Origin of the sequence: Synechococcus sp. A15-44, from assembly GCF_014280115.1 — a bacterium.
Taxonomy (GTDB): domain Bacteria; phylum Cyanobacteriota; class Cyanobacteriia; order PCC-6307; family Cyanobiaceae; genus Parasynechococcus.
Map to the genome: position 1 here is coordinate 876099 of NZ_CP047938.1, position 53609 is coordinate 929707.

The following is a 53609-nucleotide window of genomic DNA, read 5'->3' on the forward strand; positions in this document are numbered from 1 at the left end:
TGAGATGGAAGCGTCTTGGTTGGTTGAACGACTATCGGTCCAATACAGCGGCAAGGACAGCACACGCAAGGCCCGCGAAAACCTGGAGCAGCTGCATCGCAAAGAGCTATTCATTAAGCGGACGATTGGTGCCAATGGCGCGAGGCGGAATCTGTATCGACCTTGGAAGACGGCCCTTGGTGAGGCAAAGCTCCGTCCTCCGGTGTCTCCGAAAGACCCTCCGCAGTCTCCGGACTATCCCAACCCTGTTAACCACGGGCTGTCTGAGACAAAGCTCTCTCTTTTCTCTCCTGAATTGAGCAGTGCGGATAGTTCGGGTAGTTAGGAGGGTGCAGGAGACACTGAAGGGCTCTCTTTGAAGACCCTTTGCTGAATAGTTGTGATTGATCAATCTGCGTGGTGATCCGACGGATGGTCATGGTTATGTCCTCTTCTTGTTGAGTTAACAGAAGGCTGGTCTGCATGACATCCCAACACTCCACTTATTGGCTTGATCCCTATGGCCGAACCTGCTGGAGTGATGGCAGTCCCGCCACTGCCTTGCCGGTGTCTATCTCAGTCACCGAGGACTAGTGGCGCCTCAGTTATGACCCGACTGTTCACTTTGATACATGAGCTGACTGGCGCAATGACTCAGAGGGGGCAGGGCGTTATCGGAATCCCTCAACCGGGGGATCTGCCAAACCAATCACAGCTGGCAAGCTGATAGGAGCGAAGTGTGGAGCATGTACAGATTCATTTCCTTGGCTGGTGTTGTCGGCGGTGTTGCAGTGACCGTTGCTGCGCTGGGTTCCTCAGAGAAAGAAAGGCTCGAAAAGCTGGCGATCGGATCTGGACTATTCGCTGGATCAGCAGTGGCAGCCCTGCTGGCTGATGCGGGAGTTCGCAGAAAATTTAGACCAATACTTGATGTCTAAGCCGAGATCAGAGGGAGAAGGAGAGTTGCTGAACTAGGCCTGAATGATGTTCAGAGAAAGATCGAAAGACAACGCAAAGATGTCGAAACCGAAATCAGGGAGAAACGAAAACTCGCCCAAGAAGAGCTTGACGAGATAGAAAAGGCGAGAGCTACCGCCGAAAGCCACTCTCGGCTTGCACGTAACCAACTGGATCTACCACGCCATCACGTAGCAGATCTGGAAAAGGAGAAGCAAGGTCTAAAGGATGATAAAGCTGAGCTTCGGTAGCAAATAAAAGAGCTGAATCAAGATGTCGAAGACCTCTTAGACCTTGACGACGCGGGTTTTGCTGCTCGTCGCTACCCAGGTCTCGATTCGAGACGACTTGCCGATCTTCTGAAGCAGAACCGAGAAAAACAAAAGGCTCTAGGTAAAAACCTGCTAGCTGAATGCAAGGAAAGTGGAGTTACCGTCGGCGGATCTAGTGCCCAAGGTAAGGCCTATGTGCGACAGACCCTCACAGCGTTGCTCCGCGGCTTCAACGGTGAATGTGATGCCGCAATCTCAACGCTTAAGCACTCCAATGATTCGACAGTCCTCGGAAAAATCGACCGTGCTTTCAAGTTTTACGAACAGCAGGCAAGGACTCGTGTAGAGATTCCTTGGGATGCTCGCCTTGTCGAATTGAAGGTTGACGAGGCCTATTTGGTTCACGAGAACGCTCTGGCAAAACAAGCCGAGCGAGAAGAGCAGATTGAACTAAGGCGACAAGAGCGCGAAGAGGAGAAGGCACGCCGTGAAGCCGAAGAAGCCAAAGAAGCTGCAGAGCGCGATGCCGAGAAATACGAAGAGCTATTGGCCAAGGCTCGTAAGGAGGCTGCGGCCAATGACCAGAGTGACGAATATCTCGAGAAAATCAGAGAACTAGAGCGTCGCGTCAGAGAAGCCGAGGCAAATAGAGAGCGGGCTATAAGTCGCGCTCAGATGACCCGCAGCGGTCACGTGTATGTCATCAGCAATATCGGCTCATTCGGTCACAACGTCTTCAAGGTCGGTATGACACGACGTCTCGAGCCCACTGATCGCGTTCGTGAGCTTGGTGATGCATCAGTGCCCTTCCCATTCGATATCCACGCGATGATTTTCACCGAGGATGCGCCTGGATTGGAAACGGCTATTCACCGTCGGATCAATGCTCGTCGCCTCAATCTGGTGAACCTCAGAAGAGAGTTTTTCACCATCACTTGGGAGGAATTGGTTTGCGAAGCCGAGGCTGCAGCGGAGGACATTGGGGTGACAGCAGAAATTCGATGGACGCGCCTTGCTGAGGCTGAGCAATACAGGCAGAGTGTCTCCGAGAGAGCCAACACCGAGCAGCCGCTCAGGTTCCTGGAGCAGAAGCGTCTTCAGAAGTTTGATTCCGATGCTTTAGCGAATTCTTCGGCAGGGGTTGATCGGCCTAATAGCTGAAACGTTTGAGCAGTGGCAAGCCCGCATCAACGCCCAGGATGCACCGCGCGGTATTTTCGCCCGGTGGATCGCATGGCTGAATAGCTGAGATCCACTGCGGCGCAGGGGGCGGGTCCTTGGTATAGGCACATGTGGGTGATTCGTTCGCGCACGCTTTGGCCACCGTCAGAAATGTTTGAGTCGTGAGGATTTTTGAGAATGGCCGTAGTGAATCTGAGGCAAGCCGGGCGGCTGCTGGGCTTCAAAACCGCTGAGCCTTTGAGGCGGATGTTGAAGCGCGGCGTGCTGGACGACTATCTCCGCCCAGGGGGTGATGGGCGTTGCGTTTTTCTGGAGACCGATCCGCCGGGGCTGCCAAGTCTCCGGCAGCAAGTGCAGGCGAACACAGGGTTTAACAGCGCAAGCCCGTTGTGGAGACGTGAACTGTTGAGCGATGAGGCGCTGGATACAGCGATGGCACCGATCAACGATTGGATTGAGGGCCGTGAGGATTGGTCCGTGAGGGCTAATGAATTTCTGGATCCAGCCGCATGGACTGGCCCGCCATGGACTCCGGATCAGTGGGTGACGCTGCGGAACGTGATTGAGCTGGCGGTTGAAAGTTAGGGCCAGATGGCCCTAATTGTTCTGTCTCAGCAGGTTGTTCAGTAGCCAATGAGGTGTGAGGTCGCTACCGGTTGAGGTGTCACCGCCCAACCGAAACCTCACACCCCATGCATACACACGCCAATGCCCGCCTGACGCAGCGAGGCCGGCTGCGATTGGTTTCGCAACACCTGAACCACCACCGCTCCCTGGCTGAACTGGCTGCAGAAGCTGGTATCAGCCTCCGCTGTGCCTACAAGTGGCTGGCCCGTTACCGCTCAGGTGGGGCAGCCGCTCTGGTGGATCGACGCAGTGGTCGCCGCAGCCAGCGGCGGACGCTCGATCCACAGCAACTGCAACAGGCCGTGGAGTTCCGTCACCAACGCCTCCACCTCCGGCACATCGCCAGGCTGCTAGCCGCTCCCTTCTCCACCGTGGCCAGGGTGCTCAACCTCCTTGGTCTCGGGCGGTTGCGAAATCTCGAACCCAAACCTCCAGTGCAGCGCTACGAGCGGGAGCATCCCGGAGACCTGATCCATATCGACGTCAAAAAGCTCGCCCGTTTTCGCAAGGTCGGCCACCGAATCACCGGCAACCGGCGGCAGGGCCGCTCTGCCGGCGTCGGCTACGACCGTGTGCACGTTGCGATCGACGATGCCACCCGATTGGCCTACGTCGAGGTGCTCGCCGACGAGCAGCAGGCCACAGCGATCGGCTTCCTGAGCCGTGCTGTGGCCTGGTTCAACGGCCATGGCATGGAGTGCCGCCAAGTGATGTCGGACAACGGTCCCGCATACCTCTCACGCAGCGTTGCCAAGGCCTGCAAAGCCCTTGGCCTCAAGCACATCCGCACCAGGCCTTACACGCCCCGCACCAACGGCAAAGCCGAACGGTATGGCCTCCGGCCGACTGCGTCTACATCCAGACCCTCTGCAAGGAATGGGCCTATGCGATGGCCTTCCAGAACTCCCGGGAACGCGACAACTGGCTGCCGCGTTACATCTCGATCTATAACGGGCTCAGGAAGCACTCAGCCCTCGGCGGTCGATCTCCTCAGCAGCGGCTCAACGAGCTGCTCTGCTGATCAACGTGGTGAGACACAACACCTAATCACCTTTGCTGAAACGCCGGCCTAAGCCTTCAGTTCCCGAATTTCGCTAGTTCAGCCTTCATGGCAGTGAGGCCCTCTTCCAATTTCGAATAGTTGTCTGGATCTTCGTCCCACGTTTCGATCAGCTTCTGAGCGGTCTCGATGAAGGACTTCATCTCGTCACAAGCCTGTAGTAGGTCCATGCGCCACGAACAGATCAGGGCGGGAACTTACGTCTGAATGTCGGGGGCTGTTGTTCGTTGCTGACGGCGGAAGAGCAGGACAGGCTGACTGGTTGGCACCTGGGGGTGATTCTCTAGCTCGATTTTGGGATGAGGACTGGTTGCGCTTAAATCGGCGGTGTTGTCGAACTAGCTGTTAAGTAGTGGAAGGGTTCATCCAGAAAGTTAAGAGCGCCACCCCGTCTTCCGTGAAGGGGTTAGCGAAGACCGCGATTGATACCGTCAAACCACTGTCCGATAAGGCAACTGCGGCAGTGACGGTCGGACTGGGGGCTATTGGAGCCTCCTTGAGTCAATTCGCAGATATCCCTTTAAGCGCAGATCAGGTAACTCGTATTACGAGTGCCATGAAGAACTACGGCATAGACACTGTCGACGCTGTAAAAGCGTTGCCGGATGAACTGACCAAGTACGGAACTGAGGTTGTGGACCAGTTCCTTAAGGGTGGGGATCCACAAGGAAAGCATTGGTCACATATCGAGAGTCAGGCGAACAACCCTGGAAGGGCTTCGGATCCCATCAACGCGATTTGGGAAGACGGCTCAACAAATATGTCTCGCGGCAGTAGAGATATGACGCTGCAGGAACGAGTAGGGGCAAGCTTTGACAACCATATGGATGCCTTCTTGACCACGGTCAGGACCCAAGAGTTCTGGCAGCGGACCCTTGGTAATGCCTTTGAGGCATCGGTCTATGCAGCAGCAATAACTGCCATTGACATGCTTCTGATACATCGAGACGAACTCTTAAATGCCACGACGGAGAGGAAGAAGGAGATCGTTGTCGACATCCTCAAGCAAAGCGGTCTGATGGCAGCAGGTGCCCTTCCGGTATCAGTATTTCTTGCAGTAGCTCTACTGCTGATACCAGGACTCTCCGTTGTCATGGCTCCACTGGGAGTTGTTGGGTCTGTAGGCCTTTCGGTCCGTCTAATCACTTCTCTAGTTAAAAATCCCTCTCAACAGGAGAAGGACCTTCTGACAGCAGTACAAGGTCGCCTGAGGGGTTTGATGTACGACATACAAAAGTCATCAAATGGCTCTGTGACCATCACGGTGCAAGCTTTGAAAGGTGCATAAACGCGAAACCCCTCTCAGTTGGAAGAGGTGTTACGAGAAAGGAGGAGACAAGCTTGCTTGTAGATCTACTGAGAGTTAGCAGATTTTTATCGACCTCACACGCCCCACCCCGTCAGCAATGGCGGGTTTCTTCTTTGCAACCAGTACGGTGCAGGCATGGCAGACGATGCAGAAGACAGGCTGGAGGCGCTGCCCGCCGCCTGAGCGGTGATTAAAGCGTGCGCACCTTAAACACTTTGGCCTCACCAGAAATAGTCACGTCAAAGAACCAATCCTTCCCGTCTGAGCTTCTTCGGCTGACCTTCCAGCTATCAACCTTTTCTGCTTCCAACGCTAAGCTGAGAGCATCGCCACTGCATCCAGAGCACTCCACTTGCTTCGTAGTGAACTCAGCCGCAGATACCTGAAAAAGCCGTTTCATCTGTAATCGCCACCCGCTTCGGTTAATCGGGATTGCCGTCAGTTTGCTGCATCTGCTGCTGACGGCTGGTCAGGGATGCGGTGAGCTTGGCGTTGGCTGCACCGAAAGCAGCATCGAGGCCAGCCTCATCAGTCCATTGGCCGTAGTGCTTCATGTGGGTGCGCACGTCGTGGCCCATTGATGCGGCGAGCTGTCTGAGAGGTATGCCGGCCAGTGCTCCTCGGTAGGCGTAGCCATGCCGAAGGCTGTACGGGGAGAGTCCTGGATTGGCCTTCACCAGCGCCGCCCAATAGGTATGGCGATCGAGGTATTGCCTGAAGGTGTGCCCACAGGTTTTGAAGTCTTGGGCGTTCAGGATCCCTACCGGCAGCTTGACCAGCCCACTGCTGAGCTGAGCCAGAGCCTGACCTGCTGTACCTGCGAGTTCTGGAATTTCAAGGGGGTAGGCAATGCGATCGGGCTTGGGAGTCCTTGCCGTGGCGCGGTTGCGCTTGACATTGCCGATCTTGAGCTTCCCGCCCTCCACACGCATTGCTTTCAGCTCCGCTGGACGTAGACCGAACAACCCCACGAGGGTGACGGCGAGGCGTAGCTCCGGCTTCTCGTAAAGGCTGTCGATCAGCCCGAATAGCTGTTCTGGTTTGACCGGGACTTTGTCCTCTTTCCTCGTCTCAGCTAGGCCGATCAGCTCTTGGAGATCGTCACCATCAGCAGGAAGCCAGCTTTGTTCTGCGCCGCATTTGGTGACTGCAAAGCGCAAGAAGCGGGAGACATCCAGCAGCGCACGCTTACGTCCGACGCCACCCAGCTTGAGGTCTGCAAGGTGCTGTTTGGTGTAGTTCCGCATGACCCCAGGGCCGTCATTCGCAGCATCGCGCCCTTTTGCTTTGATCAGCTCAACAGTTCGTTCGATCCGACGGCGTTCTTCGCGGTCGTAGGTGGCAGCCTTCACCTGTCCTGTGCCGACACGGCTGGCCTCATATCGCTTCACCACTTCGGGCCAGTTGGTGCACCCAGAGTTCTGGTCTTCTGCCGCACCGCTGATCAGTGAGTGGGCGGCATAAAGGCCCATCCCAAGATCAGCAATCTTTCGCTTCAGCTCACCGACGAGGACAAGAACCTCGGTGCTGCTGCTTGGAGCAAAGCGAATCTTGGTGGTGATTGTGGGGCGTTTCCCCTCCCTGGCGTTTCCTGTTTCACGACGCTGGATCTTGAAACAGCCTGAGCGTTCCTCCAGCACCCACCCAGGGCCATAGGTCCGCTTGACCGTGCCCCGCAGGTCCTTGAGCCAAGGAGCCGTTTTGACCATGAGCACCTGACTGGCAAGCAGGTGCTCAGGATGCCGTGATTTGGTGTGATTTCTGCTGTCATCTGCTCCTGCTTGCTGTTGCAGGTGAGGCGGGTATTTCTTGAAACCCCTGTGCTGCAATGGGTTTTGCTTGTCTCCGGTTTGGTTCTGGGTTAACGCTTGAGACGCATGGCATGCAGGGGGTCAGGAGTTCGAGTCTCCTTGGCTCCATTCAAGAGAAGCCCAGCCTTTGGTTGGGTTTTTTTGTTGCCAATGCGCGGCGACGATCACGCTCGATGCCCCGTGTTGGTGCAAAAAGATGAAGTGGTGCAATCTCTGGGCGCCCACCTGGCCAAAGGAGCTTGGCTGGGCATCTGAGGTTGGTTGAGGGCAGGATGGATGGATGGGCAAGACATCCAAGACGTCAAAGAAGGCGAAACAGACCTGCTCAGTCCTGCTGTGGCATAAGACGTTTATCAAGCGGATCAGACAAGCTTTGGTCTGAGCAAATACCAAATGCTGTGGATCACCTTCGGCAAAGGTCTGCTGATCGGCTACGTCCTGGCATTCCTGGTTCATCGCTGAATGGACTCCACCCAGAAGCTCGTTGAGAAACTGGTTGATAGACGGATGCGGGTCACTGGAGAGTCGCAGGCGGTAGCCACTGCCAACGTGATGGCAGCTTTCGAGAAGCTGAGGAAAGACAAGGAGTAGCCAGACCCGCTGCAAGCTTTGGGCTCCAAAAGCGAGCTAGATCGGGCTGCACCGTGGCGGCATAAGAAAGCCGGGTGCAGTCTCCAATCGCAACCCGGCTGACGCATTCACCTTTAGGTAGCTGGTCTTAGCCCGTCCCGTAGAACCTCGGTTATGGCTCAACTGTTCGGTGCGATACATGGGCTAACTGGCGCATTGACTTGGGGCACCGGCGGCACCGTGGGCTTGGCCTTTGAGGCGGGCTAAGGGGCCCGCTGAAGTCAATGACGGTTGTCGCTCAGATCACTGGCTAGTGGCATGGCATCCCTGTACAACCCGGGGGTTCATCAACGACAAGCATGCAGATCAACGTGGAGAAGGGCCTGATTGGGGCCGCTGTTCTTGGAGCGCTCGTCTTGCTCGCGCCGATCGCCAAGCAATCCAAGGAGTTCGTGAACTGCGTCAAAAACTCAGAAGACGCCATCGTCAAGCTGACTGGGGTTGAGTTTCTCGACAAGGACGGCAAGCCTGGATTCTTGGAGCGTCCTGTGGCTGTCCACTACTGCAATGGCGGTGACATCACCAACTTCCTGACGCTGTCGGCTCTCTCAGACTGAGGAGAACACAACTCTCAGCTGAGCCTCAGAACAAACCGGTCACAAGCTCTTTAACTGGCTGAGCAGCGAGGGATACGACCCAGGTGGATTGAGAGCCGCCTGGGTTTTTTCTTGTTGGCCACGCCCTGAGCCCCGCTATGGCAGCAGCAATTGGGCTGGCTGATCAAAAACCGCGGCCGTCACGCTCCCGCATTTCCAGGCGGAGTTGCTGGTAGCGAAGCAAGGCCCGCTCCTCATCCAATTGAGGAAACAACAAACGGGCCTCCTCCAGGCTCGGGGGCTCCAAGAGCCAGTCATCACAGCGATTCGGGGCCACTTGATCAGGGTTGCGTTCCCACAGCTGGCGACCTGGCAGAAACCAGCCAAACCTGCGACGAAAACGATCGAACAGCTCGAGTGGGTGCATCAGATCACCCTAAGAAGATCACAAATCCAAGCGCTTGGATTTGGTGATATCCAGCAGCCCCTCCCTCGAATGAGGGAGGACGCAGTTGGAGTTTCTCCCCCTAATCAGGGATGCGAGTTTCTCTTGTAATTCCTCTATGAGAAACATGAACAACAGACTCGTTCTGGGGCATCAGGCTTTGCGGTTGCCGCCGCCTTGGATCCTCCCCATTGCGCCAGGGGGTGAACATCAGGAAATTTCCGGCCACCAGTCCTGCCGTCACGATCACTGCGGCAATCTGCTCGAGATGTTCGATGTCCATCCCTGCATTGTCCCGCTTTCCCTAAGCAAGGGTGTCCCATGCATCGTCGACGGCTTGGGATTCAGCTCGCTCTGCAGTTCCAGACATAGGAAAGCTCCCAGCATCACTGTGATAACCCCAAGCCCCTGACTCAGCTTGAGTCGCCTTTTGGGCTTGCGAAAAATACAGCGGGTCATGCCAGGCCGTTGATTCTCAGCCTGGTTTAACGCCTGTTTTCAGTTCAAATTGAAGCGTTGGCCACGAGAACGCTGGGAAAACGCTGAGACAACCGCTCTCAATCCTCTTTTGGATTCTCCAGGTCGCGGCGGATCAGGGCCAGCAGGTAGGAGGGCGATTTGTAGCGGGTGGGCAGGCAGCGGTTCAGCGTTTCCAGATGCCCCCAGCAGACGGTGCGCTCAATGTCTTGAACGGTTTTTCCCTGCTGGAGGAGACGCCGTAGCGCCTTGCAATACATCGGATAGCCCGCCTCTAATTCACCGATGGTGAGTTTCGCCTGAGGCATAGGACCACTGAAGCCAGTTCCAACCTATGCCCCCGCGGGCCAGGCTCAGCTGCCGAGCCAGGCGACGCAGTCGATTTCCACCCGTGCTCCCTTGGGGAGGGCTGCCACCTGAACGCAGGCGCGGGCTGGGCTGACCCCCTCGCCGAACACCTCGGCATAGATGCCATTCACGGTTGCGAAATCGCCCAGGTCCGCCAGGAACACCGTGGTGCGCACCACCTGAACCGGGGTGGCGCCAGCTTCTTTCAGCACAGCACAGAGGTTTTTCAGCACCTGATGTGTTTCCGCCGCCACATCACCGTTCCCCACCATCGCGCCGGTGGCTGGATCCAGTGGAATCTGCCCGGAGCAATAGAGCCACTCGCCGGCCAGCACTGCCTGGTTGTAAGGCCCAACCGGTGCAGGTGCGTCTTGAGTGGTGATGGCCTTGGCGCTCATGGGCTGGTTCTCAACAGCAATCACCACGATCATCGCCGTTGGTGATCCCCTGCTTCGCCATCGCTCATGCCGGCCGCCACTGGTCCTTGTGCTGACGCAGCACGGCCAACTCCGCGGCTGAACCGGCCTGCATGAACAGGTTGGTGCGGCGTTCCATGGCGATGCTGCTGGGCAGGCTGAGCTCTCCTTGGGCACGCAGCGTCCTCACCTCCCGGTAGCGCTCAGCCAGAACTGCGTCGCTGGGGCGTTGCTCCACGGCCCATTGCAGGTTGGCCTCGGTGTACTCGTGGGCACAACAAACCCTTGTGGCTTCGGGCAGTTCCGCCAGCTTCTGCAGGGCCTGATGCATCTGTTCAGCGCTGCCTTCAAACAGCCGGCCACAGCCCCCGCTGAACAGGGTGTCCCCGCAGAACAACAGGGGCCCGATCTCGCCGCCCTCGGGCTTTGGGACGAAAAAGGCGATGTGGGCCCGGGTGTGGGCCGCCACATCCAGCACCTCCACCTCGTGCCCAAGAACAGTGATCTGGTCCCCATCCCGCACCGGCATGGTCTGGAACGGGATCCGCTCCCGGTCTTCCGCGGCGGCAATCACAGCAGCCTCGGGCCAGCGTTCCAGCAACTCCGGTGTGCCGCCGATGTGGTCGGCGTGGTGATGGGTCTGCAGCACGGCGGCCAGGCGCAACTGCCGTTCGTCCAGCCACTCGCGCACCGGAGGCGCCACGGCGGGGTCGATCACCACGGCCTCCGCGCCCCTCACCCAGATCCAGATCACGTTGTCGTGGAGCACCGGCAGGGCATGAAGTGAGGAATGCATCGTTAAAGTCCTGCCTGGTTAACCGGTCAGCGCTGGACCCATGATCACCGTCGCGTTGGCCAAAGGAGCGCTGCTCAAAGACTCGGTGGCACGCTTTGCGGCGGCTGGTCTTGATTTCTCCGCTGTTCTTGACAAGAACAACCGCCAGTTGATGGTGCCCACCCCCTGCGGGCGCGCCCGGGCCCTGCTGGTTCGCAACGGCGATGTGCCCACCTATGTGGCCTACGGCCAGGCTCAGCTGGGGGTGGTGGGTTACGACGTGCTCAAGGAGCATCAACTCCCCGTCGCTCAACTGGTGGACCTGGGCTTTGGTGGCTGCCGCATGGCTGTGGCGGTTCAGGAGAGCAGTGGTTACACCCGGGCTGCTGATCTGCCCGCCCACTGCCGCGTCGCCAGCAAATTCACCCACTGCGCCCGGGAATATTTCGATGCCCTCGACCTTCCCGTTGAGTTGGTTCACCTCAATGGCTCGGTGGAGCTGGGGCCAATCACCGGTATGTCAGAAGCGATTGTCGACCTGGTGGCCACCGGTCGCACCCTGCGGGAGAACGGCCTGATCGCCATCGAAGACCTGTTCCACTCCACAGCTCGACTGGTGGGGCACCCCCTGTCGGTTCGCCTCGACCACGGCCCCTTGGCCTCCATCGTTGATGCGATCCGCTCAGCAACACCCGTCGGGAGCTCCAGCTGATGGGGGCCGTCGCCGACTGGCGCCGGGTCCGTCGTCTGGGCCGTTATCTCGTGCGGGATCGCCGGCGGCTGCTGGTGGCCCTGCTGCTGCTGCTGCCCTTGGCCTTTGCCGGAGCACTGCAGCCCGTTCTGCTCGGTCAGGCCGTCAGCGTCCTGCGCGGAGAGCCCAGTCTTCCCTTCCTTTCGGGGATGAGCCTCTCTGCCTCGATCCGCGTGATCATTGGGCTCTACTTCGTTTCCGTGCTGCTGCGGCTCGGCCTGCAGGGGGTGCAGCAATTCAGCATCCTGGCCGTCGGACAACGGCTCACAGCTCGAATCCGCGACGACCTCTTTGAACATGCGTTGTCGCTGTCCCTGCGGTTTCACGACCGCATGCCGGTGGGCAAGTTGCTCACACGGCTCACCAGCGATGTGGATGCCCTGGCCGAGGTGTTTGGCAGTGGTGCCGTGGGCGTGCTCAATGATCTGGTGAGCCTGCTGGTGCTGGCCTCAACGATGTTGTTCATCGAGTGGAGGCTGGGGCTGCTGCTGTTGTTCACGCAGGTGCCCGTCACCCTGGCCGTGCTTTGGCTGCAGCGCCGTTACCGCAAGGCCAATTACCGCGTGCGTGAAGAGCTTTCCCAGCTCAATGCCGATTTCCAGGAGAACCTCCAGGGCCTCGAGGTGGTTCAGATGTATGGCCGTGAAACGGTCAACAGCGCCCGCTTCCTGCGCACCGGCATGCACTACCGCAGCGCTGTGAACGGAACGATCTTTTTCGACAGCAGCATTTCAGCCTTCCTGGAATGGGTGGCTCTGGCCGCCATTGCCCTGGTTCTGGCCCTTGGCGGCTTGATGGTGACCAATGGCGCCATGGGCCTTGGCACCCTCACCACCTTCATCCTGGCCTCCCAACGCCTGTTTGATCCGCTGCGTCAGCTGGCGGAGCGTTTCACCCAGATCCAGGGTGGGCTCACGGCGGTCGAACGCATCGGCGAGTTGATGGAGGAGCCCCTCGAGATCGCTGAGGCCAAAGGGGTTCTCCCCCACGTGAGTGGCGGTGGCGGCGAGGTGATCTTCGAGAACGTGAGCTTCGCCTATCGGCCGGACGATCCGATCCTCCGCAACCTCTCCTTCCGCATCGCCCCCGGAGAACATGTCGCCCTGGTGGGCCCCACGGGGTCGGGCAAAAGCACGATCATCCGCCTGCTCTGCCGCCTGTATGAACCTCAGCAGGGGCGCATCCTTCTGGATGGACGGGACATCCGCACGATCCCGATGGCCGATCTCCGGCGTGAGTTGGGCGTCGTGCTTCAAGACACGTTCCTGTTCAGCGGCAATGTGGCCGACAACCTTCGGCTCAATGCGTCGGTGAGTGATCGAGAGCTGGCTCAGGTCTGTGCTGAGCTTGGTCTCAACGAGCTGTTGGCCAAGCTTCCCAACGGGCTGGAGACGGAGCTGCGCGAGCGGGGCGGCAACCTCTCTTCAGGCGAGCGCCAACTGCTTGCGGTGGCCCGGGTGGCGATCCGCAAGCCAACGGTGTTGGTGATGGATGAAGCCACCGCCTTCATGGACCCTTCAACGGAAGCGACGCTGCAGGCTGATCTTGATCGCCTGCTGCAAAAGCGCACCGCCATCGTCATTGCCCATCGCCTGGCCACGGTGGAAGCCTCGGACCGCATTCTTGTGCTGCGCCGCGGTGAACTGATCGAGCAGGGAACCCATCGCGAGCTAAGGGCCCGTGGCGGGCTCTACGCCCAGCTGGCTGATCTGCAGGAGCGGGGGTTGGCGCGTCTGTGATCGCTCCTCTGCCCATGCCTGCTGATCCTCTGTTGGAGCAGTACGGCCAGGGGGCGCGTCTCTGCCCCTGCGCCAATGACCAGATCACCTTGGTGTTCAGCCAGGAGTACCCCTTCGATCTGGTGGAACTCGAGCAGTTGCTGGAAGCGGTGGGCTGGAGCCGCCGGCCGATTCGCCGGGTGCGCAAAGCCCTCAGCCACAGCCTGCTCAAAGTTGGCCTCTGGCGGCACGACCCACGGGTGCCCCGTCTGGTGGGATTTGCCCGCTGCACCGGGGATGGTGTTTTCGAAGCCACCGTCTGGGACGTGGCCGTGCATCCCCTGTACCAGGGCAATGGTCTGGGCAAGCAGATGATGGCTTACATCCTCGAGGCCCTGGATCAGATGGGAACCGAGCGGGTCAGCCTGTTCGCCGATCCGGGCGTCGTCAGCTTCTATCAGGGCCAGGGCTGGGATCTCGAGCCCCAGGGCCATCGCTGTGCCTTCTGGTACGCCAACTGATCGGATCCTTCAGCGCCGGTAGAGCCGCAACAGCTGCTCCGTTGATCGCCCCTGCCGCCACAGCCAGCGCAGTCGGGCATTGCGCCAGGCCTGCACCAGCACGCTTCGCTTCTGCCAGCGCTCTGCGCTGGTGAGCAGGGCACAGTTCAGTGAACGGAGGGGAGCGACCTGGCTCAGGCGTTCCACCAGGTCCAGGTCTTCCATCAGCGCCAGAGGCCGGTAGCCGCCCACGCGCTCATACAGCTGGCGCTGAATCAACAGGCCCTGATCGCCGTAAGGGCGTTGCAGCCAACGGCTGCGCAGGTTCACCATCCGCTCAAGCAGCCACAGCATCGGCCGCCCATGCGCCTCCACCTTGAAGTCGAAGCACCAGGCGCTGAGTTGGCCCTCCGGGCTGCTCAGAATCTGCTCCACCTTGTGGTGCCAGGTGTCCGGCAGGCGGCTGTCGGCGTGCAGCACCAGCACCCAGGCATGGGAGCTGTGGCCAACGCCCCAGCGCAGCTGTGGACCCCGCCCGGCGGTGGGGCTGTCGAGCACGGTGGCGCCGGCCAGCTGAGCCACCGCCCGGGTGTGATCCCTGCTGCCGCCATCCGAGACGATCACCTCCAACTCCCCCGGCCATCGCTGCAGATCCGCCAGCAGCAGCGGCAGCCTGCTGTCTTCCTCCAGGGTTGGAATCACAACGCTCAGCCCTGCCATGGCATCAGATCGCTCCAGTGATCCAGATCATTTCGTTGGGCCACGAGGGCCGATGAGAGCTGCCGCCTGCGCGCCGCCTCCAGCGTTGCCTCCAGCACCTTGGGGCCGCCCCAGGGAATGCCGATCAGCGGCCAGTGCTGCGGGCTGCGGATCAGGGATGTGCCGATCCCCAGCAGCCAGTAGCCCCCATCGGAGGCTGGCCCCAGCACCAGGTCATGCTGCTTCAACCGCTCAACGGCCTGCCTCAAATCATCGGGATTGAGTTCGGGCAGATCCGTGCCGATCACGAGGCAGGGCCTGTTGTGGCGATGGCCGTGCATCAATTGCCGTCGCAATCGGGTGCCGAGTTGCCCCCTCCCCTGCAGCCGCACCTGCCCCAGCCCCAGCTGTTGCCCCCAGCGAGTGGCCGCACGGGGGCCGAGTCCGCTCACCGCCAGCACCGGCTCGATCTCCATGGCGCCGGCGAGGTCCCGCAGCACCGCTGCGGTGTGCTGCGTGAGCCGCCGTTGGATCCTTGTGGCGCGTTCGCTGCTGTTGGCCAAGCCCAGCTCATGGTTGAGATCGCGGCTCAAGCGGCGTTTGCATCGGCCCGGTGATGGCCAGCGGGCCATCACAACGATCTGCACCATCTCAGTTGTTGCGGGGCAGTTCCCGCGGGCGCACCTGCACGATCAGTTCTTTCCCATTGCGTTGAAGGGTGAGCTGCATCGGTTCCCCCACCTGGCCGCGGTCCACGGCGAGTTGCACTTCCGTGGGGGTTTGCACGGGGTTGTTCTCCACCTTGAGGATCAGATCGCACTGGCGGATGCCGGCCGCAGCGGCAGGAGTGCCTTTCACCACCTCCTTCACCAACACGCCATTCAGCTCGGGCACCGTGCAGGCGCTGTTGGTGGCGTTGATTTCCCGCGCCAGCTGCGGCGTGAGGTTCATCAGCTGCACGCCGATGAAGGGATGGGAGGCCTGACCGGTGCTGACGATCTGTTGCGCGATCCGCTTGGCCAGGTTGATCGGAACCGCAAAACTCAAGCCGCCACCTGGGGCTGTGCGGATCGCGGTGTTGATGCCGATCACCTGACCGGCGGCATTGATCAACGGGCCGCCGCTGTTGCCGGGGTTCACCGCTGCATCGGTCTGGATGTAGGGAACCCGCTGGCCGTCACCGATCGCATTGAGGCGGCCGACGGCGCTGATGATGCCGGCCGTCACGGTGTTGTTCAGGCCGAAGGGATTGCCGATGGCAATGGCCCATTCCCCCGGCTTGAGCTGGTCGGAGTTGCCCAGGGCCGCCACCGGCAGGTTGTCGGCTACCACTTTCACCACCGCCACGTCGGTGAGGGGGTCCGTGCCGAGCACCTTGCCCTTGAAATTGCGACCATCCGGAAGGGTCACGGCCACCTGATCCGCACCGCGCACAACGTGCTCGTTGGTGAAGATCAGGCCGCTGGCCCGGGTGATGAAGCCGGATCCCTGGCCTTGCTGTCGCTGGCTGGAGGGACCCATCCCAAAAATCCCTCCGAAGGGGTTGGAGATCTCCTTCACCACATCGATGCGCACCACGGCCGGTCCAACACGATCCACCGCTTTCACGATCACGTTGTCCCCCGGTTGCAGAGGCGCGCTGCGGGGCTGATCATTCACCACCGGAGGGGCTGTCACCGGCGCTTTGGGGGTTAATCCCAGCTGGTCCCTCACCAGGCTGCAACCGGCAAGCGCGCTCCCGGCGAGGGCGATGGCGAGCCAATGCTGGGCGTTGGGCATCACGACGAGATGTGTGCTGATGCATTTAAGACGGCCTGAACGAATTGGCATGCGTAGATTCAGCTCTCGGGCGATGGGCGGTTTTGGTGCAGACGGGCGAAGAGCTCTGGGTCAAGGTGCGGGATGGGTTGCAGGCCAAGCTGAGCAAGCCCACCTTCGAGACCTTCATTCGCCCCACGGGTTGCAGCGGCTTTGCCGATGGAGAGCTGAAGCTTCTGGCACCGAATCCTTTTGCCAGTGTTCGTCTGCGGGAGCAGTTGCTGCCCACGATCGCTGAGATGGCCAGCAGCATCCACGGTCAGCCCGTTCAGGTGACCGTTCTTGCGGAAACGGCTCTGCCGCTGCCGGACACTGGCGATGAGGCCTCAGCCCCCAGTGATGCGGCTCGGCTGCCAGCGGCCCAGGAGTCGGCGGCGGCTCCGGCCCGCAGCGGCTCCCCACGGCGCTACCTGCCCGGACTCAACCCCCGCTATGTGTTCGGCCGTTTTGTGGTCGGCCCCAACAGCCGGATGGCCCATGCGGCTGCTCTGGCTGTGGCCGAAGCACCGGGCCGGGAGTTCAACCCCCTGTTCATCTGCGGCGGTGTGGGGCTGGGAAAAACCCATTTGATGCAAGCCATCGGCCACTACCGACTGGAAATCGATCCCGGGGCTCGGGTGGCCTATGTCTCCACCGAAACCTTCACCAATGACCTGATCCAGGCCATCCGCAAGGACGGCATGCAGGCCTTTCGCGATCGCTATCGCGCTGCCGATTTGATCCTGGTGGACGACATTCAATTCATCGAAGGCAAGGAGTACACCCAAGAGGAGTTCTTCCACACCTTCAATGCCCTGCACGAGGCCGGGCGTCAGGTGGTGATCGCCAGTGATCGTCCCCCCAGTCAGATTCCACGCTTGCAGCAGCGCTTGATCTCCCGCTTCCAGATGGGACTGATCGCAGACATTCAGTCGCCTGACCTGGAGACACGCATGGCGATTCTGCAGAAGAAAGCGGAGCAGGAGCGCATGTCGCTGCCCCGTGATCTGATCCAGTACATCGCCGGTCGCTTCACCTCGAACATCCGCGAGTTGGAAGGGGCCCTGACCCGGGCTGTGGCCTTCGCCTCCATCACGGGGCTGCCGATGACCGTGGAATCCGTGGCACCGATGCTCGACCCCACGGGGCAGGGGGTGGAGGTCACGCCGCAACAGGTGATCGACAAGGTGTCTGAGGTGTTTGATGTCACGGCCGAGGAGATGTGCAGCAGCACCCGTCGCCGCGCCGTGAGCCAGGCCCGTCAGGTGGGGATGTACCTGATGCGCCAGGGCACCGACCTCAGCCTGCCGAGGATCGGCGACAACTTCGGCGGAAAAGACCACACCACGGTGATGTACGCGATCGAGCAGGTGGAGAAGAAACTGGCCTCCGACCCCCAGCTCGCCGGTCAGGTGCAGAAGGTGAAGGATCTGCTGCAGATCGATTCCCGCAAGAAGCGCTGATCAGCGGCAGGCTTTCTTGTCACCTTTCCAGCCCGGCATGTCCTGTGCAGCGGCTGAGCACACCAGCTGGCGGGCTGCTGCGAGTGCCGGCTCCAGGCGCCTGGAGCTGAAGGGGGGCAGGGGCCGGCTGCGCAGCCAGGCACCCCAACGAAACTCGTGATACGGGATCAGGGGCTGAGGCTTGATCCACCCCTCCTGCTTCAGCTTCCACACGAGGCTCCTGTAGGGATCGTCGTCCAGTCCCAGCAGGCTCGTGGGCAGCTGCTCGGCCGGGCGAGGGCCGTTGCCTCGTCCGTCGTAGAGGTAGAGCCAGCCCTGGTTGTGCAGATGGGCCAGCACAGCGCTTCGGTCGGCGGTTGGCAGCTCCTCCACCACGTAACCCCAGGTGGTGGCCCCTGGATCAATGCCGATCAGGCCTCGCAGGCGGTGGTGCCGGTCCAGCATCCACATGGCGCCATCGGCAGATCGGATCAAAGGAACCGGTTTGCCGCGCAGGTAGTCAAGACGTTGCTGACGGGTGTCCTGGGCGAAATCCTTCTCGCGCGACCAAATCTCCGCCAGTCCCACACACCACTGGGTCGGCTGCAGCTGCGCCGCTGACACCTCAATCAGATCGGTCCCCCGATCGGGGGCGGGGATCGGTTGGTAAGCGGGCAGCCGCAGGGGCACGACTCAGCGTTGACGCCCCTGCACTATGACCCAATTAAGAATGGTCGGGGATCCTGATCAAAGCGATCCCTCACCGGCAAGGGCTTGGCCTGCTCAGGGCCATCCAGCTGGGCGGTGGCTTCAAGGGCCTGACGCAGCAGTCGAGCGGCCGGGAGTGGCATATCCCTTGGCACCGAAATGCGATCGCGCAGATAGCGCAGCCCGGCGGCACTCCCCGCTGGAGGCGGGCAGGGGGTGTTGCGAACCAACCGGGTGAGGGCACAGCGCAGGGGCTGGTCAAAGGCTGCAGCACCCATGGGGTTCACCTCGCGCAGCCGTTGCTGGTGACGCAGCACCCGGCTCAGGGCGATGACGGCCTGATCGGCTTGATGGTCCGCATCCCAGCAGGCTTCGTCCTCGCCGAGGCCATCACCTCGGTCGATCCGTTCGGCCAGGCGCTTTGCTTCCGCTCCATCGTCGGGCCAGCAGCCGCCCATCTGGGGCGGCAGGTCATGGGCATGGGTGTGAAAGTCGCTTTGGGTGCCGCGGTAGGTCTCCAGTTGCTCCAGGGCACGGAACCAGCGGTCAATGGCTGGATGCTCAGCCCTCAGCCGGTATCCCTTGTAGTAAGCCAGCGAGGCATTCATCCGTTCCACGTAGGGAACGAAGATCAGATCCACGGTCTGCGGCTCCGGGCCCCGAAGCCATGGGCCTTCGTCCCGGTTCAGCTCCCGTTCGAAGCGCCGGGCGATGTCTTGAAACTGCTCTCGGGCCAGAACCTGTTGCCTCGGACTCAGCCGTGGTGAACACAGCCAGATGCACCAGGCCTGAAACAGCAGCCGTTCAAGACGGCGCAGCTCCAGAGCTTCCGGCACTGTCATCGCCATGCCCAGGGGGCCGAACTGCTGTTCGAGGGCCAGCAGGATGTCGTCGCTTTCGGTGATCAGCCGCCCGTTGAGCTCCAGGGCCGGCAACATCCCTGAGGGCACTTTCTCCAGGAACCACGGCTCCTTCGGGCCGTAGCAACGCATGGTGACTTTGCGGATCCGGTAGGGGATGCGCTTGAACTCCAGCCAGAGCCAGATTTTTTGGCAGTAGGGGCACCAGGCGTGGTGGTCGCGGTACAGCGTGACCATCACGTTGGATTCAGGCTGTCCGAACAGGCGCAACGTGGCCTGGGCACTGGTCGGCCCTTCAATCCGATTCGGTTCCGGCATCGCCAGGCTGGCCAGGTCCGACCAGCTCAGGGGTTCAGCTGATTCCGATGAAAGGCGCATGCAGGATCGGCGCAAGCGTTGCCCGTCCATAGGACTGCCAGTCACCCAGTTCGTGCATCAGCGCCAGACAGTCCTGCTGGCGGCCCTGATCAGCCAACTGCTTCAGCCGCAGTTTCATGTCGTCGCTGGTGATCATCATCACGATCTCGCGGCGTTGCGAACGTTTGAGGCGCAGCTCAGGTTCAGGCGGCTGCCTGCGGCGCTTGGAAGAACGATTCATGGTTTTAGGACGCGGTTGAGATACGACCGACTCGTCTTGGGCCTTTATGGCCCCCTTCCCTGGACCATAACGCCATCTTTACGATGACGCCCGTCGTCTCGAGCACCCTTCTGTTATGGGCGCTGATCTGGATCTGGTTGTGCTCGGAGCAGGCTCCGGTGGTCTGGCTGCTGTGAAACGCGCGGCCCGTCATGGAGCCCGCGTCGCCATCGTCGAGGGCGATCGCGTCGGCGGTACCTGCGTGATCCGCGGCTGTGTTCCCAAAAAGCTTTTGGTGTACGGAGCCCAAGCCCGCCATCAATTGGCGGATGCCTCGGCCTACGGCCTTGAGATCGGTTCGGTGCGTTCGGATGTGCCTGATCTCCTGCGTCGGGTGCGCGCCGAGGTGGATCGGCTCAATGCCCTCCATCTCGGATTTCTGGACAAGGCCGGCGTTCAGTTGATCTCCGGTTGGGGACGCTTCACGGCAGCAGATCGCATTGGCATTTCCGATCAACGCGGTGGGCCTGTGCGAGAGGAACTCTCGGCCACGCGCTTTCTGGTGGCAGTTGGTGGCCGGCCGGCCCGGCCGGAGATTCCTGGGGTTGAACACACCTGGGTCAGCGACGACATGTTCCTGCTGGAGGATGTCCCCTCAGCCGTGGTGGTGGTGGGCGCAGGCTTCATTGCCTGCGAGTTCGCCTGCATCCTGCGGGGCCTTGGTGTTGCGGTCACCCAGGTGGTGCGTGGTCCGCGCTTGTTGCGCGGTTTTGATGCTGAGTTGGCCGATGCCGTGCTGGGTGGCATGCATGAGCAGGGCATCGAGGTGCTGTTGGAGCAAACGGTGGTGGCCGTGGAGGGAGAGCCCGGGGCGCTGACGGCGCGGCTGGGCAAGGGTGAGTCTTTGGCTTGCGGCGGTGTGTTGATGGCCACCGGGCGTCGCCCCTGGCTTGCGGATCTTGGGCTGGATGCTGCCGGCGTAGCGACCGAGAACGGCCGCATCAGGGTCGATGCCAACTCCTGCACCTCGGTTCCCCACATCCATGCCGTCGGTGATGTCACCGATCGGGTCAACCTCACGCCTGTGGCCATTGATGAAGGTCGTGCCTTCGCCGACAGCGTCTTCGGGTCGCGTCAGCGGCAGGTGAACCACGACCTCGTGGCCAGTGCCGTGTTCAGCGATCCAGAGCTGGCGACCGTGGGCCTATCGGAGGAACAGGCCATCGAACGCCATGGCGTGGATGGTGTTGTTGTGCATCGCGCCCGCTTCCGGTCCATGGCGCGGGCCCTGCCCGCTTCCGGCTCCCGTTGTCTGCTCAAGTTGGTGGTGGAGAAGGCCACCGATCGGGTGCTGGGCTGCCACATGGTGGGCGAGCATGCCGCGGAGATCATTCAGATGGCGGCGATTGCCGTGGGGATGGGCGCCACCAAGGCTGATTTCGATCGCACCATGGCACTGCACCCCTCAGTTTCAGAGGAGTTCGTGACGATGTAGTCGACGGCGCCCCGTTAGCTCAGGTGATCGGCAAGCCGCAGCGCTAATGCGATCACCGTGAGGCCTGGGCCAACGCTCGGGCAGCTGGGAAAAATGCTGCTGTCGGCGATGTAGAGGTTATCGAGCTCATGGCACTTGCCCCGGGGGTCCACCACAGAACTGGCGGCGTCTTCTCCCATCCGGCACGTGCCGCAGCCGAAGCCCACCACGCTCAGGGGGGCTTCCCCACGGGCATGGGTGGGAGCCTTCAGCACCACCTTGGTGATCGGGTCGTTCTCCACCTCTTTAAGGGTGTCGATCCAGCGGTACACCAGCCGGTCGTGGGCCTCGCGGTTGTTGGCGATGTAGTTGATCCGGATCTGCTCGTTGTTGAGCCACACCTTGTTGTGGGGATCCGGACGCACCTCGGTCATGGCCCACCAGGCGACCGAGCGGGAGGCCAGGCGCTCCAATCCGAAGTCGGGGATGAGCTTGGTCACCAGCGAGAGCACCGGTGGTGACTCGGCAAACAACGCGTCCTGCAGCACGCCGCCGGCGGCCTGAATGTGGCCCAGGGGGAAACTGACGTTCTTGTCTCCCCAGTAGTAGTCGTTGATTGCCAGGGAGCGTCCGTAGCGGCCACTGTTGCGTTCCGTGGCCAGCTGCAGGATCGAGGTGAGCTGCAGATTCATCAGGTTCCGGCCCACCTGATCCGATCCGTTGCTGATGCCCTTGGGGTGGTGGGCATTGTCGGAGCGCATCAAGATCGCAGGGGTGTTGATCGCCCCCGCAGCGAGCACCACCACATCCGCACTGAACAGCCAGGCATCGCCGTTCACGTCTGCTTCCACAGCCCGGATGGCGCGGCCACTGGGATTCACGTGCAAGCGCAACACCCGTGCGTTATCACGCACGCTGAGCTGTTTGGGTTCACCCACCTGCAGCCCAAACAACTGGGCGTCACCACTGGGATCGTCGGCGTCCTCCGACCAACTGATCGGGATGTCGTAGGGCTGACAGCCCTGACGCTGCAGGGCACCGCGCAGGGGTTCGAGGAAGGGTTCGATGGGCTTGGGCGGCGCCAGGAAATCTCCCTTGCGCCTGGGTTCGGTGGGATCAACCCCCGCCTTGCCATGCACCCGATACAGCTGTTCGGCCTGTTGGTAGTAGGGCTCCAGCTCGGCGTAATCCAGGGGCCATGCCGGTGAGATGCCGTCCTGAAGGGCCACCTCCTCAAAATCCTTTTCACGCATGCGTTCCAGCACCGCGCCCCAGATCTTGGTGTTGCCACCGCGGGCGTAGGTGGTTTGCGGGGCAAAGGGATCGCCGTCAGGGCCGAACCAGCGTTCGCCCTTGGGGTGGTAGCGATCCTTGCGGAACAGATCCACGTCGGCGACGTTCTGGTCTTCGAGGGCCATCGCTCCGCCGCGCTCCAGCACCAGCACGTTCTTGCCCTTGCGGCTTAGGGCGCCCGCCAGGGTTCCCCCGCCGGCGCCGCTGCCGATCACGATCACGTCGTAGTGGTTGTCGTCGATGATCATGGAATTACTGCCACACGTAGATCAGAAGGAAAAGAAGGATCCAGATCACATCAACGAAGTGCCAGAACAGGCTCACCGCAGCAACGCCCATCTCGCCTTTGTCGTAGTTCCCGGGAACAAACGAACGCGCCAACATCAGGCCCATCAGCAGGACGCCGGTGATCACGTGAAGGCCGTGAAAGCCGGTGAGCAGATAGAACATCCCGCCGAACACACCGCTGCTGAGGCTGAAGCTGAGTTCCGACCATTCGACGTATTGGCCGTAAACGAAATAAGAGCCCATCGCCATGGTGAGCAGCCACACCGCCCGGAAGCCCCAGAGGTTGCCCTTGTGCAGATAGCGCTCAGCGAAATAGGCCACAAAGCTGGAGCTCACCAGCACAACACTGTTGATCAGCGGCATGCGCACCTCCAGCCCTTCGACGCCATCCGGTAGCCATTGGGGGGCTGTGAGCTTGAGCACGGCGTAGCCGGCAAAGAAGGCCAGAAAAATGACGCTCTCGGAGCAGAGGAAGATCACGAAACCGGTCATGTTGTGACCGTCGTGCTTCACATGGCCCGGGGTGTGATTCAGCTGCAGATCGGGATTGACGCTGGTCATCGGCTCAGGCCTCCTGGGAACGGCGCACGTAAAACTCCTCGTCCTCAACGAGGGGGTGCCCCAGGCCGTAGCCGTAGGGCTCGCTGATCACGGTGGGGATGTCGTCCTCGAAGTTTTCAGCCGGTGGCGGTGAGGGCAGCAGCCACTCCAGGCCGATGGCCCGCCAGGGATTGGGGGGAGCCTGAGGCCCCCGGGCCCAGGAGCTCACCATGTTGAGAATGAATGGGATGGAGGCGACGCCGAGCATGAAGGCGCCGATGCTGGCGATCACATTCCAGATGGCGAATTCCGGGTCATAGGAGGCAACCCTGCGCGGCATCCCCAGCAACCCAGCCCAATGCAAGGGCAACCAGTTGAGGGTGGCGCCGATGAAGGTGAGTGCGAAGTGCACCTTGCCAAGACCCTCGTAATACATGCGGCCGGTGAATTTGGGGAACCAGTGGTAAATCCCAGCGAACACACCGAAGCCGATCGTGTTGAAGATCACGTAGTGGAAGTGGGCCACCACGAAGTAGGTGTTTCCCACGTGCACGTCGATGGGCACGGTGGCCAGCATCACGCCGGTGATGCCGGCGAAGATGAAGTTGAACAGGCCACCGAGGCAGAACAGCATCGGGGTGCTGAGGCGGAGATTGCCTTTCCACAGGGTTCCCAGCCAGGCGAACACTTTCACGCCGGTGGGAACGGCGATCAGCATCGTGGTGGCCATGAACAGATTGCGCATCCACATCGGTGTGCCCGAATAGAACATGTGGTGCACCCACACGATCAGGCTGAGGAAGGTGATGCCGAAGGAGGCGATCGCCACAAAGCGATAGCCGAACAGGGGCTTGCGGGCATAAACCGGGAACAGCTCGGAGAAGATGCCGAACACCGGCAACACCAGCACGTACACGGCGGGGTGCGAATAGAACCAGAAGAAGTGCTGAAACAGCACGGGATCACCGCCGCCCTCAGGCCTGAAAAAGCTGGTGCCGAAGCTGAGGTCGAACAGCAGCATCACCGCACCACCGGTCAGAGCGGGCAGGCCGACAAGCTGGATGGTCTGAGCGGCCCAGGCGGTCCACACGAAGATCGGCATCTTGAAGAAGCCCATGCCGGGGGCCCGCATCCGGATGATCGTCGTCACGAAATTGACGGCGCCCATGATCGAGGAGATCCCCGAAAGAGCCACCGCAAGAATCCAGAGAAACTGGCCGTTGATGAAGTGGTTTAGGGGGTTCTGCAGGCTCATCGGTGGGTAGGACCACCACCCCGATGACGCCGGCCCCCCGGGGGCGAAGAAACTCCCCATCAACACCACCGCGAACAGCGGCACCAACCAGAAGGCGGCCGCATTCAGCTTGGGGAACGCCATGTCCGGCGCACCGATCATCGTGGGGATCAACAGGTTGTTGAAGCCGTTGAGAATCGGGAACAGGAATAGGAACAGCATCACTGTTCCATGCATGGTGTAGAGGCCGTTGTAAACACTCGGATCCACCAAGTCCGCCGGCGGTGTGATCAGTTCTCCGCGCACGATCATCGCCAGCAATCCCCCCACCAGCAGGAAGAACAGCGAGGTGGCGATGTACTGAATCCCGATCACCTTGGCATCGGTGTTGAAGCTGAAGAAGCGCTTCCAGTTGTCCGGGGCACCGGGGACAGGGTGCGGCGCCTTGAGGATGCGTGGGTCGTAGTTGGTGGTGGTCATGGCTCAGGCGTCGTGCGGGAGAGATGGATCACCGGGGTCGTTGACCAGGGGCGCTGGAGCCGGTGGCACCGTGGCCCAGCCTTTGTCACCACGGGCGATGCGGCGGTCGTAAAGCGTGCGGCCGGGGTCGAGGCCGGGTTGCAGGGCTTGCTTGGCCGAACGCTTCAGCCAATCGGCGTAGGCCTGCTCCGATTCGACGATCACGTTCGATTGATTCACCGACATGTAAGCGCCACTGAACATGGCGTCGCGCAGGCGGAAGCGTCCCTCTCGGGTGGGCGTGAGGCTGTAGGAGATCAGGCTGCCGGGAACGATGTCCTGCTTCAGCCGGAAGGCCGGCACATAGAAGCTGTGAATCACGTCCTCGGATTGCAGCTGAAGGTTGACCCTTTGATCGATGGGGAGGTGCAGTTCTGAACTGCGAACGCCATCGGGATATCTGAATTCCCAGCTCCATTGCCGCGCAATCACCTGGATGGGTCCCACCTGCGCCATGGGATCGGCCGAGAGCAGTGCGCCGGTGTCGGCACCGATGGCGTACTTCTGCTTCGGCCCCAGGGCGTTCAGGGTGTCATTCACCTTCATGGACGTGAAGGCGATGGCGAACACCAGCAGCAGTGGGATCACGGTCCAGATGATCTCCAATTTGGTGTTGCCCTCAATCGGTGCTCCGTCGCTTTCGTCGTATTTGCCGGCCCGGTTGAACAGCAGCACCCAGCCCATCACGCCGGTGCAGCCGAAGAAGATGAAGGAGCCGATGCCGGTTTCCAGGGCGAACAGATCGTCGACGTACGCCGCTGCGCTGGAAGCCTGCGGCGGGAACCAGCTGTAGGACCATGTCGCCATCGCCTTGGCGATCACCAGGTTGATGGCTACCGCGATGCCAATGATCACGATGGCGCCGAGGTTCGGGCCGCTCTTGGGGGTTGTGCTGGTCATGGCAAGGCCTCCTGCAGATCGGCGCCAGCGGCCAGCAACTGGTCTGCGGTGATGTGCACGCCGAAGTCACTGGCCAGCCAGGCGCCCAGGCTTCCGTGCAGCCCCATCACCAGCAGCATGGCGATGCCGCAGAGCAGATACAGCCAGCTCACCTGACGGCCCAGGTCCTTGCGCCAGACAAAGCGTTGGTAACCACGCCAGATGGTCATGGCCACGATCACCAGCAGGATCGCGACGCCACCGATGGCATGCCAGAGCATCGTGTCGATGGCGGTCTGGCCGAGAATGCTGCGGATGCCTGGCAACGGCACTGCCAGCAGCATTTCGTAGAACCCGGCGGCCACGGTGAAAAAGCTGATGCCGCTGCAGGCGACGAGGTTGTACCAGCCCACGTCGTGGAAGCCGCTACGGGTGACCGGCAGAGCCAAGTAGCGGAACAGCCGTTTCTCCAGCGGGTAGAACGCACCGGCCACGTCGAACGCGATGGCGATCGCAAACAGGCCGATGGTCAGGTGCACCAGGTTGGGGTGCAGCGGAATCGCGTAAGGAAGGTTGTTGGCGCCGAGGGAGTCGGCGATGTCGTTGATCGGCGATGCGATCGCGGCGAAGTGGGTCACGACACCACCCCCTGACGGATGGCTTCCACCACGGGGACCGTGTGCAGTCCGTAAACCCAGACCAGCTTGTCGCCGAGATACACCTGCGTGATCACAAGCCCCGCCAGCACCACATCAAGGGCCAGAAAGCCCCTGGGCAAGTTGGCCGGATCCTTCTGCCGGGCGACGTAGCGCCAGCCCGTGAGCAGGGCCAGCACGCCGGCCAGGGACCAACCGATGGTGCTGTGAATGTTGAGGATGTCCCGCGAGGCGCCGTAGGGATTGGCCAGACCGGCCTCCACCTGGCCGAAGATGATCGCCACAAAAATCGCCACGGTGGCGACGATCAGGTTCCAGAAGCTGACTTCAAACAGGTTTTTTTTTCTGCTGATAACACCAATCACGTCGAACACCACCGTGATCAGCGCCATGGCGATCACGAAGTGAACGACGATCGGATGGATGACGTCGAGCCAGGGAAGATTTTTGTCGTTGAGCGGTGGAAGCAGCTCAAGCATCGGCAAGCCGATCGACACACACCAAGGATGACCACGGTGGATCAAACGGTCATCACCAGATGTGCAAATACAACTCCATTCGTCTCTTCATAGGCTTCACCCGCGATGCCGCTAGGTCTTGGTGCGCCAGAACACCAACGCCTGGGTCATGATCACGATCATCACCACCGGCAGCACAAAACAGAGCATCAACAGCCGGAACTCATCTGACCAACTGGCGAGGCTTGTTCTTGGAAGAACGTTGTCAACGATGTAAAGGATGTACAAACCAAGCAGCAATCCACCCTCCAGTCGGCTGATCCGTCCGCGCGTCCAGAAGATCGGCAGGCAAGCCAGGCTGGTGAGCAACATCACGGGCAGATCGTCCTGAATCAACTCGGGGCTCACGTCCAGGCCGCGGCCAGCGGCAGCCAAGGCGCCACCGCCCAGCACCAGCAGCAGGTTCAACAGGCAGCTGCCCACCACGTTGCCGATCGCCAGATCGGTGCGCCCGCGCAGGGCGGCCACCAGGGAGGTGATCAATTCCGGCATCGACGTTCCAGCGGAAACGATCGTGAGACCGATCACCGCTTCACTCACCCCTAAATAGGTCGCGGCAGATGTGGCGCCGCTCACCAACACCTGTGATCCAACGGTGAGGATGCCGATGCCTGCGATCAGTCGCAGGACGGCAAGAGTCCAACCGCCGCTCGCTGCGTCCTCTTCGATGTCAGGTTCAGCGCTACCGCTGTCGTCCGGTTCTTCACGGGCGGTGCGGATCTCCCAGACGGTGTTGATCACAAGCCCCAACAGCAAGGCCAGGCCCGCTTGCCAGGTCACCCGTCCTGCGGAGGCCATGCCCCAGACCGCCGCCGAGATGGCAATCATCAGAGGCACATCCCGCCTCACCAGGCGGCTTTCAACCCGCAAGGGCAGCACAAGGGCGCTGCTGCCCAGCACCACCATCACGTTGAAGATGTTGCTGCCCACCACATTGCTCACGGCGAGGGCGTCAGATCCCTGGAGCACCGAATTCAGGCTCACGAACAGTTCCGGGGCGCTGGTGCCCAGCGACACCACCGTGAGGCCGATCACGAGCTGGGGAATCCCGAAGATCACCGCCATGGCGACGGACCCCTGAACGAACAGTTCCCCGCCACCGAACAGCAGTCCGATGCCCAGGAGCACTTGGATCGAGGCCTGCAGAAATTCAGGCATGGGGCGAGCTCAGCTGTAAGGGGATTGTGCTTTGAAGCGAATCAACCTAAGGTCACTCACCTGGGTAATAGATAAGAAACCTTGTTGAACCGGATCAGCACCAGCAACCTCCGGGGTGACGCCTTTGGTGGCGTGACCGCCGCGGTGATTGCTCTGCCGATGGCCCTGGCCTTCGGGGTCGCCGCAACGGGTGACCCTGCCCCTGGGCTTTGGGGCGCCGTGATCATCGGCTTGGTGGCGTCTCTCTTCGGCGGAACGCCCACCTTGATCTCCGAACCCACCGGTCCCATGACCGTGGTGTTCACGTCGGTGATCCTGAGCTTCACCGCCACGGCTCCGGACAAGGAGACGGCCATGGCCATGGCCTTCACCGTGGTCATCTTGGCGGGCCTGTTTCAGATTCTTTTTGGCGTCTTCCGTCTGGGTCGATACGTCACCCAGATGCCTTACACCGTGATCTCTGGCTTCATGTCGGGGATTGGAGCCATCCTGGTGATTCTCCAGCTGCCCGCTTTCCTGGGGCAGACTGCATCGGGCGGGGTGATGGGAACCCTGTCCAACCTGCCGGGTTTGATTGCCGGAATTCAGCCGATGGAGCTGGCGCTGGCGTTGATCACCGTTGCAATCCTCTGGTTCACTCCAGCCAGCGTGAAGCGTTTCTGCCCGCCGCAGCTGCTCGCTCTTGTTCTGGGAACGGTGCTGTCGATGACCCTGTTCCACGACGCCGGTCTCAAGACCATTCCGCCGTTCAATGCTGAGCTCCCCAGCCTGCATGTTCCCACCTTGTCGGGCGGACAGCTGCGTTTGATGTTCGTGGATGCCGCAGTGCTGGGCATGCTCGGCTGCATCGATGCACTGCTCACCTCCGTTGTGGCTGACAGCCTCACCCGCACGGAGCACAACTCCAACAAGGAATTGGTGGGTCAGGGATTGGCCAACATCGCGTCGGGCGTCTTTGGCGGACTGCCTGGGGCGGGAGCCACGATGGGCACCGTTGTGAACATTCAGGCCGGCGGACGTTCAGCCCTGTCAGGGATTGTTCGTGCGCTGATTTTGATGGTGGTCGTTCTGGCCGCCGCCCCTCTCGCCTCAACGATTCCCCTTGCCGTGCTGGCGGGCATCGCCCTGAAGGTGGGCATCGACATCATCGATTGGGATTTCCTTCAACGGGCCCACCACCTCTCGGTGAAAGCTGCGGTGATCACCTACGGCGTGATTGCGCTCACGGTGCTGGTGGATCTCATCACTGCAGTGGGCATCGGAGTTTTCGTGGCCAACGTGCTCACCATTGATCGGATGAGCGCGTTGCAGTCCAGAAAAGTGAAAACGATCAGCACCGCTGATGACGATGTGGAGCTGACCGATGAAGAGCAGGTGTTGCTGGATCAGGCCTCCGGCAAGGTTCTGTTGTTCCAGCTCGCCGGGCCGATGATCTTCGGCGTGGCCAAGGCCATCTCGCGTGAGCACAACGCCATCGGCAATTGTCAGGCGGTGGTCTTCGACCTTTCCGAGGTGTCCCACCTGGGGGTCACCGCTGCGATCGCCCTCGAGAATGCCGTCAAGGAAGCGATTGAAGAGAGTCGTCAGGTGTTCCTGGTTGGTGCAACGGGCAGCACGGAGAAGCGCCTGCAGAAGCTGAAGCTGTTGGATCGGCTCCCCAAAAGCCACATCACTGGTGATCGCCTCGATGCCTTGCGCCTTGCCGTGAACGGTTTGCAGCTGAATGTCTGATCAGATCTCGATCATCGCCCCAGATGATTGGCACGTGCATCTCCGCGACGGGGAGATGCTGAACCAGGTTGTGGCCCATACCGCCCGCCGTTTTCAGCGGGCCATCGTGATGCCCAACCTGCGTCCCCCGGTGACCACGGTGGCTGCTGCACAGGCCTATCGCGATCGCATTCAGGCGGCGTGCCCCGCTGATCTGGAGTTCACGCCCCTGATGACGGCGTACCTCACGGATTCGATCGCTCCTGCGGAGCTGGAGATGGGTTTTCAAGAGGGCGTTTTTGCTGCCGCCAAGCTTTATCCCGCCAACGCCACCACCAATTCCGCCGCAGGGGTGACGGATCTGCTGCAGATCGATCCCGTGCTGGAAACGATGGCCCGGATCGGCATGCCCTTGCTGATCCATGGTGAAGTCACGGACAGCGAGATCGATATCTTCGACCGAGAGGCGGTGTTCATCGAACGCCATCTGGCACCACTGCGGGACCGCCATCCCGAGCTGAAGGTTGTGTTCGAGCACATCACCACCGAACAAGCGGTGCAATACGTCAGCTCAGCGGATCGTCATCTCGCCGCCACCATCACCCCCCACCATCTGCACATCAACCGCAACGCAATGTTTGCCGGCGGGTTGCGCAGTGATTTTTATTGCCTCCCCGTGGCCAAGCGGGAATGCCACCGTCAGGCCCTGCGCCGGGCGGCCACCAGCGGTGACCCACGCTTCTTTCTCGGCACCGACACGGCACCGCATGAACGGGCATCCAAGGAAAGTGCCTGCGGATGCGCCGGCATCTTCAATGCGCCCTTCGCCCTGGAGAGCTATGCCCAGGTTTTTGATGAGGAGGGCGCCCTGGAGCATCTCGAAGCCTTCACCAGCCTGAATGGGCCAGCCTTCTACAACCGTCCAGCCAACACGCGTCGCATCACGTTGCAACGCCGTGACCATCTCGTGCCGGAACTTGTGAATGGACTGGTTCCTTTCCATGCTGGAGAGATCCTGTCCTGGGCCGTTGCCGATGCACCTGATCAAGTTCAGCTCTGAAGACTGCGGCACCTGTCACCGCATGAGTCACTACGACGGCAAGGTGGCCGAGGAACTCGGCTGCAGCTTCATCTCCGTGATGCTGCAGGACACGGAGATGTATCGGAAATACCGGAAGATCCTGCTCAAGCAGTACCCCAACAAGGAGGGGATGGGCTGGCCCACCTACCTCCTGGTGAACGATCCCGATGGAGATTTTTCGATCAAGGGAGAACTGAAGGGCGGCATGCCCAAGGGAGATTTCCGCACCAAGCTGGCTGAGTTGCTGCCGTCTTGAGCTCAGTTGGTGGGGGCAGGGGGACTTGAACCCCCACAGGCCTTTCGGCCCAAGCGATTTTAAGTCGCGTGCGTCTACCGATTCCGCCATGCCCCCGCCCGGACATCTTAGATTTCCCCCAGCTGTCCTCAGGCCTTGGACCTTTCGTCCCTGCTCTCTCAAGTCCCACAGGACACGTTGTTGGTTCTGTTGGCCTACACCGTTCTGGGCGGCCTGTATCTCGTTGTGGTTCCCCTCGCCCTGTACGCGTGGATGAACCAGCGTTGGCATCGCATGGGCAAGCTGGAGCGTCTGGGCATCTATGGCCTGGTCTTCCTCTTTTTCCCGGGGATGATTCTGTTTGCCCCCTTCCTCAATTTCCGGCTGAGCGGTCAGGGAGACGTCTGAATTGACGCGTGGCAAGGTTCTTCTGATCGGACTTGCAGTCCTCCTGCTGGGCGGGCTTGGGCAGGTCGGCTTTCAAGCTGCAGGCTTTGAGGGGTTTTCGGCAGGAATTGCTGCGGAGGCCCTGCTGGTTGTGATTGTGGTGGTGTGGACAAGCTCTTACCTGTTCCGTGTGGTCACCGGCCAGATGACCTACATGGATCAGCGGCGTCGCTACCGCGAGGTCTACGACAAACAGGAAGCTGAGACGCTTCAAGCCCGTTTTGATGCTCTTCCCGAGGAGGAGCAACAGGCGCTGTTGCGCAAGATTGGAGCGGATGCCTCGGTTCCCGCGGACGGCGATGCCCCCGTCGACTCATAGGCTTCCGAAGTTTGTTCCTGGTCGGTTGACCGAGATGCCCAATCAGCAGTCCTCTTCCATCGCCCAGCGCTTTGAGCAGCTGAAGCAGGACGGTCGCCTCGCCTTGATGCCATTCCTGATGGCCGGCGATCCGGATCTCTCTGTCACCGCTGATGTGATGCTCAGCCTGCAACGTGCAGGGGCTGACATGGTCGAACTGGGAATGCCCTACAGCGACCCCCTCGCTGATGGGCCGGTCATTCAGGCTGCTGCGTCCCGGGCCCTTGCCGCCGGAACCACGCCAAAGGGTGTTCTGGACATGTTGCGCTCGTTGAAAGGCCAGCTGCAGATTCCCGTGATCCTGTTCACGTATTCCAATCCACTGCTCAATGTGGGGATGGAGGCGTTTTGCCAGTCCGCAGCGGAGGCTGGTGCGGCGGGTTTGGTGGTCCCTGATCTACCCCTTGAGGAAGCGGAGCGGCTGTCGACAATCGCAGAGCGTCATGGCTTGGATTTGGTGCTCTTGGTTGCACCCACCACTCCCCAAGATCGGATGGGTCGGATTGCGACATGCAGCCGAGGTTTCACCTACCTGGTGAGTGTCACCGGTGTCACCGGTGAGCGAGCTCAGATGGAAAGCAGGGTTGAAGGTTTGGTGCAGCAACTCAAACAAACCTCACCGGTTCCTGTTGCGGTTGGTTTTGGGATCTCCGGTGCCGAGCAGGTGCGTCAGGTTCGGGGTTGGGGTGCCGATGGAGCGATTGTGGGCAGTGCACTTGTGAAACGGATGGCCGCAGCGTCGCCCGGGGACATAGCTCAGGAAGCTGGTCGTTTTTGCGCTGAGTTGCGTGCCGCTGCCGATCAGCCCTAGGGGGCTGCCATCCCGCTCAAGCCATGAAAAACCCCGGCATTGGCCGGGGTTGCACTGCTTTTAATGTTGAATCACTCGTCGTCTTCGTCGGTGGCACCCACCGGTGTCAGACGAATCTGTTTGCGACCAAGTTTGATTTCAAATTCATCTCCAGGTTTCAGGTCGAGCAGCGCTGTATAGGCCTTGCCGATGAGAAGATTGCCGTTTCCTTGCACAGTGGCCACATAGCTGAGTTTGCGGCCGCCTTTGCCCACGCCGCCAACTCCACCCACGCCAAGACTGACGCCTTTGGCGTCCAGCAGTGCTTCATAAAAAGCGGTGAAATTCAGACGTTCACCACCATCTTTTTTCGTGGAGACATAGCCACAGGCACGAACAAGGTCAGACTTGCTGATGTCACCCAGGTCTTTGACTTTATTGAGAAGGTCGCTCCCAGTGAGCATCGCTTTCGAGAGATATCAACCTTCACAACATAGCCATGGTTCAAGCGGCTATGCCATCATTTTCCACTGAAAAGTTCGCTGTTATTTCATCCTTCGCTATGGCACGTTTCGTTTTGTGGGGCACTTACTGCGCGGATGCTCATGAGAAGCGTGCTCCCTATCGGGATGAGCACCTTGCTCGTCTCCAAAGTCTGAAAGAGCAGGGAACGCTGGTCACGCTCGGACCCACCGAGGGAAGCACCCATGTTTTCGGGATCTTCGAGGCCGACAGCATCGACGTCGTCCGCAGGCTGGTTGAGGACGACATCTATTGGAAGCAGGGGATCTGGACGGCGCTCGAGGTTTATCCCTGGGTCCAGGCGTTCTGAGCCTGCGTGAGCACCCATTCAGCCACGAGCTGATCTCCATCGCTCCCGAGAACATCGGCGTAACCACTCATCTGGCCTCGCCCTTCCCGGGCGATGGCTGCGATGGCGTCCACAGTTGCGACCTTCTCACGCTCGAGGGTCTTCAGCTTCAGGTTTTTGCCCCGGCGAATGATGTTGCCACCGTTGATGTGGCATCCCGCGCAGTGCTGTTCGAACAACAGGGCGCCGGGGCTGGCGTCAGACCCTGCAGCCAGCGAAGCGCCGGCTGAACCAAGGCTCAGCAGCAGAACAAGAAACGCACCAATGCAGCAGCGCAGGAGGTGGCTCAGCACAGGGATGATGTGGCTTGGATCAGTCTGCTTGAGCAGGCGATGCCTCCTTCTGGAACCGCTGGATCAGTTCATCGGGAGAGCGGTAATCCTTCGGAAGCGAGGTGTGCAATCGGTTGAGGTAGTCCCAGCAAACCGTCCGGCGAATGGCGTTGAGGTCGCGTCCATCGGCCACAAGGCGACGCAGGGCCTGGCAGTAGGTCGAGAATCCAGCCTCCAGATCTCCGATGGTGAGTGCCTTGGTTGCGGACGGCATGAAACAGAAGGTCAGGATCTTCTGACTTTTGCGTCGATCCCCTGATTGGTCTGTTGTCAGGATCACTGTTGAAGCTGTGCGGTGGTCTCCGTGGCGGAACAGGATCTGATCCGTTTCCTCAGCAAGATCTCCCAACTTCAGGCCCTTGCGGAGCGTGTGCGGAACGACTCCAGCAGCCGCGAACAGCTGGCGGCTTGTGCGGACCACAACCAGGTTGTTCAGTTGGCCCGATCCTGGGGGTACGACATCGGTCGGCGCTGGGGTGAGCGTGACCATCGGCCGGGGGGAGAGGCCAACCTGTTGGCGACCCCGTGCCCTCCACCGGGTGAGGAATCAACCCAGGTGGTGGCATCTGCCGAAACATGGAGACTGCTGTTGATCGCCTCCAACGGCTTCAGCTCCCCCCGTGACGAATGGATGGATCAGTCCGATCACGAGTGGGTGCTTGTGTTGCGCGGGAGTGCCTGTGTTGCGCTGCAGAACCCCGATCGGATTGTGGATCTCAGTCCAGGGGATCATTTACTGCTTTCGCCCCATCAACGCCACCGGGTGGAGCGCACGGATCCTGATCCGGGAACTCTCTGGCTCGCCTTGCACTGGGATGCGGCTTAAGCCCGGCGAGGCACGCCACCTCCACGATGGGTCGTGCAGCCCCCAAAAGGCAATGAGCACGACAGCTGATTGCCGTCGGTGGCATCGCTGACGAGAGTGAGTGCATCGAGATCGGAGGAGCCCATGACGGCCGACACTCCACCTGAGCAAGCCCCAGAAGCAGACTGACTTTCTGGCCCCTGCTCCAACAGTTTCCACCCATTCGTAAGCGATTCGTCTGGCGCGACAACGAAGAGCGTCAAGCCAGTCGACTCCCCTCTGCATCGTTCGTAGGTGCCCCGCAGGAGAGCCGCTTCACACCTGGACCCGATGGCCCCAGGGTGCCTTGAGCCAGACGCTTCGACCCTCCTGTCTCAGTTCCATTGCTGGAGGAGTTTTTCCAAGGCATCAGACACTGAAGTTGAAGTCGATTGCCATGCGCAAACGAGCGAGTTAGGCCGTCTTTCCATCGGGAAGGGCGGCCTTCCTTTTGTTCGTGAAGCCTCAGTCCTGGAAATCAAGCTTGATGGCTGATCCTCCGAGGCCCAGTCGTTTGCGGGAGGGAGTGGCGTTCGCACGCTTCACCAACCAGTAAGCCGCTGAAAGTGAGACGACAGCGATCCCGAGGCCCACCAGCAGCTGGGGTTTGTTTTCAGCACCGGAGGGCAGCACGATCACCTTTCGAGCCACCGCCGTCAGTGCGGTGACCAGAACCAGTTCGATCTGCACCACGTGGCGCCTTAGGTAACTGGTGATGTTTTGCAGCACCTCCAGCGCGATCAACACGGTGAGCAGATCGCCAAGGATCTTGATCAGGTCATCGCCCAACCATATTGCCGCTGACCCAGTCAGCAATTTGGAGCTCAAGGAAACAATCAGCTGGATGATGGCGGCGCTGATCACCACGGCTGTGATCAGGGTGAGCAGTCTGGCGACCTCGCGCTCACCTGCATCAACGAAACCGAGAAAACTTCTCTTGGAACGCGTGGGTTCACTCACGGGCTTCAGTCGTTGAAGGGGGTGTAGTAGGGGCGAGCCTTGGTGTCGCTGGCCGGGTTGACCACCTTGGTGTCGCAGGTGACGGAGCCGTCCTCTGCCTTGATGCAATCGGCTTCAATCTTGCTGTCTTTGCCCGTGGCGCTACCCGGTCCCCGCAGCCACCCCTCGGTTTGCGCATGGGCCGAGGAAGCGCCCAACACCGACATCATCAACAGAACGGAGGGGCAGAGGAGGTGATTTCGCGTCATCGGGGCGATGTCTGAGCCACCACTTTGCCCGTGTCAGCGGTTAATCGGTGCAGTCGTCTCGAATTTCCTGCAAAAGCAGATCAAGTTGCCCGAACGGATCGTCGTCGGCCGTTGCCACACCGGCAGGTTCGCTGGAAGGCTGGCCGTGCCATTCGGCTTCAACGCTGCAGAGCCGATCAGCCAGTCCAGCCAGTCCACGCATGTTGTGTTCGCGCTCCAGCACCTCAAGCAGGGAAGGCATTCGGGTCGACACAGCGCGCAGGTTTCGACGCAGGTCGGCCTGGGTGCGCCCTTGCTGCTTTAACCAGTCCTTCAGCAGCAGAGTGAGATCCGCTTCAAATTCAGGGGTCCAGCCAGACATTGATCAGCGATTCAGTTCAGCGATTCAGTGCGCCAGGGGAAACCAACGATCCAGTTTGCGGCGAGCTCGCATCCGGATGGCGGGAGTGACGTGATTGCTCCACAGACCCACCATGGCCGTGAGCGCCACCAGATCATCACTGAAACCGGCCACCGGCAGCAGGTCTGGAATCAGGTCGGCCGGCATCAGTAGGTAACTCAGGGCAGCGAGCATCGTCAGCCGTGCGGCTGAGGGGGTCCCGGGGTCAAGCATCAACTCCAGGGCTTCCAGGGCTGGGGCGGCAAGACCTCTGCCAGCCCGCTGCAACAGGCTCCGCAGCAGGTTTTCGTCGATCACCTCCCGTTCAAGCACGTCGGCTTCAACGGTGGTTCGCGCAGCCTGGTCAGTCATGCGGAGGGAACCGGTTGGATCCACTCTCCCCAGTTCCTCCGCAAGACGCCAGCGGGGCGTGCCGATCTTCAGGGTGTGGATTCCACGAGTCCGCTTTGAATGCCCGTCTTGCGCAGTTTGCGCAGGGCCCGCTGCACCACCTGACGGCAATACTCCCGTGAACAGTTCATGTGGCGTGCCACCTCGGCAAGGGTGCGCCATTCGTTGGTGCCATCCAGCCCAAAGCGCAGGGTCACAACGGTGTGTTCTTTCGGGGTGAGATTGGCTTTGGCCAGCAAAGACCACACGGACGCGGTGCGTTCAGCGATCTCGGCCCTTTCCAGCGGCGGGAGCTCCTCGCTTGGCAGCACATCCACCAGCTCGGAAGGATCCGATTTCGATTTCACAACCCCCTGCAGGCTCACGGTGACGCTGCGCAGTTCACAGGCCAGCAGATCTTCCACCTCAGCGATGGGGATCTCCATGAACTCCGCGAGTTGCTCTCCGCTGGGGCTGAGGCCATTGCGCTGCATCAAGCGTGCCTTGGCAGCCCGCAATTTGGTGAGCTTTTCGTTCACATTCACGGGAATGCGAATCGTGCGGCTTTGGGTGGAGAGCGCTCGATTCAGCCCCTGCCGAATCCACCAGTAGGCATAGGTGGAGAAACGATGGCCGCGGGTGGGGTCGTATTTCTCGACGGCACGGGTGAGGCCAAGGGTGCCCTCTTGAATCAGATCGAGAAGATCCAGACCCTTGCCCTGATAACGCTTGGCCAGATTGACGACAAGACGAAGGTTGGAGGTAATCATCTGATTCTTGGCCCGTTCGCCACGGCGAATCACGCCTTTTTCTTCATCGCTGTACTCACAGGCTGGGCCACTCCCGCCAGCCAGATGACAGCGTTCTGTGATGGCGACCATCGCCTGAACCTTCCTCCCCATCATGAGTTCCTGTTCTGGAGTGAGCAGTTGATGGCGACCAATTTCGCCGAGAAAAGCACTCAGAGAACTCGTCATCATGACGATACGGCTGAATTGAACCTAGAACCAAAGTGTTTTTTTCTGGCGGTCATAATAAAGACTCCCGAATTAATACTTTGTGCGCTATTTCACTCTTTCTTCCTGTTGCTGAAGTGAATCTTTCATTGTTAATTCAATTGGGTGGCTAAGGTCGCCGCACCTTCCGCCGCCACGCCCATGCCCCTGGCCGTCGCTCTCACGTCCGACATCGCCAAAAACGCTGGCGTTGCCTACGTTCACTACCTCAGCTTCATGCTCTGCTTTGGCGCTCTGGTGCTGGAGCGGAAGCTGATCAAAGCGGATCCGAATCGCCAGGAAGCCACGGCGATGGTGATCACCGACATCGTTTATGGCATCGCTGCCCTGGCTCTTCTTGTCAGTGGAATCCTGCGGGTGATCCACTTCGGCCAGGGGGCTGAGTTCTACACCCAGAATCCGCTGTTCTGGTGGAAGGTTGGTCTTTACCTCTCCGTGGGAGGCCTGTCGCTGTATCCCACGATCACCTACATCCTCTGGGCGATTCCCCTGCGCAAGGGTGAGCTGCCGAAGGTGAGCGAAGCCCTGGCCAAGCGTCTGGCCTGGATCATCAACATTGAACTGGTCGGCTTCGCCAGCATTCCGTTGATGGCGACCCTGATGGCCCGCGGTGTGGGTCTTCCCGCCGCCTGATGCAGCCCGAGCTCTGTCCTCCACAACAGCAGGTTCGAACCCTGCAGGTGGCTTTGGAACGCCAGCCTCCAGGCCAGAGGCCGGGCTATGCCTCCTCCATCGCCACCACCTCCCTGGGCCCTCCGGTGTTGAAGCACTGGTGCGTGTGGGTTCAGCCCGCCGCCGCCACGCCGGCCAACCGCTGGGAGCAACGCTGGCTTGATCAGGTGTCATCGGCGCTGACCACCTGGGGTGCACTGGTTCCGCTCACGCTGGTGGACAATCCGGACCAGGCCAACGTGTTGATCCAGCGCCAGCGCCCGGCCCGCCGTCAGGTCGAGGGGGTCTGGAGGGCCAGCAATGGACGAACACAGCTTCAGGTGGTGGACGTGCAGCGTTTGGGCCGGAGGCGCCTCGAGCCTCAGGTGAAGGTGATGGTCTCCCCCGAGCTTCGGGCCGATGCCCTGCAAGCCACGGCTCTGCATGAACTGGGTCACGCCTTCGGACTCTGGGGTCACAGTTCTGATCCCACCGACGCCTTGGCGGTGAGCCAGGGGCAGAGTCCGGTGTTGGTGCCTTCAGAGCGGGATCGCCTCACACTCGCGTGGTTGATGCAGCAGTCCACCCGTTTCGGTTTGACGATTCGACAGCCCACCGAACCAGCTGAATCTGTGTTGCCTGAGTGACGCCGCCATCCGGCCGCGGCATGCTGCCGGAAGTCGTGGTCGATGCATGGACCTGGTCCGCTCTCTGGTGATGGCCGGATTGATGGTCAGCCTGGTGGGTTGCCGTTCTGACACCAGCACCGCGGTGCTGGAGCCCCAGGCTCGCGAACCGATTCGGATTCAGCTGGACGGCAGCAATCCGTCAGCCAATGAAGGGGTTCTCGATCGTGCTGAGGGGCCTCTGCGTTTCACCGTTGGCCATGGGCGCCATGGCATCGGCTGTGAAGGCACCACCTTTGAAGAAGGCGTCACGCCGCTTGGAACCTTTGAGGTGAACGCCATCCTCAGCGACGATCGCTTCGAGATGGACCCCTCCCTGGTGGAGCAATCCGGGAAGACAGAAGACGAGCTGCGCGAGACCCTCTTCACCAACATGAACTCCATCGACTTCAAAGGTGATGGGGAAACCGGTGAGTACGGCATCGGTTACATCAGCCTGGCTCCAATGCCGGCAACCGAGCAGCCCTTCCGCTTCAACACCTACGACGGCGTCTTCCGCTGGTACAGCTTCGCCATTCACGGCACCAACGACGAGAGCCGGATCGGCAAGGCGGTGACTGGCGGGTGCATCAACGCCGGAAAGCTCACCATGGGGGTGTTGTTGGACACCGTGGAGCTGGGCGATCAAGTGGTGATCAGCAGCGACAGCCCCTGCCTGCCTTAGTGCCGGCGGGGGGCACCCCGCCGCGCGGCCAGCACTTCCTGCACCTGCCGCCAGCTCACGCCGTGATGGGCTAATGCCACCTGCATGTGGAAGACGATGTCCGCAGCTTCGCCGGCAATCTCGGCGGCATTGTCGTCTTTGCAGGCCATCACGAATTCAGCACTCTCCTCGCCGATTTTCTTGAGGATGCTGTTGTCTCCCCCCGCCAGCAGCTTGTTGGTGTAGCTGTCTTCCTCCGGCTGTTCCTGTCGTCCTTCGATCACGCGGAACAGTTCGGTGCAGGCATCCGTTGGCGGCGGCAGAGCCTCTGCCCCACCCGCCGTTCGCCCGTCACTGTTTTCGTAGAAACAGCTGCGGGAGCCGGTGTGGCAGGCCACCTCTCCGGCTTGCTCCACGGTCACCAGCAGCACGTCGGCATCGCAGTCGTAGCGGATCTCCCGCATCGTCTGAACGTGACCGCTGGTGGCCCCCTTGTGCCAAAGCTCCTGGCGTGAGCGGCTCCAGTAATGCACTTCACCGCTGCGCAGGGTGGCTTCGATGGCGTCCCGGTTCATCCAGGCCACCATCAGCACCGCCCCGTCCAGCCAGTCCTGGGCCACAGCTGGAATCAGCCCCGCTTCGTTAAAACGGAGTTGGTCAATGAAGGCGGGGCTGAGGGGCTGCATCAGGCCTCGGACATTCGGGCAACCCCTGAATCTTCCCGCAGCGTGCTCTATTCCGCGTTTTCACTCCTTGCTGGTTTCTCCGACCCCCTACAGCTGCAGCAAAGCCTTCAGCGGCTATCCCTGCTGTCACCGCCAGTGGCGCCACCAGGGCCATTGCAGCTTCGTGCATGGCTACAGCCGCAGTTTCAACCTCTGGTTCGCCGCAACGGAGCTGGATGCCTGCGGGTTTGTTGTTGATTTTTCCAGCCTTCGCCCCTTCGAGCAACGGCTGCGGCAGCAGTTCGACCACACCTTTCTGGTCAATGCCGACGATCCACTGCTGGCGGAATGGCAGCGCCTGCACCTCCTCCAGGCCATTGATCTCCGCGTGATGGAGAACGTGGGCATGGAGGCAACGGCGGCCTTGATCTGGACCTGGGCCAATGAGCTGCTGCGGGAGCGGGACGGCGGTCGCACCTGTTGCTTTGGCGTGGAGGCGCGGGAGAACAGCCGCAATGCCGCCACCTACAGCGCTGTTCCCGCCTGGTTTTCAGCGCAGGGCTAACGCGTCCGCTTCCAGCTCCACGCTGATCGCCTGCCCTTCGCTGTAACGACCCGCCAGGATCGCTTTGGCAATGGGTGTCTCCAGTTCCCGCTGCACAGCGCGTTTCAGCGGTCGTGCCCCGTAGACGGGGTCATATCCGGCATTGGCGAGCCAGTCGGCGGCCCCATCGCTCAGGCTGAGCTCCAGCTTGCGCTCAGCCAGCCGCTGGCGCAGACGTTCCACCTGAAGGGTGACGATCTCGCGTAGTTCCTCCCGCCTGAGGCTGTGGAAGATAATCTGATCGTCGAGGCGATTGAGGAATTCCGGCCGGAAATGGGCCCGGAGAGCGTCATTCACCCGGCTTTCCATCGCTCCATGCTGCTCGGGATCGCCGGCCAGCTCCAGGATCGACTGGCTGCCGATGTTGCTGGTGAGAATCAGCACGGTGTTGGTGAAGTCCACGGTGCGGCCCTGCCCATCGGTGACACGGCCGTCATCAAGGATCTGCAGCATCACGTTGAACACATCCGGGTGGGCTTTCTCCACCTCGTCGAACAGGATCACGGCGTAGGGCCGACGACGCACCGCTTCGGTGAGCTGGCCACCGGCCTCATAGCCCACGTAGCCGGGAGGTGCCCCGATCAAACGGCTCACGGTGTGCTTCTCCATGTACTCCGACATGTCGATGCGAACCATGGCGTCATCGCTGTCGAACAGCCGGTTGGCGAGGGCTTTGGAGAGTTCCGTCTTGCCCACACCCGTGGGGCCGAGGAACAGGAAGCTGGCGATGGGGCGGTTCGGATCGCTCAGCCCCGCCCTGGACCGTTGAATCGCATCGGCGACGGCGGTGACGGCCTGGTGCTGGCCGATCACCCGCTGATGCAGGTCATCTTCGAGTTGCAGCAGCTTCTCCATTTCGCTCTGCACCAGCCGCGCCACAGGGATTCCGGTCCACTTGGCGATCACCTCGGCGATGTCGTCTTCACTCACCTCCTCCCGCAGCAAGCCTTTCTCGCCAGGCTCCTCTGAGGCGATCTGGGCTTCCTGTTCGAGCAACTGCTTCTGCAGCGAGGCCAGGGTGCCGTATTCCAGTTCCGCTGCTTTGTTCAGGTCGTAGCTGCGTTTGGCCTGTTCCACCTGCAGCTGCACCCGTTCGATCTCCTCCTTGAGCGACGACAGCTCATCGATCGCTCCTTTCTCCTGCTGCCACTGGGCATTCAGGGAACTTTGCTGTTCGCCCAGTTCCGCCAGTTCCCGTTCAATCCGTTGCAAGCGTTCCTGGCTGGCGCTGTCGGATTCACGGCCGAGGGAGAGCTTCTCCATCTCCAGCTGCAGGATCTTGCGATCGATTTCATCGATCTCCTCTGGTTTGGAGGTGATCTCCATCTTGAGGCGGGCGGCCGACTCATCCACCAGATCGATGGCCTTGTCGGGCAGGAAGCGGTCGGCGATGTAGCGGCTGCTCAACACAGCCGCCGCCACCAAGGCACTGTCGGCAATGCGCACACCGTGATGCACCTCATAGCGCTCCTTCAGACCACGCAGGATGGAGATGGTGTCTTCCACCGTGGGTTGATCCACCAGCACCTGCTGGAAGCGACGCTCCAAGGCGGGGTCCTTTTCGATGTGCTGGCGGTGCTCGTCGAGGGTGGTGGCGCCAATGCAGCGCAGTTCCCCCCGGGCCAGCATCGGCTTGAGCAGATTGCTGGCATCCATGGCGCCACCGGTGGCGCCAGCGCCCACCACCGTGTGGATTTCATCGATGAACAGCACGATCTGGCCTTCCGAGGCGGTGACCTCCTTGAGCACAGCTTTGAGCCGTTCCTCGAACTCACCGCGGTATTTCGCACCGGCGATCAGGGCTCCCATGTCGAGGGCGATGAGCTGACGGTTCTGCAAGGCCTGGGGCACATCGCCATTCACGATGCGCTGCGCCAATCCCTCAACAATGGCGGTCTTGCCGACCCCGGGTTCGCCGATCAGCACGGGGTTGTTTTTGGTGCGCCGGCTGAGGATCTGGATGGTGCGCCGGATCTCCTCGTCGCGACCGATCACCGGGTCCAGCTTTCCGTCACGGGCGGCGGCCGTCAGGTCCCGTCCGTACTTCTCAAGCGATTCATAGGTCCCTTCCGGGTTTTGATCGGTCACCGTCTGGTTGCCTCGCACGGCTGTAATGGCTTGTTTGAGTTTGCTGGTGTCAACGCCCGCTTGGCTGAGCAGTTGACGCGCGCAGCGGTCATCGTCCGCCAAGGCCAGCAACAGGTGTTCGATGGCGATGTAGCTGTCACTGAAACCATCGCGGGCTGTTTCGGCGCGATCCAGGCAGCTGTTCAGGGAGCGTCCCAGAAACACCGATTCCCGTGGAGAGCCAAGACTGGGCTGCTGCCTGAGATGGCTGTCGACGGCCGCCTGGAAATTGCCGACGTCGACCCCTGCTTTGCTGAGAATGCGTCCAGCCAGACCGTTCTGCTGCAACAGCGCAAGCAGCAGATGCTCCGTTTCAAGTTGCTGATGCCTGGCGCTCTGCGCCAGTTGCTGGGCGGCGACGATGGCGGCCCAGGCTTGTTCGGTGAACTGTTCCGCCGTGGGTTGCATCTCGGATGCGTTTCAACTGGGTTCACCGTATGGGGCTTGTTCCGTTTTCAGTGGGGGCAAACCGAAGCCTTTGGATCGGTCCCCACGCCAGGGAGCGGCAAACCGGGGTGTCTTTTTAGAGTTTGCCGAACCCTTGGATGCCAATGCCTGATCAGCCGCTGGTGGACTCCCTCGTGCAGCAGGGTCTGGCGCTCGCAGCAACGGCTGGCGGTGAGCTGGAACGCAGCTGTTGGATGGTGGTGCATGAGCACCACCACGGTGTGAAACCCACGGAGTACGACATCCGGGAAATCGACGAGGATCTCTATCTGGCTGTGTTGCAGGCGGCCAAGCAGGCTCAGTCCGCCGTTTGATCAGCCGTTGAGCAGCTTCCGCAGAAGCGCGCGGTGAGCGTTTTCGGCTTCGATGCTCTCCCTCATCTCTTTGGGGAGTCGGGCCTCAAGGATGTCCTGTTTTTTCATCTCCGTGGCATAGCGGCTGCTGAACGCGCTGAAGCGATCGAGATACGACCTTGCGACCTCTGGGGTGAAGGCAATCACCTCCAGAGCGTGTTTGAAGTGGAGGTAGGACACGGTCCACTCCACCAGCTCGTCAAAACTCTGCAGGCCAAGCGGGTTCTCAGGAAGCGTCATCGCTGCATCGCCCATGGCTTCAACCAAAACCCTTGGCCTTGGCCTGGGCCGTCAGGTCCTTCAACCGGCCGTTGAGCAGAACATCGCGTTCACGCTCTGCCCCCACATGGGGTGCGATCTCCACCCCAGCGCTCCGCATGGCCTGCAGCGCTGCTGCTTCCTCAGCTGAGCCCGTGTCACTGCCGAGGTAGCGCTCCACGGCCGCAGCCCCTGGGGCGTCCGCAGCGAAGTACACCGTTCCCGGACCTCGCCGCTCGATGGTTTGCTGCCGCTGCCGGCGGCGCTGCTGCACGCTCGCCCAGAGCCGGCCTTGATTGGCGGTCATGAAGGCGTTCAGATCGGCGGCGTCGGTGTCTTCCGCCAGGGCCATGCTGGTGCCGTCGATGAAATCACTGAGCAGGGTGACAACGGCCATCAGGTCTTTGGTGGTTGCGGGGCTGTTGATTGGGAGACTGTTGATTGCGAGGGATTTGATTGGAAGGGTGCTGATTGAAACGAGCGCTGGATTCGGCTGGTTTCGAACCAACTGGTGATGGCTGATTCGCGGGCATCGTCGCGGAGATCCCGCTGGATCACATTGAACCCATGGCGGCGTGCCAGGGCCAACAGTTGATCGTCATCGCTGCATTGGGCCGCATCACGCCGCAAGCCCTGGTGGTGCTCCACAGCCCGCAAAAAATCGCGAAGAGCTTCACGACTCATCGCCTGGACCAGCCCAATTCGGCCCGTTGTTCGATGTAGGTGGCCACAGCAACAATCTCCTCTTCCGTGAGTTTGTCGGCATAGCCGGGCATCGCATTCAGGCCATCCTCAATCTCATGCTCGAGGGCCTCCAGCGGGGTGCTCGTGTAGGCCTCAACATGGTTGTTGAGGTCGCTGATCTTCAGTGTCCGGTTGGCGCGGATCACATTGCCGCCGCCCATGTGACAGGCCGCACAGTTGCTGTTGAAAATCTGCTCACCTCGCTCCAAGGCGGAGCTTTCCATCGTGTCGATCGCCATCGCCGGAGCAGACAGCAGACCTGTCGCGCCAACGATCATCAGCAACGTCAGGATCAGGCCTGATACGCGTGCCATCGCAACCCCTGCAATACCCCAAGCTATCCATCGGTTCCGTCAAAAAAAAGAACCCTGGGCTGTGATTGACACACAGCTCAGGGTTGTCTGATGAATTCGAGTGGTTTCTTCAGAAACCCTGGAATCACTCAACGATCACTTTGCCGACCATGCCAGCGCCACGGTGGGGCTCGCAGTAGAAGTCATAAGTGCCAGAGGTGGCGAAGGTCTCTTCCCAGGATTCGCCGGGGTTGAAGGCGAGATCAGAGTGGCTGTACTCATCGTGGCCTTCGAAAACGGCGTTGTGAGGAGCCAGCTTGTTGTTGATGAACTTGACGGTGTCACCGGCCTTGATGTTCACGGTGGCGGGCTCAAAGGCGAGCATCCCGCCGTCGGTGCCGAGCTTCACTTCAACGGTGGCAGCTTGAGCGCTGCCGACGTTGAGGCCGATCAGCATCAGGAAGGCGCAGCAGGCAGCTGCAATGGTGCGGATGACGGAGCGCATGAAAGGGCTAGGTCGATGCATGGACATTACGTGCTGATCTGGGGGTTCCGCGGTTGGGTAGGCCGGAATCACAAAGAACTGTTGCCAAGTCAGGGGCATGGCTGCTGCCGCCGAAACGTTCCGGCTGCGTCACCGGGTCATGGATGAAGTGGCGCTGGCGAATGCTGAACCGGTCCCAGGCATTCACTTCGATCGGCAGAACGCGGATCAGGGTCTCAATCAGCCATGGCCAGAGCGGAATGCCGGGCGTCCGGGCCACACCGCGCCAGCGGCAGAGGGTTTTCACGGTGTCGTTCACCGAGATGGCCGCTTGTCCCATCACCACCCGACGCAGGGCGCCTTGCCCGGGTTCTCGGTTTGGCTCATGCGGTCTTGTGGCCAACAGGCCACAGATGCGGGCGATGTCTTCCGCATGGATGAAGTGGAAGCTCGCATCCACCCGTAGCCAGCGGGCCAGCCAGAGCCAACGGCTGACTTCAGCCAAACCTTCGGTGAGGTAGCTCGTGGGGAAGGGGCTGGTGCCGTCGACCCGTCCACCGAACACCAAGGTGGGAAACACCGCGACGACTTTGCTGGCCAGAGGGTGCTGCTCAAGATCCCTGAGGCAGCGAGCCTTGGTTTGGATGTATTCCGTGCCGTAGGCCAGAGCTTCCGGCAGGGGGCGCAGGTGCCGATCGAGCACACTGGCCGTTGAGAAGTAAATGATCTGCTCCAACTTGCTGGGATCGAGAAGCGCCAGCATCCGTTTCACCGCCAGCACATTCACCTGTTCGGCCCGCTCGGGGTCACCCCAGGCCGTGGCGGTATGAATCACCCGGTTCACCAAGGCCAGCTCGTCAGCGAACCGGTCGGTGTCCCGCAGGTCACCGACCAGAAGGCGGATGCGTGGATGGTCTGCTGAAACAGCCGTGAGTTTGGAGGGATCCCGCAGCCAGAGCAGCAGCTCCGCATCGGAATGATCCAGCAGCCAGCGGGAGATGTACTGACCGACGCAACCGCTGGCGCCGGTCACCAGGATGCGGGTCAAACGACAGCCCCGAGACGGTCCATCACGCTCTTGCCAGCACGGAAGAAGGCTTCACCATTTTCTTCCGGAGTTCCCGGCAAGATGCCGTGGCCCAGATTGAGGATGTGCTTCCGGCCGCGGGCTTTGCGCACGCAGTCATCGATGCGGGCTTCAATCGCCTCCGGGGTGCCGAACAACAGGCCGGGGTCCACGTTGCCTTGAACGCCAACGTGCTCGGGAAGGCGAGCCAGGGCTTCCGCCATGTCCACGGTCCAATCCAGTGAAACGATGTCGACACCGGTTTTGGCCATCCGCTCGATCACGCCGGCACTGCCGGAGATGTAGAGGATGAAGGGGGTGTCGGGGTGTGTCTGCTTGACCAGATCCACCACTTTCTTCTGATACGGGGCGGCGAAGGTGTCGTAGTCCGCAGGGCTCAGCTGGCCAGCCCAGGAATCAAACATCTGCACCACCTGGGCGCCGGAATCAATCTGATAGCGCAGGTAATTGGCGATCGACTCCGCGAAGTGGTCGAGCAGTTTGTGAAGGATGTCGGGCTCGCGGAAGGCCATGGCCTTGATCACCGCGTAGTTCTTGCTGCTCTTGCCTTCCACCACGTAGGCGGCCAGGGTCCAGGGAGCACCAACGAAACCGAGAACAGCAGCCTCATTGCCAACGCTTTGGCGCAGACGACCCAGCACTTCGCCCACGAAGGGCATCGACTCGGCGGGGTTCAGAGGGCGCAGGGCATCAACCTGGGCCATGGTCCTGATCGGATCGCCAATCTGGGGTCCTTTGCTCTCGATGATGTCGAAATCGATCCCCATGCCCGGCAACGGCGTGAGGATGTCGGAGAACAGGATCACGCCGTCGGGCTTGAAGGCGTGGAACGGCTGCATCGAGATCTCGTAGGAGAGATCAGGGTTTTCGGAACGTTCCCGGAAGCTGGGGTACTTGTCCCGCAGGTCCCGGTAGATCTTCATGTAGCGACCGGCCTGGCGCATCATCCACACGGGAGGACGCTCCACCGATTCACCGCGCGCAGCGCGCAGGAGCAGGGGTAAAGAGTCGCTCATCAAGGCCGGTCAGGTCAGCCGGAAACCTACCCGAATCAAAGGCTCCGCTAGAGCCTTACCGCTTCATTGTCATCACCTTCGTCACACGATGTTGTCGGGGTCGCTGCTGCTCAGGCTGCGCTTCGGGTCGTGCTTGAACACCATCAGGCTCAGCGGTGGCAGGCAGAGATCCAGAGAGTTCTCGTAGCCGTGGATGCCCCATTCGTCTGTTGGTTTACCGCCCATGTTGCCGAGGTTGCTGCCGCCGTACTTGGCCGCATCGGAGTTGAAGATTTCCTCGTAGAAGCCGGAGAGCGGAACGCCCACGCGGTAGTGGGAGTGGCTTTGGGGTGTGAAGTTCGCCACCACCACGAGCCAGGTGCCGCTGGCTCTCTCTCGACGCATGAAGCTGATCACGGAGTGGCGGTTGTCGTTGCAATCGATCCACTGGAAGCCGAACTGGTCGAAGTCGTCCCGCCAGAGGGCTGGCTCAGCCTTGTAGAGAACGTTGAGGTCATCCACCAACCGCTGGATGCCTTTGTGGGGGTCGTAATTGAGCAGATCCCACTGAAGATCCCCCCACACGTTCCATTCGGCTCTCTGGCCGAATTCCATCCCCATGAAGATCGTCTTCTTGCCGGGGTGGGTCCACATGTACGAAAGCAGGGCACGGGTGTTGGCGTACTTCTGCCAGTCATCACCAGGCATTTTGTGCAGGAGATGGCTCTTGCCATGCACCACTTCATCGTGGCTCAGGGCCAGCATGAAGTTCTCGGTGTAGGTGTACCAGATCGAGAAGGTGATGTTGTTCTGGTGGAACTGGCGGAACCACGGGTCCAGCTCGAAGTAATCGAGCATGTCGTGCATCCAACCCATGTTCCACTTGAGGTTGAATCCGAGACCGCCGCTGCCCGTGGGCTGCGTCACCATCGGCCAGGTGGTTGATTCCTCCGCGATCGAGAGGGCCCCTGGGAAGTGCTGGAACAGCACGTGGTTGGCCTGCTGCAGGAAGCGAACGGCTTCGATGTTCTCCCGACCACCGTTCTCATTGGGCAGCCATTCCCCGTCGGGACGCAGGTAGTCGCGATAGAGCATCGAGGCCACGGCATCCACGCGAATGCCATCGATGTGGAACTGCTCGAACCAGAACACCAGGTTGGCGACGAGGAAATTACGAACCTCGTTGCGGCTGTAGTTGAAGATCAGCGTTCCCCATTCCTTGTGTTCTCCGATCCGGGGATCACTGTGTTCATAGAGATGGGTGCCATCAAAGAAGGCCAGGCCGTGGGCATCCTTCGGGAAGTGGCCCGGAACCCAGTCGATGATCACGCCGATGCCTTCAGCGTGGCAGCGATCCACGAAGGCCCGGAATTCATCGGGCGTTCCGTAACGGCTGGTGGGGGCATACCAACCCGTCACCTGATAGCCCCAGGAGCCGTCGAAGGGATGCTCGGTGATCGGCATCACCTCGATGTGGGTGAAGCCTCTCTCCTTCACGTAAGGAATCAGGCGTTCAGCAAGTTCGGCGTAGGTGAGCAGGCGAGCGCCGGGTTTCATCTCCGCAGCGGGAACGGGCGTCCGAGGGGTGCCGTCGGGTTGAATCCAGGGCTCATCCGCTGAGGCGTGGATCCAGCTGCCCAGGTGCATTTCGTACACCGAGATGGGTTGATCCAGCGCGTTGCTGCTGTCGCGCTTCTGCATCCAGCCCTGATCGGACCATTGGAATCCGTCCAGACGTGCCACGACGGAACTGTTGTCGGGACGAACCTCGTGTTGGAAGCCGTAGGGATCAGCCTTTTGGTAACAGTGACCGTCCTGGGTGCGGATTTCATACTTGTAGAGATGTCCCTCCTCGAGGCCGGGGATGAACAGTTCCCAGATGCCCCCGACGCGCTGCTGCATGGGGTGGTGACGTCCATCCCATGAATTCAGATCTCCAATCACGGAGACCGTGAGAGCGCTGGGTGCCCACAGGCAGAACATCACACCCCTGACCCCGTCACGCTCGGTGAGGTGGGCACCCATCTTTTGCCAGATGTGGTGATGGTTGCCTTCAGCAAACAGGTGGCGATCCATTTCGCCCATCCATTCGCCGCGGAAGGCCCAGGGGTCGTGTTGTTCGTGCACGATCCCGCCCCGCTCAACCCTGACCCGGTAAGTGCAGCCGGGGTCTCTGGTGAGCTGTGCCTCGAACACCCAGGGGTGGTTCGGCGTTGTCATGGCGATCTCGTCGCCAGCCTGCAACAGGGTGACTGTTTGGGCTTCCGGCATCCACATGCGCACGGTCCAATCCTGATCCGAGGGTTGAGGACCAAGCACCGCAAACGGGTGGTCATGGCGACAATTCGCCAACCGTTCGCCGTCCTGCACCATCCAGTCGAGGACTGCGGCGACACCCATGGGAGATCTGTGAATTGGGCGAGATGTTAAGCCCGATTTACGAAACAGATCCGCTGTTGATCAGACGAAGTCTCGGGAAATGTCGACGTTGATGATCCGACCGCTTGCGTCAAAGATCACGAACAGGTTGGTGGTGGCCTGGCCGAAGGCGACAGCCACCAGCACGAGCTGCTGATCGCCGCCTTGATGGGCGATCACAGCGTCCTTGACCTTGCGGAATCCACCTGACACCTTGCTGAGCTTGGTCCATTTGCGTTCCAGATCTCCCGGGGCCAGCTCCTCCTGGAGTTGGAGGGACATCTTGGATCGCGCGGCAATCCAGCGTCCTGCTGCCAGGTCGCGGGTGAAGTCGAGGGCCGTTGTTTCGATCGGCTGGATCCGGTCGCTCCACTTCCAGGCGAGCAGTTTGCCGTCCTCATCCAGCACCATCAGCATCCCTTCGTCACCGGATGAGGTGGTCACTACAGCGTCAACCGTGGTGGTGTTGTAACCAGGAATCACGTTGACCACGCGGGTCGCAGCGATGGCTTCGCGTTGGTCCAGGCGGTCCTGGACGGTCTTCACATCAACACTGGCCTGAACCGGCTCGGCCAGGGCGTTGTGCATGACGTCTCCTTGACGCTCCTGAAGAGCCTCGAGCAGGAGTTCAGCGGCCGCTGTCGCCTGGGCTGGTGTGAGTTCAGTTTTGGTCAGCTCCTCCGCTGCTGCGGGGTTGATCCCCCCAAAAGGGGCTGACAGGGCGATGGCCAGCAGGGCAGCGGAGAGCTTCAAAGCGCAAACATCAGTCGAGCTTCAGTTTGCCGGAGTCGAACGGGTTCAGCTGCAGGCTGGAGTCAGCAAGCTCCAGTGTCAGCCTCACCACACGATGCTCCGGGCTTGGTGCTCCGCAGGCAACACCTTCGTGGCCAGGGTTGACGCCAATGGCGGGCCAGGCCGCTGCTGCAACCGAGACCCGAAGTCGATCACCCGGAGCCAGGGTCGCCTGAAGTGGCTGAAGAATCACGTTGCGCTTGGTTCGCTGCAATGCCTCTTCTCCACGAACCCGCGCGATTCCTGTGCTCAATTGTTCGACGCCCTTGGCCTCCGCAGGCAGTCGCGACAGGCTGATGCAGAGATCAAAACCGGGCTGGTCGGCCTGGGCGTTCAGCTGCAGCAACGGTTGACCCGTCAGCAGAAGCTCAGCCGCCAGGGGTGCCGACGTGAATGTCGCGACGTCGCTGCGTTGATCCACCGCCATGCGGTCTGCAGGTCCAGGGGTTGTTCCAAGGTGTCCCCCAATCGCCGGCACCGGTCGCCAGGGGTCATGGACGAGGGTCACGCTGCCCCCTCCCGCTTCATCCGCAACGAGCGCACCGTCGCTGGGGTCGATGCAGGCCAGTCCTTGGCTGCTCAGTCCCCATAACGCAGGAACGCCACTGTCGGCTGCGGGAAAGGGGTCCCACCGATGGCGCGTGATGTTCCAGAGCTGGTGAGCGGGCATCGGCTCCAGCGGCGGGCTGTTCTGCAGATGCTGTTGGAAGAACTGCAGCATCAGCTGTTGGGTTTCTGGCCACCACTGCAGATGGGACGCCGGCCCAATGTGGAGGCAGGGCTGCCCTCCGGCGGCCCGGCTGCGATGCCAGAGATCCAGCAGTCCCACCAGATGGGGGTCCCACCATCCACCGATCAACAGCATCGGGCGTTGAAGCCAGCTCGCGGGGGGGCGATGAACCGTCCACTGCTGTTCCTGGCTTGGGTCGTTTCGCAACCATCGCCAGGCCATGCCATCGGGGTCATGGCGTTGCAGCAGGTCCGGCCCGTCCCGGAGATAGCGACTGTCTTCCAGGCTTTGGCGGATCTCCAGCCAGGCCGTTGCATCACCGCGTCGCTGGGCCTGAAGGGCGGCCAGCTGGAGCCCCCAGCCGAGACCGAGGTGCCACCAGTGGGCACCGCCCTCACAGCTCCAGTGGCGACGTTCGTCCAGGCCGGTCATCGCTGGAGCAGTGCAATCCGGTGGTGGCGTGGACTCACCTGCGGTGAGCTGGGTCAACCCCTGATACGAAAACCCGTAGGCCCCCAGCCGTCCATCGCATTCCGGCAGATCGCGGACCCAGGCGTGGGTGGCGCTGGTGTCAGCTGCTTCCTGGGCAAATCCACCGAAAACACCTTCCGACTCCCCTTGTCCCCGCACGTCCTGAACGACCACCAGGAAGCCATGGGAGGCCCACCAGGTGGGATGGGCGTAGGTGACCGTGGAAGCGATGCGGCTTCCATAGGGCTGCCGCATCAGAAGTGCTGGCCAGGGTCCGCCATGGCTGGGGTGCCACAGCCTGGACTGCAGCACAACGCCATCGGCCAAGGTCAGCGCTGCAGCTCGGCAGGCAACTGCTCTTGTCTCAGCGGACATCGGAGCAATGCATCCCCACGACGTAAGTCACAAGGATTTCCGCATCCTGAAAGTTCAGGTTTTCGCTTTGAGCGACCTTACGGATGGCTTTTTTGGAGTATGCCGACTGTCCGTTGTTGTTCATCTCCACGAACGAACGGCACATCGCCTTTGCTTTCGCAGGGTTGCGTTTGACGCTGTTGAGCAGATCCGATTCAGCGGCACCCGCAAGCATGGGTGACCCCAACAGAGCCAGAACCACGAGAGCCGTGCGTAGGGGGTTGAACCTCATGACTTGTTCATACGCAGGATTGGCCACCAAGTCAGGCCTGCTGGGGTCAGTTCGCCAGTTGCCTGGCGCGTCGGATCCAATCACCGGCAACCCGCAGATCCACGACGGCAGGTCGTTTGGTGCCAAGGCTGCGCTCAAGCCTTCCGGTCTGGCGCACAAGACGTTCTGGGGTGCACGCCGCAAGCGCGGCTGGCGTGGCAATGCCGGCATGCATCAGCAGCGCGGCGTCCTGGGGGGGCAGATCCAAACCACAGACCAAGCCCGCCATTCCCCGAAGCCGTTTGAGGTTGCGTGCTGAGGCCTGACCGCTGCGGGCCAGTTGGCTCAGCTCGAGATCCGTCAAGGCGCAGATCGTCGACCAGCGGTTGATGCCGGCCTGATCAAGCTCCTGTTTTTCCCTGCGAAACGACTGGGGAAGA

65 protein-coding genes, 1 tRNA gene and 1 pseudogene (1 of these 67 only partly in view) are annotated in these 53609 nt (G+C 60.9%); 24 read left to right on the plus strand and 43 right to left on the minus strand.

What is annotated here, in order from left to right; translation table 11 throughout:
* Positions 1–1424 precede the first annotated feature (1424 nt).
* The 5 genes and pseudogenes from SynA1544_RS04815 to SynA1544_RS04830 all read left to right on the plus strand — a co-directional run bounded on the left by SynA1544_RS04815 (position 1425) and on the right by SynA1544_RS04830 (position 5365).
* On the plus strand, positions 1425–2369 hold the full coding sequence (locus SynA1544_RS04815; protein ID WP_186515015.1) for a DUF4041 domain-containing protein: 945 nt from the start codon (positions 1425–1427) through the stop codon (positions 2367–2369).
* A 198-nt stretch (positions 2370–2567) separates the two neighbouring features.
* A complete protein-coding gene (locus SynA1544_RS04820) occupies positions 2568–2975 on the plus strand; it encodes a hypothetical protein (protein ID WP_186515016.1) in 408 nt (135 codons plus the stop codon).
* 107 nt (positions 2976–3082) lie between these two features.
* Positions 3083–3790 (plus strand): annotated as a pseudogene (locus tag SynA1544_RS04825) (leucine zipper domain-containing protein); the annotation flags it as partial.
* Positions 3791–3906: 116 nt separating this feature from the next.
* A complete protein-coding gene (locus tag SynA1544_RS14645) occupies positions 3907–4038 on the plus strand; it encodes a hypothetical protein (RefSeq protein WP_255477778.1) in 132 nt (43 codons plus the stop codon).
* A 595-nt stretch (positions 4039–4633) separates the two neighbouring features.
* A complete protein-coding gene (locus SynA1544_RS04830) occupies positions 4634–5365 on the plus strand; it encodes a hypothetical protein (protein ID WP_186515017.1) in 732 nt (243 codons plus the stop codon).
* 443 nt (positions 5366–5808) lie between these two features.
* Here the strand turns inward: SynA1544_RS04830 and SynA1544_RS04835 are convergent, their stop codons facing one another.
* The gene (locus SynA1544_RS04835) at positions 5809–7095 is read right to left on the minus strand and encodes a hypothetical protein (protein ID WP_186515018.1); all 1287 of its coding nucleotides are present in this window, start codon (positions 7093–7095) and stop codon (positions 5809–5811) included.
* 183 nt (positions 7096–7278) lie between these two features.
* Positions 7279–7803, minus strand: coding sequence for a hypothetical protein (locus tag SynA1544_RS04840; protein ID WP_186515019.1), 525 nt, complete (start codon positions 7801–7803; stop codon positions 7279–7281).
* Between the two features lie 323 nt (positions 7804–8126).
* Here SynA1544_RS04840 and SynA1544_RS04845 point away from each other — a divergent pair, with 323 nt between their 5' ends.
* Entirely contained in the window at positions 8127–8384 is a 258-nt protein-coding gene (locus SynA1544_RS04845) for a hypothetical protein (RefSeq protein WP_186515020.1), read from the plus strand.
* A 163-nt stretch (positions 8385–8547) separates the two neighbouring features.
* Here the strand turns inward: SynA1544_RS04845 and SynA1544_RS04850 are convergent, their stop codons facing one another.
* The 5 genes from SynA1544_RS04850 to gloB all read right to left on the minus strand — a co-directional run bounded on the left by SynA1544_RS04850 (position 8548) and on the right by gloB (position 10845).
* Positions 8548–8790: a hypothetical protein gene (locus tag SynA1544_RS04850; RefSeq protein ID WP_186515021.1), complete on the minus strand. Its 243-nt coding sequence runs from the start codon at positions 8788–8790 to the stop codon at positions 8548–8550.
* A gap of 100 nt (positions 8791–8890) precedes the next feature.
* Positions 8891–9091 (minus strand): hypothetical protein, encoded by a 201-nt coding sequence (locus SynA1544_RS04855; protein ID WP_186515022.1) that lies wholly within the window; start codon positions 9089–9091, stop codon positions 8891–8893.
* Positions 9092–9365: 274 nt separating this feature from the next.
* Positions 9366–9593 carry a DUF3136 domain-containing protein gene (locus SynA1544_RS04860; RefSeq protein WP_006850228.1) on the minus strand — a complete coding sequence of 76 codons (228 nt, stop codon included), beginning with the start codon at positions 9591–9593 and terminating at the stop codon, positions 9366–9368.
* 45 nt (positions 9594–9638) lie between these two features.
* Positions 9639–10031, minus strand: a complete 393-nt coding sequence (locus SynA1544_RS04865; RefSeq protein ID WP_186515023.1) for a RidA family protein — start codon at positions 10029–10031, stop codon at positions 9639–9641.
* A gap of 64 nt (positions 10032–10095) precedes the next feature.
* Positions 10096–10845, minus strand: coding sequence for a hydroxyacylglutathione hydrolase (gloB, locus tag SynA1544_RS04870; RefSeq protein WP_186515024.1), 750 nt, complete (start codon positions 10843–10845; stop codon positions 10096–10098).
* Positions 10846–10885: 40 nt separating this feature from the next.
* On the opposite strand from gloB, the gene hisG reads away from it, so the two are divergent.
* Genes hisG through SynA1544_RS04885 form a run of 3 tightly spaced genes read left to right on the plus strand, consistent with a single transcriptional unit; the run spans position 10886 to position 13814 of the window.
* Positions 10886–11536 (plus strand): ATP phosphoribosyltransferase, encoded by a 651-nt coding sequence (hisG, locus tag SynA1544_RS04875; protein ID WP_186515025.1) that lies wholly within the window; start codon positions 10886–10888, stop codon positions 11534–11536.
* A complete protein-coding gene (locus SynA1544_RS04880) occupies positions 11536–13314 on the plus strand; it encodes an ABC transporter ATP-binding protein (RefSeq protein ID WP_115008812.1) in 1779 nt (592 codons plus the stop codon). The genes hisG and SynA1544_RS04880 overlap by 1 nt, the downstream gene beginning before the upstream one ends.
* A gap of 14 nt (positions 13315–13328) precedes the next feature.
* Complete coding sequence (locus tag SynA1544_RS04885) at positions 13329–13814, plus strand: GNAT family N-acetyltransferase (RefSeq protein WP_115009240.1); 486 nt, start codon at positions 13329–13331, stop codon at positions 13812–13814.
* 9 nt (positions 13815–13823) lie between these two features.
* Here SynA1544_RS04885 and SynA1544_RS04890 read toward each other — a convergent pair whose 3' ends face one another.
* From SynA1544_RS04890 to SynA1544_RS04900, 3 genes are read right to left on the minus strand one after another with little or no spacing between them, the layout of a single operon-like run.
* Positions 13824–14513, minus strand: a complete 690-nt coding sequence (locus SynA1544_RS04890; protein ID WP_186515026.1) for a TIGR04283 family arsenosugar biosynthesis glycosyltransferase — start codon at positions 14511–14513, stop codon at positions 13824–13826.
* Positions 14501–15142: a TIGR04282 family arsenosugar biosynthesis glycosyltransferase gene (locus SynA1544_RS04895; RefSeq protein WP_255477725.1), complete on the minus strand. Its 642-nt coding sequence runs from the start codon at positions 15140–15142 to the stop codon at positions 14501–14503. Before SynA1544_RS04895 ends, SynA1544_RS04890 begins: the two co-directional genes overlap by 13 nt.
* 1 nt (position 15143) lies before the next feature.
* A complete protein-coding gene (locus SynA1544_RS04900) occupies positions 15144–16271 on the minus strand; it encodes a trypsin-like peptidase domain-containing protein (RefSeq protein ID WP_255477726.1) in 1128 nt (375 codons plus the stop codon).
* 83 nt (positions 16272–16354) lie between these two features.
* Here SynA1544_RS04900 and dnaA point away from each other — a divergent pair, with 83 nt between their 5' ends.
* Positions 16355–17752 (plus strand): chromosomal replication initiator protein DnaA, encoded by a 1398-nt coding sequence (dnaA, locus tag SynA1544_RS04905; RefSeq protein ID WP_186515028.1) that lies wholly within the window; start codon positions 16355–16357, stop codon positions 17750–17752.
* Here the strand turns inward: dnaA and SynA1544_RS04910 are convergent, their stop codons facing one another.
* Genes SynA1544_RS04910 through SynA1544_RS04920 form a run of 3 tightly spaced genes read right to left on the minus strand, consistent with a single transcriptional unit; the run spans position 17753 to position 19897 of the window.
* Entirely contained in the window at positions 17753–18421 is a 669-nt protein-coding gene (locus tag SynA1544_RS04910) for a ParB-like protein (RefSeq protein WP_114988355.1), read from the minus strand.
* Between the two features lie 23 nt (positions 18422–18444).
* A complete protein-coding gene (locus SynA1544_RS04915) occupies positions 18445–19677 on the minus strand; it encodes a glutathione S-transferase family protein (RefSeq protein WP_186515029.1) in 1233 nt (410 codons plus the stop codon).
* Positions 19652–19897, minus strand: a complete 246-nt coding sequence (locus SynA1544_RS04920; RefSeq protein WP_041434546.1) for a hypothetical protein — start codon at positions 19895–19897, stop codon at positions 19652–19654. The genes SynA1544_RS04915 and SynA1544_RS04920 overlap by 26 nt, the downstream gene beginning before the upstream one ends.
* A 115-nt stretch (positions 19898–20012) precedes the next feature.
* On the opposite strand from SynA1544_RS04920, the gene gorA reads away from it, so the two are divergent.
* On the plus strand, positions 20013–21371 hold the full coding sequence (gene gorA / locus SynA1544_RS04925; protein WP_186515030.1) for a glutathione-disulfide reductase: 1359 nt from the start codon (positions 20013–20015) through the stop codon (positions 21369–21371).
* A 14-nt stretch (positions 21372–21385) separates the two neighbouring features.
* Here gorA and SynA1544_RS04930 read toward each other — a convergent pair whose 3' ends face one another.
* The 7 genes from SynA1544_RS04930 to SynA1544_RS04960 form a co-directional block, all read right to left on the minus strand.
* The gene (locus SynA1544_RS04930; protein WP_186515031.1) at positions 21386–22891 is read right to left on the minus strand and encodes a GMC oxidoreductase; all 1506 of its coding nucleotides are present in this window, start codon (positions 22889–22891) and stop codon (positions 21386–21388) included.
* 4 nt (positions 22892–22895) lie between these two features.
* Complete coding sequence (locus SynA1544_RS04935; protein ID WP_186515032.1) at positions 22896–23492, minus strand: heme-copper oxidase subunit III; 597 nt, start codon at positions 23490–23492, stop codon at positions 22896–22898.
* A gap of 4 nt (positions 23493–23496) precedes the next feature.
* Positions 23497–25185: a cbb3-type cytochrome c oxidase subunit I gene (locus SynA1544_RS04940; RefSeq protein WP_186508906.1), complete on the minus strand. Its 1689-nt coding sequence runs from the start codon at positions 25183–25185 to the stop codon at positions 23497–23499.
* A gap of 3 nt (positions 25186–25188) precedes the next feature.
* Entirely contained in the window at positions 25189–26124 is a 936-nt protein-coding gene (locus tag SynA1544_RS04945) for a cytochrome c oxidase subunit II (protein ID WP_186515033.1), read from the minus strand.
* Positions 26121–26741 carry a DUF2231 domain-containing protein gene (locus SynA1544_RS04950; protein ID WP_186515034.1) on the minus strand — a complete coding sequence of 207 codons (621 nt, stop codon included), beginning with the start codon at positions 26739–26741 and terminating at the stop codon, positions 26121–26123. Before SynA1544_RS04950 ends, SynA1544_RS04945 begins: the two co-directional genes overlap by 4 nt.
* A complete protein-coding gene (locus tag SynA1544_RS04955) occupies positions 26738–27238 on the minus strand; it encodes a DUF2231 domain-containing protein (protein WP_186515463.1) in 501 nt (166 codons plus the stop codon). The genes SynA1544_RS04950 and SynA1544_RS04955 overlap by 4 nt, the downstream gene beginning before the upstream one ends.
* 111 nt (positions 27239–27349) lie before the next feature.
* Complete coding sequence (locus SynA1544_RS04960; RefSeq protein WP_186515035.1) at positions 27350–28435, minus strand: calcium/sodium antiporter; 1086 nt, start codon at positions 28433–28435, stop codon at positions 27350–27352.
* An 81-nt stretch (positions 28436–28516) separates the two neighbouring features.
* Between SynA1544_RS04960 and SynA1544_RS04965 the strand changes: the two genes are divergently transcribed.
* From SynA1544_RS04965 to SynA1544_RS04975, 3 genes are read left to right on the plus strand one after another with little or no spacing between them, the layout of a single operon-like run.
* Complete coding sequence (locus SynA1544_RS04965) at positions 28517–30166, plus strand: SulP family inorganic anion transporter (protein WP_186515036.1); 1650 nt, start codon at positions 28517–28519, stop codon at positions 30164–30166.
* Positions 30159–31205, plus strand: a complete 1047-nt coding sequence (gene pyrC, locus SynA1544_RS04970; RefSeq protein WP_186515037.1) for a dihydroorotase — start codon at positions 30159–30161, stop codon at positions 31203–31205. The genes SynA1544_RS04965 and pyrC overlap by 8 nt, the downstream gene beginning before the upstream one ends.
* Positions 31180–31482: a thioredoxin family protein gene (locus tag SynA1544_RS04975; RefSeq protein WP_186515038.1), complete on the plus strand. Its 303-nt coding sequence runs from the start codon at positions 31180–31182 to the stop codon at positions 31480–31482. The genes pyrC and SynA1544_RS04975 overlap by 26 nt, the downstream gene beginning before the upstream one ends.
* 7 nt (positions 31483–31489) lie before the next feature.
* Here the strand turns inward: SynA1544_RS04975 and SynA1544_RS04980 are convergent.
* Positions 31490–31578, minus strand: a tRNA-Leu gene (locus SynA1544_RS04980).
* Positions 31579–31617: 39 nt separating this feature from the next.
* On the opposite strand from SynA1544_RS04980, the gene SynA1544_RS04985 reads away from it, so the two are divergent.
* From SynA1544_RS04985 to trpA, 3 genes are read left to right on the plus strand one after another with little or no spacing between them, the layout of a single operon-like run.
* Positions 31618–31869 carry an NAD(P)H-quinone oxidoreductase subunit L gene (locus SynA1544_RS04985; RefSeq protein ID WP_115008824.1) on the plus strand — a complete coding sequence of 84 codons (252 nt, stop codon included), beginning with the start codon at positions 31618–31620 and terminating at the stop codon, positions 31867–31869.
* Between the two features lies 1 nt (position 31870).
* Positions 31871–32227, plus strand: coding sequence for a DUF3007 family protein (locus SynA1544_RS04990; protein WP_186515039.1), 357 nt, complete (start codon positions 31871–31873; stop codon positions 32225–32227).
* 34 nt (positions 32228–32261) lie between these two features.
* The gene (gene trpA, locus SynA1544_RS04995) at positions 32262–33077 is read left to right on the plus strand and encodes a tryptophan synthase subunit alpha (protein WP_186515040.1); all 816 of its coding nucleotides are present in this window, start codon (positions 32262–32264) and stop codon (positions 33075–33077) included.
* Between the two features lie 71 nt (positions 33078–33148).
* Here the strand turns inward: trpA and SynA1544_RS05000 are convergent, their stop codons facing one another.
* Positions 33149–33520 carry an AbrB family transcriptional regulator gene (locus SynA1544_RS05000; protein ID WP_186515041.1) on the minus strand — a complete coding sequence of 124 codons (372 nt, stop codon included), beginning with the start codon at positions 33518–33520 and terminating at the stop codon, positions 33149–33151.
* Between the two features lie 98 nt (positions 33521–33618).
* Between SynA1544_RS05000 and SynA1544_RS05005 the strand changes: the two genes are divergently transcribed.
* Positions 33619–33888 carry a YciI family protein gene (locus tag SynA1544_RS05005; protein WP_186515042.1) on the plus strand — a complete coding sequence of 90 codons (270 nt, stop codon included), beginning with the start codon at positions 33619–33621 and terminating at the stop codon, positions 33886–33888.
* Here SynA1544_RS05005 and SynA1544_RS05010 read toward each other — a convergent pair.
* Positions 33864–34220, minus strand: a complete 357-nt coding sequence (locus tag SynA1544_RS05010; protein WP_186515043.1) for a c-type cytochrome — start codon at positions 34218–34220, stop codon at positions 33864–33866. The two genes, SynA1544_RS05005 and SynA1544_RS05010, sit on opposite strands and share 25 nt — an antisense overlap.
* A gap of 19 nt (positions 34221–34239) precedes the next feature.
* Positions 34240–34473, minus strand: a complete 234-nt coding sequence (locus SynA1544_RS05015; protein WP_114988622.1) for a DUF3136 domain-containing protein — start codon at positions 34471–34473, stop codon at positions 34240–34242.
* Positions 34474–34563: 90 nt separating this feature from the next.
* Here SynA1544_RS05015 and SynA1544_RS05020 point away from each other — a divergent pair, with 90 nt between their 5' ends.
* Complete coding sequence (locus SynA1544_RS05020) at positions 34564–35085, plus strand: Nif11 domain/cupin domain-containing protein (RefSeq protein ID WP_186515044.1); 522 nt, start codon at positions 34564–34566, stop codon at positions 35083–35085.
* A 483-nt stretch (positions 35086–35568) separates the two neighbouring features.
* On the opposite strand, the gene SynA1544_RS05025 is transcribed toward SynA1544_RS05020, so the two are convergent.
* The 5 genes from SynA1544_RS05025 to SynA1544_RS05045 all read right to left on the minus strand — a co-directional run bounded on the left by SynA1544_RS05025 (position 35569) and on the right by SynA1544_RS05045 (position 38057).
* A complete protein-coding gene (locus tag SynA1544_RS05025; RefSeq protein WP_186515045.1) occupies positions 35569–36063 on the minus strand; it encodes a phosphate-starvation-inducible PsiE family protein in 495 nt (164 codons plus the stop codon).
* Between the two features lie 5 nt (positions 36064–36068).
* Entirely contained in the window at positions 36069–36311 is a 243-nt protein-coding gene (locus SynA1544_RS05030; protein WP_255477727.1) for a hypothetical protein, read from the minus strand.
* Between the two features lie 40 nt (positions 36312–36351).
* Positions 36352–36672: a hypothetical protein gene (locus tag SynA1544_RS05035; protein WP_186515046.1), complete on the minus strand. Its 321-nt coding sequence runs from the start codon at positions 36670–36672 to the stop codon at positions 36352–36354.
* A 24-nt stretch (positions 36673–36696) separates the two neighbouring features.
* On the minus strand, positions 36697–37062 hold the full coding sequence (locus tag SynA1544_RS05040; RefSeq protein ID WP_186515047.1) for a YkvA family protein: 366 nt from the start codon (positions 37060–37062) through the stop codon (positions 36697–36699).
* A gap of 68 nt (positions 37063–37130) precedes the next feature.
* Positions 37131–38057 carry a sigma-70 family RNA polymerase sigma factor gene (locus SynA1544_RS05045; RefSeq protein WP_115160726.1) on the minus strand — a complete coding sequence of 309 codons (927 nt, stop codon included), beginning with the start codon at positions 38055–38057 and terminating at the stop codon, positions 37131–37133.
* 180 nt (positions 38058–38237) lie between these two features.
* Here SynA1544_RS05045 and SynA1544_RS05050 point away from each other — a divergent pair, with 180 nt between their 5' ends.
* The 3 genes from SynA1544_RS05050 to SynA1544_RS05060 are packed head-to-tail and all read left to right on the plus strand — an operon-like array spanning position 38238 to position 40097.
* Entirely contained in the window at positions 38238–38729 is a 492-nt protein-coding gene (locus SynA1544_RS05050) for a DUF2214 family protein (protein WP_011363983.1), read from the plus strand.
* The gene (locus tag SynA1544_RS05055) at positions 38729–39394 is read left to right on the plus strand and encodes a peptidase (protein ID WP_186515048.1); all 666 of its coding nucleotides are present in this window, start codon (positions 38729–38731) and stop codon (positions 39392–39394) included. Before SynA1544_RS05050 ends, SynA1544_RS05055 begins: the two co-directional genes overlap by 1 nt.
* Before the next feature lie 46 nt (positions 39395–39440).
* Complete coding sequence (locus tag SynA1544_RS05060) at positions 39441–40097, plus strand: L,D-transpeptidase (RefSeq protein ID WP_186515049.1); 657 nt, start codon at positions 39441–39443, stop codon at positions 40095–40097.
* Here SynA1544_RS05060 and hisIE read toward each other — a convergent pair.
* On the minus strand, positions 40094–40762 hold the full coding sequence (gene hisIE / locus SynA1544_RS05065; protein ID WP_186515050.1) for a bifunctional phosphoribosyl-AMP cyclohydrolase/phosphoribosyl-ATP diphosphatase HisIE: 669 nt from the start codon (positions 40760–40762) through the stop codon (positions 40094–40096). The two genes, SynA1544_RS05060 and hisIE, sit on opposite strands and share 4 nt — an antisense overlap.
* Positions 40763–40829: 67 nt before the next feature.
* Between hisIE and SynA1544_RS05070 the strand changes: the two genes are divergently transcribed.
* Positions 40830–41306: a 6-carboxytetrahydropterin synthase gene (locus tag SynA1544_RS05070; protein WP_186515051.1), complete on the plus strand. Its 477-nt coding sequence runs from the start codon at positions 40830–40832 to the stop codon at positions 41304–41306.
* On the opposite strand, the gene clpB is transcribed toward SynA1544_RS05070, so the two are convergent.
* The gene (clpB, locus tag SynA1544_RS05075) at positions 41292–43880 is read right to left on the minus strand and encodes an ATP-dependent chaperone ClpB (protein WP_186515052.1); all 2589 of its coding nucleotides are present in this window, start codon (positions 43878–43880) and stop codon (positions 41292–41294) included. The genes SynA1544_RS05070 and clpB overlap by 15 nt on opposite strands.
* A gap of 143 nt (positions 43881–44023) precedes the next feature.
* Between clpB and SynA1544_RS05080 the strand changes: the two genes are divergently transcribed.
* A complete protein-coding gene (locus SynA1544_RS05080) occupies positions 44024–44233 on the plus strand; it encodes a hypothetical protein (RefSeq protein ID WP_186515053.1) in 210 nt (69 codons plus the stop codon).
* Here the strand turns inward: SynA1544_RS05080 and SynA1544_RS05085 are convergent, their stop codons facing one another.
* From SynA1544_RS05085 to SynA1544_RS05140, 12 genes are all read right to left on the minus strand, one after another.
* The gene (locus SynA1544_RS05085) at positions 44234–44512 is read right to left on the minus strand and encodes a hypothetical protein (protein ID WP_255477728.1); all 279 of its coding nucleotides are present in this window, start codon (positions 44510–44512) and stop codon (positions 44234–44236) included.
* A 19-nt stretch (positions 44513–44531) separates the two neighbouring features.
* Positions 44532–44927, minus strand: coding sequence for a hypothetical protein (locus SynA1544_RS05090; protein WP_186515055.1), 396 nt, complete (start codon positions 44925–44927; stop codon positions 44532–44534).
* The gene (locus SynA1544_RS05095; RefSeq protein ID WP_255477729.1) at positions 44927–45214 is read right to left on the minus strand and encodes a Nif11-like leader peptide family natural product precursor; all 288 of its coding nucleotides are present in this window, start codon (positions 45212–45214) and stop codon (positions 44927–44929) included. The genes SynA1544_RS05090 and SynA1544_RS05095 overlap by 1 nt, the downstream gene beginning before the upstream one ends.
* Entirely contained in the window at positions 45211–45588 is a 378-nt protein-coding gene (locus SynA1544_RS05100) for a c-type cytochrome (RefSeq protein WP_186515056.1), read from the minus strand. Before SynA1544_RS05100 ends, SynA1544_RS05095 begins: the two co-directional genes overlap by 4 nt.
* 124 nt (positions 45589–45712) lie before the next feature.
* A complete protein-coding gene (gene petE, locus SynA1544_RS05105) occupies positions 45713–46072 on the minus strand; it encodes a plastocyanin (RefSeq protein ID WP_186515057.1) in 360 nt (119 codons plus the stop codon).
* A 7-nt stretch (positions 46073–46079) separates the two neighbouring features.
* A complete protein-coding gene (locus SynA1544_RS05110; RefSeq protein WP_186515058.1) occupies positions 46080–47099 on the minus strand; it encodes an NAD(P)-dependent oxidoreductase in 1020 nt (339 codons plus the stop codon).
* A complete protein-coding gene (gene hemE, locus SynA1544_RS05115; protein ID WP_186515059.1) occupies positions 47096–48154 on the minus strand; it encodes a uroporphyrinogen decarboxylase in 1059 nt (352 codons plus the stop codon). Before hemE ends, SynA1544_RS05110 begins: the two co-directional genes overlap by 4 nt.
* 81 nt (positions 48155–48235) lie before the next feature.
* Entirely contained in the window at positions 48236–50533 is a 2298-nt protein-coding gene (glgB, locus tag SynA1544_RS05120; protein WP_186515060.1) for a 1,4-alpha-glucan branching protein GlgB, read from the minus strand.
* 60 nt (positions 50534–50593) lie between these two features.
* Positions 50594–51304 (minus strand): DUF3887 domain-containing protein, encoded by a 711-nt coding sequence (locus SynA1544_RS05125; protein ID WP_186515061.1) that lies wholly within the window; start codon positions 51302–51304, stop codon positions 50594–50596.
* Between the two features lie 10 nt (positions 51305–51314).
* Positions 51315–52919 (minus strand): CocE/NonD family hydrolase, encoded by a 1605-nt coding sequence (locus SynA1544_RS05130; protein WP_186515062.1) that lies wholly within the window; start codon positions 52917–52919, stop codon positions 51315–51317.
* The gene (locus SynA1544_RS05135) at positions 52909–53160 is read right to left on the minus strand and encodes a hypothetical protein (RefSeq protein WP_370594099.1); all 252 of its coding nucleotides are present in this window, start codon (positions 53158–53160) and stop codon (positions 52909–52911) included. Before SynA1544_RS05135 ends, SynA1544_RS05130 begins: the two co-directional genes overlap by 11 nt.
* Positions 53161–53236: 76 nt before the next feature.
* On the minus strand, positions 53237–53609 hold the 3' portion of the coding sequence (locus SynA1544_RS05140; RefSeq protein WP_186515063.1) for a DUF4332 domain-containing protein. It continues 29 nt past the right edge of the window; only the last 373 of its 402 coding nucleotides appear in the window; the start codon falls outside the window, past its right edge; the stop codon is at positions 53237–53239.

Coding starts and splice junctions, on each gene's coding strand:
- SynA1544_RS04820 (WP_186515016.1), top strand. CDS start 2,568: ATGGCCGTAGTGAATCTGAGGCAAGCCGGGCGGCTGCTGGGCTTCAAA.
- SynA1544_RS14645 (WP_255477778.1), top strand. CDS start 3,907: ATGGCCTTCCAGAACTCCCGGGAACGCGACAACTGGCTGCCGCGTTAC.
- SynA1544_RS04830 (WP_186515017.1), top strand. CDS start 4,634: ATGAAGAACTACGGCATAGACACTGTCGACGCTGTAAAAGCGTTGCCG.
- SynA1544_RS04835 (WP_186515018.1), bottom strand. CDS start 7,095: ATGGTCAAAACGGCTCCTTGGCTCAAGGACCTGCGGGGCACGGTCAAG.
- SynA1544_RS04845 (WP_186515020.1), top strand. CDS start 8,127: ATGCAGATCAACGTGGAGAAGGGCCTGATTGGGGCCGCTGTTCTTGGA.
- SynA1544_RS04850 (WP_186515021.1), bottom strand. CDS start 8,790: ATGCACCCACTCGAGCTGTTCGATCGTTTTCGTCGCAGGTTTGGCTGG.
- SynA1544_RS04855 (WP_186515022.1), bottom strand. CDS start 9,091: ATGGACATCGAACATCTCGAGCAGATTGCCGCAGTGATCGTGACGGCA.
- SynA1544_RS04860 (WP_006850228.1), bottom strand. CDS start 9,593: ATGCCTCAGGCGAAACTCACCATCGGTGAATTAGAGGCGGGCTATCCG.
- SynA1544_RS04865 (WP_186515023.1), bottom strand. CDS start 10,031: ATGAGCGCCAAGGCCATCACCACTCAAGACGCACCTGCACCGGTTGGG.
- gloB (WP_186515024.1), bottom strand. CDS start 10,845: ATGCATTCCTCACTTCATGCCCTGCCGGTGCTCCACGACAACGTGATC.
- hisG (WP_186515025.1), top strand. CDS start 10,886: ATGATCACCGTCGCGTTGGCCAAAGGAGCGCTGCTCAAAGACTCGGTG.
- SynA1544_RS04880 (WP_115008812.1), top strand. CDS start 11,536: ATGGGGGCCGTCGCCGACTGGCGCCGGGTCCGTCGTCTGGGCCGTTAT.
- SynA1544_RS04885 (WP_115009240.1), top strand. CDS start 13,329: ATGCCTGCTGATCCTCTGTTGGAGCAGTACGGCCAGGGGGCGCGTCTC.
- SynA1544_RS04890 (WP_186515026.1), bottom strand. CDS start 14,513: ATGGCAGGGCTGAGCGTTGTGATTCCAACCCTGGAGGAAGACAGCAGG.
- SynA1544_RS04895 (WP_255477725.1), bottom strand. CDS start 15,142: ATGGTGCAGATCGTTGTGATGGCCCGCTGGCCATCACCGGGCCGATGC.
- SynA1544_RS04900 (WP_255477726.1), bottom strand. CDS start 16,271: ATGCCCAACGCCCAGCATTGGCTCGCCATCGCCCTCGCCGGGAGCGCG.
- SynA1544_RS04915 (WP_186515029.1), bottom strand. CDS start 19,677: ATGCGCCTTTCATCGGAATCAGCTGAACCCCTGAGCTGGTCGGACCTG.
- SynA1544_RS04920 (WP_041434546.1), bottom strand. CDS start 19,897: ATGAATCGTTCTTCCAAGCGCCGCAGGCAGCCGCCTGAACCTGAGCTG.
- gorA (WP_186515030.1), top strand. CDS start 20,013: ATGGGCGCTGATCTGGATCTGGTTGTGCTCGGAGCAGGCTCCGGTGGT.
- SynA1544_RS04930 (WP_186515031.1), bottom strand. CDS start 22,891: ATGATCATCGACGACAACCACTACGACGTGATCGTGATCGGCAGCGGC.
- SynA1544_RS04935 (WP_186515032.1), bottom strand. CDS start 23,492: ATGACCAGCGTCAATCCCGATCTGCAGCTGAATCACACCCCGGGCCAT.
- SynA1544_RS04940 (WP_186508906.1), bottom strand. CDS start 25,185: ATGACCACCACCAACTACGACCCACGCATCCTCAAGGCGCCGCACCCT.
- SynA1544_RS04945 (WP_186515033.1), bottom strand. CDS start 26,124: ATGACCAGCACAACCCCCAAGAGCGGCCCGAACCTCGGCGCCATCGTG.
- SynA1544_RS04955 (WP_186515463.1), bottom strand. CDS start 27,238: ATGCTTGAGCTGCTTCCACCGCTCAACGACAAAAATCTTCCCTGGCTC.
- SynA1544_RS04960 (WP_186515035.1), bottom strand. CDS start 28,435: ATGCCTGAATTTCTGCAGGCCTCGATCCAAGTGCTCCTGGGCATCGGA.
- pyrC (WP_186515037.1), top strand. CDS start 30,159: ATGTCTGATCAGATCTCGATCATCGCCCCAGATGATTGGCACGTGCAT.
- SynA1544_RS04975 (WP_186515038.1), top strand. CDS start 31,180: ATGCACCTGATCAAGTTCAGCTCTGAAGACTGCGGCACCTGTCACCGC.
- trpA (WP_186515040.1), top strand. CDS start 32,262: ATGCCCAATCAGCAGTCCTCTTCCATCGCCCAGCGCTTTGAGCAGCTG.
- SynA1544_RS05000 (WP_186515041.1), bottom strand. CDS start 33,520: ATGCTCACTGGGAGCGACCTTCTCAATAAAGTCAAAGACCTGGGTGAC.
- SynA1544_RS05005 (WP_186515042.1), top strand. CDS start 33,619: ATGGCACGTTTCGTTTTGTGGGGCACTTACTGCGCGGATGCTCATGAG.
- SynA1544_RS05015 (WP_114988622.1), bottom strand. CDS start 34,473: ATGCCGTCCGCAACCAAGGCACTCACCATCGGAGATCTGGAGGCTGGA.
- SynA1544_RS05030 (WP_255477727.1), bottom strand. CDS start 36,311: ATGACGCGAAATCACCTCCTCTGCCCCTCCGTTCTGTTGATGATGTCG.
- SynA1544_RS05035 (WP_186515046.1), bottom strand. CDS start 36,672: ATGTCTGGCTGGACCCCTGAATTTGAAGCGGATCTCACTCTGCTGCTG.
- SynA1544_RS05040 (WP_186515047.1), bottom strand. CDS start 37,062: ATGACTGACCAGGCTGCGCGAACCACCGTTGAAGCCGACGTGCTTGAA.
- SynA1544_RS05045 (WP_115160726.1), bottom strand. CDS start 38,057: ATGACGAGTTCTCTGAGTGCTTTTCTCGGCGAAATTGGTCGCCATCAA.
- SynA1544_RS05050 (WP_011363983.1), top strand. CDS start 38,238: ATGCCCCTGGCCGTCGCTCTCACGTCCGACATCGCCAAAAACGCTGGC.
- SynA1544_RS05055 (WP_186515048.1), top strand. CDS start 38,729: ATGCAGCCCGAGCTCTGTCCTCCACAACAGCAGGTTCGAACCCTGCAG.
- SynA1544_RS05060 (WP_186515049.1), top strand. CDS start 39,441: ATGGACCTGGTCCGCTCTCTGGTGATGGCCGGATTGATGGTCAGCCTG.
- hisIE (WP_186515050.1), bottom strand. CDS start 40,762: ATGCAGCCCCTCAGCCCCGCCTTCATTGACCAACTCCGTTTTAACGAA.
- clpB (WP_186515052.1), bottom strand. CDS start 43,880: ATGCAACCCACGGCGGAACAGTTCACCGAACAAGCCTGGGCCGCCATC.
- SynA1544_RS05080 (WP_186515053.1), top strand. CDS start 44,024: ATGCCTGATCAGCCGCTGGTGGACTCCCTCGTGCAGCAGGGTCTGGCG.
- SynA1544_RS05085 (WP_255477728.1), bottom strand. CDS start 44,512: ATGACGCTTCCTGAGAACCCGCTTGGCCTGCAGAGTTTTGACGAGCTG.
- SynA1544_RS05090 (WP_186515055.1), bottom strand. CDS start 44,927: ATGGCCGTTGTCACCCTGCTCAGTGATTTCATCGACGGCACCAGCATG.
- SynA1544_RS05095 (WP_255477729.1), bottom strand. CDS start 45,214: ATGAGTCGTGAAGCTCTTCGCGATTTTTTGCGGGCTGTGGAGCACCAC.
- SynA1544_RS05100 (WP_186515056.1), bottom strand. CDS start 45,588: ATGGCACGCGTATCAGGCCTGATCCTGACGTTGCTGATGATCGTTGGC.
- petE (WP_186515057.1), bottom strand. CDS start 46,072: ATGCGCTCCGTCATCCGCACCATTGCAGCTGCCTGCTGCGCCTTCCTG.
- hemE (WP_186515059.1), bottom strand. CDS start 48,154: ATGAGCGACTCTTTACCCCTGCTCCTGCGCGCTGCGCGCGGTGAATCG.
- glgB (WP_186515060.1), bottom strand. CDS start 50,533: ATGGGTGTCGCCGCAGTCCTCGACTGGATGGTGCAGGACGGCGAACGG.
- SynA1544_RS05130 (WP_186515062.1), bottom strand. CDS start 52,919: ATGTCCGCTGAGACAAGAGCAGTTGCCTGCCGAGCTGCAGCGCTGACC.